The sequence below is a fragment of the Palleronia caenipelagi genome (assembly GCF_007004065.1).
In the GTDB taxonomy this organism is placed as follows: Bacteria; Pseudomonadota; Alphaproteobacteria; order Rhodobacterales; family Rhodobacteraceae; genus Palleronia; species Palleronia caenipelagi.
This window is the reverse complement of record NZ_VFSV01000023.1, coordinates 1-54,027: the sequence shown is the minus strand read 5'-3', so window position 1 is coordinate 54,027 and position 54,027 is coordinate 1. Positions and strand designations below refer to the sequence as shown.

At 58.4% G+C, this 54,027-nt stretch carries 40 protein-coding genes and 4 pseudogenes; 13 read left to right on the top strand and 31 right to left on the bottom strand.

All coding sequences use genetic code 11. The annotated features are described in order from the left end of the window. The 3 genes from tnpC to tnpA form a co-directional block, all read right to left on the bottom strand. A partial coding sequence (gene tnpC / locus FEV53_RS12875; protein ID WP_142835233.1) for an IS66 family transposase occupies positions 1–1,154 on the bottom strand: 1,154 nt, incomplete at its 3' end. A 112-nt stretch (positions 1,155–1,266) separates the two neighbouring features. Continuing rightward, positions 1,267–1,572: an IS66 family insertion sequence element accessory protein TnpB gene (tnpB, locus tag FEV53_RS12870; protein WP_142835232.1), complete on the bottom strand. Its 306-nt coding sequence runs from the start codon at positions 1,570–1,572 to the stop codon at positions 1,267–1,269. Beyond that, the gene (tnpA, locus tag FEV53_RS12865; protein WP_142835231.1) at positions 1,569–1,949 is read right to left on the bottom strand and encodes an IS66-like element accessory protein TnpA; all 381 of its coding nucleotides are present in this window, start codon (positions 1,947–1,949) and stop codon (positions 1,569–1,571) included. Before tnpA ends, tnpB begins: the two co-directional genes overlap by 4 nt. 66 nt (positions 1,950–2,015) lie before the next feature. Between tnpA and FEV53_RS12860 the strand changes: the two are divergent. Continuing rightward, positions 2,016–2,339: pseudogene (locus FEV53_RS12860) on the top strand (DDE-type integrase/transposase/recombinase); the annotation flags it as partial. A gap of 111 nt (positions 2,340–2,450) precedes the next feature. On the opposite strand, the gene FEV53_RS12855 reads toward FEV53_RS12860, so the two are convergent. From FEV53_RS12855 to FEV53_RS12790, 15 genes are all read right to left on the bottom strand, one after another. After that, positions 2,451–2,882 (bottom strand): prepilin peptidase, encoded by a 432-nt coding sequence (locus FEV53_RS12855; protein WP_342778298.1) that lies wholly within the window; start codon positions 2,880–2,882, stop codon positions 2,451–2,453. Positions 2,883–2,892: 10 nt separating this feature from the next. Then, positions 2,893–3,306 (bottom strand): hypothetical protein, encoded by a 414-nt coding sequence (locus FEV53_RS12850; protein WP_142835229.1) that lies wholly within the window; start codon positions 3,304–3,306, stop codon positions 2,893–2,895. Between the two features lie 112 nt (positions 3,307–3,418). Beyond that, positions 3,419–6,751: a coiled-coil domain-containing protein gene (locus FEV53_RS12845; RefSeq protein ID WP_142835228.1), complete on the bottom strand. Its 3,333-nt coding sequence runs from the start codon at positions 6,749–6,751 to the stop codon at positions 3,419–3,421. Next, the gene (locus tag FEV53_RS12840; RefSeq protein WP_142835227.1) at positions 6,748–7,563 is read right to left on the bottom strand and encodes a hypothetical protein; all 816 of its coding nucleotides are present in this window, start codon (positions 7,561–7,563) and stop codon (positions 6,748–6,750) included. The genes FEV53_RS12845 and FEV53_RS12840 overlap by 4 nt, the downstream gene beginning before the upstream one ends. A gap of 67 nt (positions 7,564–7,630) precedes the next feature. Beyond that, positions 7,631–8,494 (bottom strand): type II secretion system F family protein, encoded by an 864-nt coding sequence (locus FEV53_RS12835; RefSeq protein WP_142835226.1) that lies wholly within the window; start codon positions 8,492–8,494, stop codon positions 7,631–7,633. After that, a complete protein-coding gene (locus tag FEV53_RS12830; protein WP_185962195.1) occupies positions 8,491–9,372 on the bottom strand; it encodes a type II secretion system F family protein in 882 nt (293 codons plus the stop codon). The genes FEV53_RS12835 and FEV53_RS12830 overlap by 4 nt, the downstream gene beginning before the upstream one ends. Then, the gene (locus FEV53_RS12825) at positions 9,365–11,299 is read right to left on the bottom strand and encodes a TadA family conjugal transfer-associated ATPase (protein WP_142835224.1); all 1,935 of its coding nucleotides are present in this window, start codon (positions 11,297–11,299) and stop codon (positions 9,365–9,367) included. Before FEV53_RS12825 ends, FEV53_RS12830 begins: the two co-directional genes overlap by 8 nt. A 15-nt stretch (positions 11,300–11,314) precedes the next feature. Beyond that, positions 11,315–12,022 (bottom strand): RcpC/CpaB family pilus assembly protein, encoded by a 708-nt coding sequence (locus tag FEV53_RS12820; RefSeq protein WP_142835223.1) that lies wholly within the window; start codon positions 12,020–12,022, stop codon positions 11,315–11,317. A gap of 95 nt (positions 12,023–12,117) precedes the next feature. Further along, positions 12,118–12,309 carry a hypothetical protein gene (locus tag FEV53_RS12815; protein WP_142835222.1) on the bottom strand — a complete coding sequence of 64 codons (192 nt, stop codon included), beginning with the start codon at positions 12,307–12,309 and terminating at the stop codon, positions 12,118–12,120. Then, positions 12,306–12,470, bottom strand: coding sequence for a hypothetical protein (locus FEV53_RS20885; protein WP_185962194.1), 165 nt, complete (start codon positions 12,468–12,470; stop codon positions 12,306–12,308). Before FEV53_RS20885 ends, FEV53_RS12815 begins: the two co-directional genes overlap by 4 nt. A 73-nt stretch (positions 12,471–12,543) precedes the next feature. Then, the gene (locus tag FEV53_RS12810) at positions 12,544–13,752 is read right to left on the bottom strand and encodes a TadA family conjugal transfer-associated ATPase (protein WP_142835221.1); all 1,209 of its coding nucleotides are present in this window, start codon (positions 13,750–13,752) and stop codon (positions 12,544–12,546) included. A gap of 148 nt (positions 13,753–13,900) precedes the next feature. Beyond that, positions 13,901–15,814, bottom strand: a complete 1,914-nt coding sequence (locus FEV53_RS12805) for an FtsX-like permease family protein (protein ID WP_142835220.1) — start codon at positions 15,812–15,814, stop codon at positions 13,901–13,903. Between the two features lie 38 nt (positions 15,815–15,852). Next, complete coding sequence (locus FEV53_RS12800) at positions 15,853–16,674, bottom strand: ATP-binding cassette domain-containing protein (protein WP_142835219.1); 822 nt, start codon at positions 16,672–16,674, stop codon at positions 15,853–15,855. Beyond that, entirely contained in the window at positions 16,671–19,262 is a 2,592-nt protein-coding gene (locus tag FEV53_RS12795; RefSeq protein WP_142835218.1) for a hypothetical protein, read from the bottom strand. Before FEV53_RS12795 ends, FEV53_RS12800 begins: the two co-directional genes overlap by 4 nt. Beyond that, a complete protein-coding gene (locus tag FEV53_RS12790) occupies positions 19,259–21,418 on the bottom strand; it encodes a hypothetical protein (RefSeq protein ID WP_142835217.1) in 2,160 nt (719 codons plus the stop codon). The genes FEV53_RS12795 and FEV53_RS12790 overlap by 4 nt, the downstream gene beginning before the upstream one ends. 376 nt (positions 21,419–21,794) lie before the next feature. On the opposite strand from FEV53_RS12790, the gene FEV53_RS12785 reads away from it, so the two are divergent. The 7 genes and pseudogenes from FEV53_RS12785 to FEV53_RS12755 all read left to right on the top strand — a co-directional run bounded on the left by FEV53_RS12785 (position 21,795) and on the right by FEV53_RS12755 (position 30,175). Further along, a complete protein-coding gene (locus FEV53_RS12785; RefSeq protein ID WP_221931616.1) occupies positions 21,795–22,442 on the top strand; it encodes a TadE/TadG family type IV pilus assembly protein in 648 nt (215 codons plus the stop codon). Further along, a complete protein-coding gene (locus tag FEV53_RS12780) occupies positions 22,439–24,199 on the top strand; it encodes a hypothetical protein (RefSeq protein ID WP_142835215.1) in 1,761 nt (586 codons plus the stop codon). The genes FEV53_RS12785 and FEV53_RS12780 overlap by 4 nt, the downstream gene beginning before the upstream one ends. Further along, entirely contained in the window at positions 24,186–25,796 is a 1,611-nt protein-coding gene (locus FEV53_RS12775) for a hypothetical protein (RefSeq protein ID WP_142835214.1), read from the top strand. The genes FEV53_RS12780 and FEV53_RS12775 overlap by 14 nt, the downstream gene beginning before the upstream one ends. A gap of 19 nt (positions 25,797–25,815) precedes the next feature. After that, on the top strand, positions 25,816–26,769 hold the full coding sequence (locus FEV53_RS12770; RefSeq protein ID WP_142835213.1) for a hypothetical protein: 954 nt from the start codon (positions 25,816–25,818) through the stop codon (positions 26,767–26,769). After that, positions 26,766–27,578 (top strand): hypothetical protein, encoded by an 813-nt coding sequence (locus tag FEV53_RS12765; RefSeq protein ID WP_142835212.1) that lies wholly within the window; start codon positions 26,766–26,768, stop codon positions 27,576–27,578. The genes FEV53_RS12770 and FEV53_RS12765 overlap by 4 nt, the downstream gene beginning before the upstream one ends. Before the next feature lie 132 nt (positions 27,579–27,710). Further along, positions 27,711–28,838: pseudogene (locus FEV53_RS12760) on the top strand (IS3 family transposase). A 221-nt stretch (positions 28,839–29,059) separates the two neighbouring features. Beyond that, complete coding sequence (locus FEV53_RS12755) at positions 29,060–30,175, top strand: hypothetical protein (RefSeq protein WP_142835211.1); 1,116 nt, start codon at positions 29,060–29,062, stop codon at positions 30,173–30,175. Positions 30,176–30,406: 231 nt separating this feature from the next. Here FEV53_RS12755 and FEV53_RS12750 read toward each other — a convergent pair whose 3' ends face one another. Both FEV53_RS12750 and FEV53_RS12745 read right to left on the bottom strand, forming a co-directional pair. After that, positions 30,407–30,760: a type II toxin-antitoxin system RelE/ParE family toxin gene (locus FEV53_RS12750; protein ID WP_142835210.1), complete on the bottom strand. Its 354-nt coding sequence runs from the start codon at positions 30,758–30,760 to the stop codon at positions 30,407–30,409. Further along, positions 30,750–31,019: a type II toxin-antitoxin system ParD family antitoxin gene (locus FEV53_RS12745; protein WP_142835209.1), complete on the bottom strand. Its 270-nt coding sequence runs from the start codon at positions 31,017–31,019 to the stop codon at positions 30,750–30,752. The genes FEV53_RS12750 and FEV53_RS12745 overlap by 11 nt, the downstream gene beginning before the upstream one ends. 115 nt (positions 31,020–31,134) lie before the next feature. Here FEV53_RS12745 and FEV53_RS12740 point away from each other — a divergent pair, with 115 nt between their 5' ends. After that, positions 31,135–32,427: a DUF7986 domain-containing protein gene (locus FEV53_RS12740; protein ID WP_142835208.1), complete on the top strand. Its 1,293-nt coding sequence runs from the start codon at positions 31,135–31,137 to the stop codon at positions 32,425–32,427. A 94-nt stretch (positions 32,428–32,521) separates the two neighbouring features. Here the strand turns inward: FEV53_RS12740 and FEV53_RS12735 are convergent, their stop codons facing one another. Beyond that, entirely contained in the window at positions 32,522–33,238 is a 717-nt protein-coding gene (locus FEV53_RS12735; RefSeq protein WP_142835207.1) for a DnaA N-terminal domain-containing protein, read from the bottom strand. 445 nt (positions 33,239–33,683) lie between these two features. Between FEV53_RS12735 and FEV53_RS12730 the strand changes: the two genes are divergently transcribed. Both FEV53_RS12730 and FEV53_RS12725 read left to right on the top strand, forming a co-directional pair. After that, positions 33,684–35,027, top strand: a complete 1,344-nt coding sequence (locus tag FEV53_RS12730) for an AAA family ATPase (protein WP_142835206.1) — start codon at positions 33,684–33,686, stop codon at positions 35,025–35,027. Continuing rightward, positions 35,024–36,121: a ParB/RepB/Spo0J family partition protein gene (locus tag FEV53_RS12725; protein WP_142835205.1), complete on the top strand. Its 1,098-nt coding sequence runs from the start codon at positions 35,024–35,026 to the stop codon at positions 36,119–36,121. Before FEV53_RS12730 ends, FEV53_RS12725 begins: the two co-directional genes overlap by 4 nt. Positions 36,122–36,155: 34 nt before the next feature. On the opposite strand, the pseudogene FEV53_RS21535 reads toward FEV53_RS12725, so the two are convergent. Further along, positions 36,156–36,449, bottom strand: a pseudogene (locus FEV53_RS21535) (recombinase family protein); the annotation flags it as partial. Positions 36,450–36,789: 340 nt separating this feature from the next. Here FEV53_RS21535 and FEV53_RS12715 point away from each other — a divergent pair. After that, positions 36,790–37,857 (top strand): annotated as a pseudogene (locus FEV53_RS12715) (hypothetical protein). A gap of 85 nt (positions 37,858–37,942) precedes the next feature. On the opposite strand, the gene FEV53_RS12710 reads toward FEV53_RS12715, so the two are convergent. The 8 genes from FEV53_RS12710 to FEV53_RS12675 all read right to left on the bottom strand — a co-directional run bounded on the left by FEV53_RS12710 (position 37,943) and on the right by FEV53_RS12675 (position 53,284). Next, the gene (locus tag FEV53_RS12710) at positions 37,943–41,071 is read right to left on the bottom strand and encodes a C-terminal helicase domain-containing protein (RefSeq protein WP_221931615.1); all 3,129 of its coding nucleotides are present in this window, start codon (positions 41,069–41,071) and stop codon (positions 37,943–37,945) included. Further along, positions 41,023–42,885, bottom strand: a complete 1,863-nt coding sequence (locus FEV53_RS12705; RefSeq protein WP_142835204.1) for a phospholipase D family protein — start codon at positions 42,883–42,885, stop codon at positions 41,023–41,025. Before FEV53_RS12705 ends, FEV53_RS12710 begins: the two co-directional genes overlap by 49 nt. Beyond that, entirely contained in the window at positions 42,875–44,041 is a 1,167-nt protein-coding gene (locus FEV53_RS12700) for a DUF6361 family protein (RefSeq protein WP_142835203.1), read from the bottom strand. Before FEV53_RS12700 ends, FEV53_RS12705 begins: the two co-directional genes overlap by 11 nt. A 14-nt stretch (positions 44,042–44,055) precedes the next feature. Then, entirely contained in the window at positions 44,056–47,256 is a 3,201-nt protein-coding gene (locus tag FEV53_RS12695; protein WP_246100810.1) for a UvrD-helicase domain-containing protein, read from the bottom strand. A gap of 2 nt (positions 47,257–47,258) precedes the next feature. Continuing rightward, a complete protein-coding gene (locus tag FEV53_RS12690) occupies positions 47,259–49,805 on the bottom strand; it encodes a PD-(D/E)XK nuclease family protein (RefSeq protein WP_142835201.1) in 2,547 nt (848 codons plus the stop codon). A gap of 126 nt (positions 49,806–49,931) precedes the next feature. Next, on the bottom strand, positions 49,932–51,500 hold the full coding sequence (locus tag FEV53_RS12685; protein WP_142835200.1) for an ADP-ribosylglycohydrolase family protein: 1,569 nt from the start codon (positions 51,498–51,500) through the stop codon (positions 49,932–49,934). A 33-nt stretch (positions 51,501–51,533) separates the two neighbouring features. Next, entirely contained in the window at positions 51,534–52,520 is a 987-nt protein-coding gene (locus tag FEV53_RS12680; RefSeq protein WP_142835199.1) for a helix-turn-helix transcriptional regulator, read from the bottom strand. A 65-nt stretch (positions 52,521–52,585) separates the two neighbouring features. Next, positions 52,586–53,284: an IS6 family transposase gene (locus FEV53_RS12675; RefSeq protein WP_142835198.1), complete on the bottom strand. Its 699-nt coding sequence runs from the start codon at positions 53,282–53,284 to the stop codon at positions 52,586–52,588. A 51-nt stretch (positions 53,285–53,335) separates the two neighbouring features. Here FEV53_RS12675 and FEV53_RS12670 point away from each other — a divergent pair, with 51 nt between their 5' ends. Further along, complete coding sequence (locus FEV53_RS12670; RefSeq protein ID WP_142835197.1) at positions 53,336–53,569, top strand: hypothetical protein; 234 nt, start codon at positions 53,336–53,338, stop codon at positions 53,567–53,569. Positions 53,570–53,694: 125 nt separating this feature from the next. On the opposite strand, the gene FEV53_RS21240 is transcribed toward FEV53_RS12670, so the two are convergent. Next, positions 53,695–54,027: hypothetical protein (locus FEV53_RS21240; RefSeq protein WP_221931614.1), on the bottom strand; the 333-nt coding region annotated here is incomplete at its 5' end.

Below are 54,027 nucleotides of genomic sequence, written 5' to 3'. Positions count from 1 at the left end.
GCTTCCAGGTCATCGAAGATCGGTTTTGATCGGGATTGCCGCAGCGCGATACGTTCTTCGGGCGATTTGCCACGCGCGTCTTTCTCCACGGTGTAGAGTTCAGCGATCCGCCGGATCGCTTCCTCGGCAATGGCGTTGCCCTGGGATGCGAAGACATCCACAAACTTACGCCTGACATGGGCCACGCAGGCCATCTCACCCGCCTTGTTCTCGCCGAACAGCCCGTTGAAGCCGGAGTATCCATCAGCGTGGACCCAGCCCTTGTAGTCTGCAAGATGGCTGACCGGATGTTCGCCTTTACGATCAATGGTGAACTGATACCACGCGCAGGGTGGCGATGATCCCGACCAGGGTCGCTCATCGCGCACATAGGTCCAGACGCGTGCCGTCTTGGTCTTCTTTTGGCCCGGCGCTTGCATCTTCACAGGCGTATCGTCGGCAAAGAGGGCTTCGCCGCGCCGGACAATCCGTCCGATCTCATCGGCCAGTGGGTCCAGCAGCGCCGTCGATCGGCCAACCCAATCGGCCATCGTCGAACGATCCAGATCGATCCCTTCGCGGGAATAGATCTGGCTTTGGCGATAGAGCGGCACATGATCGGCGTATTTGCTGACCAGAACATGCGCCAAAAGGCCAGGGCCAGGTCTTCCCCGCTCGATAGGGCGAGATGGCAGCGGCGATTGGACAATCGCTTCGCAGCCCGCGCAGGCTTTGCGGGGCCGGACGATGCGGTTCACGACGAAGCGGCCCGGCACATACTCAAGCTCTTCGGTAACATCCTCGCCGAGCGTCTTCAGCTTGCCGCCGCAGCGCGTGCAGTCGTCACCCGGGGACAGCACTGCGTCATGCCGGTCCAGATGATCGGGCAGCGGCTTGCGGCTGTGCTGGCGCGGTGCCTTGTCTTCAGGAGCTGGTTGCGCAGGCTTGGCCTGTTCTTCCGCTGCCTCGGCAATCGCCTCATCTTCTTCGAAGGTCAGGTTTAGCTGGTCGAGACTCTCGGAACGCACACCAAACCGATGACGGTTCTGGCCTGCAAGCTGATGCTTGAGCTTCTCGATCAAGAGCGCCTGCGATTTGACCTCGTCCGCGAGGAGACGGTTCACGGCCCGCAGTTCTGCAGGGTCATCCGGGGTGATATCGAGGTCCTTCAGCATCGCCGATCCTATAGTGGATCAGGGACAAAACGTGAATCCCGAAAGCAATCAAGATGCTGTATTTATTACTCTATCCGACCTTCAGCGGACGCCATGTCTTTTGCGGCATGCGTCAGTCGATCCCTTCCAGCAACATCGACAATTGCGCCGCCGTGACGCTGACCTTGCCGTCCTTGGCGGCGGGCCACACAAAGCGGCCCTTCTCCAACCGCTTGCTGAACAGGCACGCACCCTGTGGATCCCACCAGATGATCTTCAATAGATCACCGCGCCGTCCCCGGAACACAAACAGGTGCCCTGAATAGGGATCAAGTTCCAAAACTTTCTCAGCCTGCGCGGCCAACGTATTGAACCCGCGCCGCATGTCCGTGACACCTGCCGCCAGCCAGATGCGCGTGTTGCTCGGGACGGGGATCAAACTGCCAGTCCCTGTACCAAGCTGACCACAGAGGCCAGCGCGGTCGGCCCTTCAATCAGAAGGCGTCGCCCATCCGATAGGGTGATATCAACCCGGCTGGCAGATAGAGGTGCCGACACAGACGGCATTGGCACGTCAATTGATGCGGGTTCGTGGGCGACATTAGCCTCGATCTCAATCGGCAGAAATGTCGTCTCTTGTTCTGGATCATTGGCCCGTGGCGCAAAACGCGGGTCCTTCAACCATTTGAAAATAAGGTTCGCATTGACCGCATACCGCCGCGCCACCTGCGCAACCGACATCCCCGGCGTCACAGCCTGTGCGCAAATCTCCCGCTTCTCTTCGTCAGCCCAAAACCGCTTCTTCCGCCTGCTCATAGAGTGCTCCAAAGTGTCCACTATCGATGGTGGACACTTAGCCAACCCTAACCACTCGCGTTAGGTCGGGTTCAACGGACGCTTACGAAAAAGCACGGCCTTCCCCGCGTCATGGTTACTGACAAGCTGAGCTCATATTCGGCAGCGAAGAAGGAGATCGAGCCGGGTATTGAGCACCGGTCTCACAAGGGCCTGAACAACCGTGGTGAAAATTCGCACCAACCGGTGCGACGACGAGAGCGGATCATGAAGGGGTTCAAGACGCCGGGACATCTGCAGCGGTTCGTCTCTATCCACGACCCAATCGCCAACCTGTTCCATCTGCCCCGCCACGAAATGACCTCCGCTGAGTTCCGGGAACTCCGTCAAGCCGCGATGAACCATTGGTGAAGCATCGCGGGCGTAGAGGTCGCGTGATTGCAGGGCCAATGCCCCACTCTCCTTATGCGCGTTTACTTTACAGTGCCGTCCAACTTCACCTGCGCGCTACTGTTCGTCCCGTCAAGGTGGTGTAGACAAGGCGTAACCGGCCAATGTCAGACCGATCGGAAGTCCCATCGGAAAGCGGGACTTTTTCCCCCGACCCTGGAATAGAAGAATCAACCCTAAGAACAAAGTCATCAGCCAGAATGCGATCAGGACTGTCACCCAGTCCCAAGGCGCAACGATCAGAGCGGCAGCCGCCAGCGCTTTTGCGTCGCCGCCGGGCAGCAGGTCCGCTACGAATAGTCCGAATCCTACAGTGATGACCGCCGCTCCAGTCGCGGCGGAAATCAGGCTCCGCTCGAAGGGAAAAATTGAAATAGCGGCGAGCAAAAATAGTACGGCCAACCCCGTCGGAATTGCGTTTGGTACTTTGAATTGGCGCGCGTCGTTCAGCGCCATCGCCAACGCAAGAGCTGCTACAGCAACCTGCCACGATAGGACAAGCATCCGGTCGGGACTAGCGCTGCGCGGTCGCGAGGACAGCTGCGGAAAAGGCGTCGGGGCTGAGAAAGGCGAAGTCGGGCGTCGCCGCAAGCGCTGCGATATCAGCATTGGTATCGATGAAGGCCTGCCAATAGGCGGCTTCCTCCTCCGCAATCACACCCTCTTCGTGCAGTTCACGGATTGATTGAGGCAAGGTCCGCGACCGCAGCCGCGCCATGGTTGCCGCATTGCCTTCTTCCTGTGCGATGTCCTGGGACCAGATCAGGATCTCGGCCACTAGCGCACCGCGCCTAGCGACCGGTTCGGCGGCGGTGTTACTATAGCGAACCGCGATATCTTTGTAGCCGGCCGCCGCCACGGAAAATTCGCCGGTCATTAGATTGGCGTAAGCTTGGCGCAGGGCCTCAGCCTCTCTGCCCTCGGGCATCTGATTTCGCACTTGCGCTGACGCGGTCAGAGTGGTCGCGGCCAACAAGAGGGACATTGCGCATATTACAGCACGAAGGCGGCCGAACAGATGGTGCGAAGTTAGTTTCATTTTATTCTCCCTTGCAGATATCGCCCATAGCGACACGGAACCCTGCGCCAGGCGCGCGTTCGTTCTCAGGCCAGCAGCTCGGATCAGCACCAGGGTTTGTGGGATCGATGACGGCTAGCCGACCTCGCCCTGCCCTCGTATCGTCGCAACGGCTGCCTGTAATCTCGGACACCGATCCCAGGAGCCGCCTGCCAGAGGCCGAGGCCAGCGCCTGAAGCGTCAACTCGGCTGGGGCCACACAGACAACTTGGCCGGTGTCGCGGCGCAGGAACTCGACATAACGCGAGGCCAGGTAGTGGCTCGTGTTCACTGCTACTCCGTCCGGCCCAACCTGCGCCGCCTCAATCTGGCGCCGGTTTTCCTGTTCGGTCGCGCGCAGCTTTGTGGCCCAAGCCTGGAGATCCGCGATTGTGACGGGGCTCAGCGAAAGGCAGTGGTGCCCCGCCAGCCTCTGGCCCGCTGCCTGAACATAGCCAGCCGAGGCGACCCTGGCCAACGGGCTTGCCATAAAGTTGCTCACGTCGCGGTCCGACGCAACGATACCTATCATTTCGTGCCCACGAAGGTCGCACGGAACAAATTCGCCTTGTTCGAATCGAGCGATCAGGTCGCGCATCGCCGTGATCCGCGCGAGGAGCTGAGGATTGCCCTGGAACGGATCATTGTCAGCAGGCATCGGGTAGGCTGATAGGCCTTCGGACCAGACTGATAGGCTGGTTAAGTCCATTCTGGCTGCGCGGCTGCGCTCCTCGTCTTCCTCGACACTGAGACGTTCGAACTGCGCCGTGGCGTTGGCTAGAGCGTCGGCGGCGGCGGAATAGCCGTCCGACACCGCCTGCACATCTAGCTCCAGCCGCGACAAGCTGTTCTGGTCCACCGGTTCCTCGCGCGTGATGAGTGTCGCGTAGGCCAACTCCAAGTCTTGGAATTGCGGCACACGGTCGTCGACCCCGAAGGCGATGGCCTTTTTGCGTGCGTCCTCCAAGTTCCGCAGAAGCTTCCGCGCCGGTGCGGCGACAGCGACTACCTGAACCATTTGCATCGCTTCGATGCACTGCTCGAACCCGTCACGGCCAGCCTGCGCGCCCTTAGTGATCGCTTGCGCTATCGATTCAGCGGCACGCAGCGTGTCCTCCTCGGGCTGGTTCGCGACCTCAGCCTCAAGCTCGCCGAAGACCTGGAGGAACCGGGCGCAGGCAGCGCGTCCCTCGCTCCATTCAGCGCTCAGCACGCCGGCGCTGTCCTCAATGCGGCCCGCGATATCCTGCCATTCGGGTAACGCCGGGGCAAGTTTCGGAAGTTGAGCGGCTTGGTCGAGCATTTCGGAGAGCGCCAAGTCGGCGCCGTAGCCCTCGGCTTCGGCTGAAGTTGCGATCTCGTCGATGAGTGCACGCAGGGACGAAAGCTCGGCCAGCGCCGCCTCGGTGCTGGCGCGCAATGCCTCGGCCTTTGCTTCGAGCGCCACCACGGAGGTGTAACGCTCTTGGGTGGCGACCAACGACGGAAGCGCCTGTAGAGGTTCGGCTGCGGTCGCGATCGCTTCACGTAAGGCGATGAGATCCTCGGTCTCGCCAAGACCCGCGGCAAGGGTCTCCGCGACGGCTACAAGCGCCCCGACCCGTTCGCTAATATCGGCGGATATCGTCCCAGCCGCGCTTTCCGCCAGAGCGTCTGTGGCCAAGTGGACGGCCCTAAGGCGGGCCGCGCCGGGCGCTTTCTCCAAGGCCGAAATTAGTGCGTCGCCGGCAGTCAACGTGGCATCATTCGCCGCCGGCACGGACCAGAGGCCGCGCAAATCGGCGACATAATTCAGAAGGGCCGACGCGCGCCCCTCCAGCTCCGTGCTATGTTGAGCGATCAGCGCCTCTGTCTCAGTGCGTAGGATTACCTCGAAGCCGACGAGGTCGTCCTGCGGCGTTTCTGCGACTGCAAGTTGCTCGGCCTCGGCGAGGTTCAGTGCAGGCGCGGCCCCGGTCGCATGGGCGAAATCCAATTCTACCTGAAGTGCCCGGCGCTGAGCGGCGATAGTTTCGGTTTCGACTTTGAAAATATGATCTCTTGCCGCGCGGCAATGACCTTCGGTATCAGAGATCCGGGAATTGTCTTCCACGATTGCTAAAGCCGCATCAATTTCATCGACGGCTTCCTGCCATGCTGGGTGTTCTGTGAATGGCGTGTCTTCTAAGGAATTCAGCCGTGCCTCGATAGGTCGGCATAGCGCGATCATTTCCGTTCGTGCCTCGGCGATTTCGCGCTCCCTTTGTTGCTGCTCGAGCATCAACCAGCCCGCGCCTGCCACAAGCGTTGCCATCACGCCTGCCGCGACCAGGGTCTTTGTCCAAGTATTGCGATCACCGCCGCCTGTGTCCACGCCGCCATTTTCATTTTCTTGTATCTGGCCGACTGTGCTGCGGAAACCTTCGTAAAACAGCGGCACGTTGGGAGGGCGTTTTTCTGGTAGATGCGCCACCGCACGCATAGTCAGGTCGACCAGTTCACCAGACATCCCTGCGGCGCGTGCGCTGTCAAGCGGTGTGCCGTCGGTTTCAGGATGGGCATTTGCGATATTGGTCCAAAGCTGCATATCGCTCATGGCCGCCTCGGGCTCTGCCTCGAGCGCATCGGGCACCGATTTTGTGAATATCCGGAGGAGCGCGCCGGGTCCGGAGGTGGCATAGATGAAGAACTTGCCTAGTGCATACACATGAGGGGGCCCAGATGGGCCGTTCGATTGCGCGATGATCTGGTCGTGTGTAAGATTGGTAAATTCGGGCGCGATGAAGGCGGGCTGGAATAGAAGCGAGGGAGCGACCGCCTCCGGCGCATCGAAGAAGATCTTGTCAAGCAAAAACTGTACATTGCCACCGAAGCGTACGATTTGCACGGCTTTTTCGCCCACGGGCGGTTGCACCAAATCAGCGGTCTCCAACATCGTGATGCTGCGCAGAAGCCGCAACATGGCACCCTGCATATGCGGGTATTCGTCAACGCTTAGACCGGGTGGGATTTGAACGGCCTCATGCCGCGTTGTAACCAGTGCTGCTGCTGATTTCGTCTCCTTTTCGGAGTAAAAATCGAAGGGTTCCGGCAGGCTCGGATCACTGTCAGCGCTGACCCGATCTCGGTAGACCCTGAACTTCGACACCAGCGCTTTTCGCGCTTTGGATACAGCATGGACCTCGGGCCGGGGGACATAGATCCACACCTCGCGCTCGTCCTTGCTGGTCGCCAAGCCGCGATACAGGCGACACGCACCATATTCTATGTAATCGCTCTTTTCAATTTGGTATTCATTTGCTAGATGCGATAGCAGAGCGTTTTCGTCATAACTCATGGTCGTCCCCCAGCATTCGAGACCGCGTGCCGTTCACGCAATGCTTCCTGAGTGGTGCGCAACTCGGCATCATCGTCCATCAGGTCGATGATGAGATCGTATTCCTCAATTGCCTCTTCCTCTAGGCCTATGTCCGCCAGCCTGCGCGCCTTAGCGAAGCGTTGCTCCACAGTCAGTACGAATTTCGCGGCCATAGCGTCCCGTTCTGCCTCAGGTAGGCTCGAAGCCATCACAACGCGCAAGTCTCGAAAGCTTTGAGGCGTGGGATCAAACAGGATCCACTCGCTATTTGCCGCCGGTCCCGCCGCCTCGATTTCGGCCCACAGGATTGCACCGATCTCGGCACGCTGGGCCGTACTGCGCCCCTCGTCGCCGCCTCTTAGGTAGATCGCAGCAAAGATGAACATTAGCCCATAAACAATGCCCACAACTACATATTGCGGGTTCACCTTGCCAAGGTTCAGCGAAACTGGGAGAAGACTGCGGTTTTTGTCCCTCTCGATCTCCACTTCGAGCCGGATCGGTTCCTTTGGCAAAATGCCTGGTACGGCAATAGCGTCTCCCGATTTCAGGGTGTTTCGCCGACCAGGGCGGCGCCCGTTCAGCCGCACCTGGCCTTGCGCGATCTCTTCCAACACCCAGCGACCACGGCTTATTCGGAACTCCGCTGTCTTCAGTCCATGCGCGACACCTGAGACTGCGATTTCCGCGCCGCTACCCTTGCCGCCCAACGAGGCCTCGGTACCAGGCACCTTCAACCGCTCGCCGATCATTGCTCCGCTAAGAACGTTCAAGTAAAGCGTGTCAGTCACGGCGCAACTTCCGTGCCAGTGCCAGGATCGACCCACGTCCGCCTCAACCGAACACTACGCGGACCCATTACAGAAACCCCGAATCAAAGATCAGCGCGATCGCCGGAGATAGGAAAATTAGAAAGGTCGCCACCGTCGCGAGCACCACCGGCCAGTTAAACTTTGCGTTCAGTTCCTCGGCGCGCTTGGCTGCCAACTCCTCACGCAAATCACGCATGTCCTCACTCTGCTGCGCTAACGTCTGTTCGAGATTGGCACCTACGCGAATCTTCTGGGCCAGTTCCCCGACGACATTCTTCAGGTCCACATTTCCAACCCGGTTGCGGAGCCGGTCGAGGCTCTCGGCGATGCCGAAGGCTGTATGGCTTTCTTGCAGGATCGCAAGCTCCCGCCCTATTGGATCGTTTCCGTAGATCGCCCGATAAGAGGTTATGGCATCGTCCAAGTCTCCGCCGGCTTGAACAGTCAACTGGAAGATGTCGAGAAAGAATGGGAACTGGCGCAACTGCTCCAAATGGTTACTACGCAATTGGTCTTGGATTGCGAATTCAAATAGGAATCGAAAGCTAATGACTGCGATGAAGCCGACCAGAATCGCAACCCAACTCTGCATTACTATGACCAGGATCGCCGCCATCGCGAGACCGCTGAGACTGCCAGCCACCGCGAGACCTCGCGCATATTGCCGCTCGGAAAGATTCAGTTGGTCATGCGGCCGGTTAGTCAGGCCAACTCGCCAGTTCCCGGAATCGGCATCCGGTCTTCGGCCGCCGCCGCCGGCCACGACCACAGCTTGTAAGGGATCGTGATAGCGGACTGCCTCAGTCAGGGCCTCAATGAACTCGCGCGTCGGATGCCACAAGATCATAAGGACGCCCGTGGAGATCATGAAACCGGCGAGCCCTGCTACGATTGGTACCAGCTCCGTCATACCTTCACCGAAGATAGCCAAATCGCGACCGAGATCGCGATGATATAAACAAGTACGGCCAGCGCTAGCATGAACTTCCCAACGTTCGACGCCCAAACCCCAGCGGTGATGTCGGGTACAGCCACAAGCGCAATAATGACTACAAGGAATGGCATCACCATGATGATGCGCATCGACATGCGGCCTTGGCTGGTGGCAGTGTCCAGTCGGTCGCGCATCTTTGTCAGCTGCACGAAGACACGCGACAGGTTCATCAGCGCGTCAGCCTCTTTACCGCCCTTCTCGTAGGTTGTCTTCAACACCGCGGCTACAACGTCGAACCAGTCTGATCCGATCCGCCGTCGGGCCTGATCGAGCGCATCGGGAAAGCTCTTGAGGTCGTTCTCCTTCTGCCGGATTAGACGCAACTCGTGATCCATCGGCTTTGGCGCGGTCTCTGCCACCTCCGCTAAAGCACGGCTGATATCGCTAGTGGAGCGAAAATTCGCGGCGAGCTGCTGCAAGACGTTCGGAAGTACCTTGTCGATCTTCTTACGCCGCTCAGTCTTGAGCACCACGTAAAACACCTTGGGCAGCAGTACAGTTGAAGCCAGAAGCGCCGCTGTAATCGGAAGCCCCTGAAGGATGGGCAGGAACACCAAGATGAGCGCGCAGGCAAGAATGAGAAGCACAAGACCCAGTTGAAACACGACCGGCGCGACGGGCGCAAATTGCAGTTGGTCAACAAAGCGGACTTCATAGGTATCCGCGACGCGCTTTGCGAAACGTTCGCCTGCTGGCATGATCAGATTGAACAGCCCGATCGTTGCCATCAGGACACCGACGGCCAAGAAAAGTGGCAGAAGTACAGCCGGCTGGTCTCGCAACAGATCAAACATGGCGCGCACCAGCATCGGAGTGCGTCATCGCCGAGACGCCCCCCATAAGAAGACCTGGGTCAAACCCAGCTTCTACGATCTCGGCGATGGCCACCGGCGTGCGACCGGCGAAGGTGAAGGCGGTCCCGTCACCCGGCCGGTTGGCGTTGTAGTGGGTTTGGAAGATCGGGTTGATCTCCACCCGCTTGCTAATCGGGTCGATGCCGCCAACCTCAGCGATCTCGGCTATCTTCCGGTTTCCATCGGCGTATTGCTTCAGCTGTACCACGAAATCGAGCGCGCCTGCGATCTGGTAACGGATTGCGTCGACAGGCAGGCCTTCACCCGCCGCCAGCACCAAATTCTCAATCCGTGACATAGTCTCGATTGGATTATTGGCGTGCAGAGTGGTCATGGATCCTTCATGCCCAGTATTCATCGCCTGGAGCATATCGAAAGCTTCGCCGCCACGGCATTCACCGATCACGATGCGGTCGGGTCGCATCCGAAGGGCGTTCTTCACTAGATCACGGATCGTGTGACCGGCATTGTCAGGTGTTTTGGCAACGGCCTGCAACGACACCACATGCTCCAGGTAGAGCCGAAGCTCGGCAGTGTCCTCGATGGTGATCACGCGCTCGGAAATTGGGATGAGAGAGCCGAGCCAGTTCACCATAGTCGTCTTGCCGCTGCCGGTGCCGCCGGCCACTACAATGTTCTTCTTTGACACCACGCAAGCCTTAAGAAAACTCGCCATTGCGGGTGACAAACTCTCTTTGACCACGAGTTGTTCCAGCGTCAGGGCGCTCTTGCCGAATTTCCGGATCGTAACAGCAGCGCCCTTCAGCGCGATCGGTGGAATCACCATGTTCACGCGCGATCCATCCGCCAATCGTCCGTCTCGATAGGGGTTGGTGCGGTCTACTGAAGTGTCGCTGTCTCGCGCGATCTTGGCTGCCACACGCATCGACTCCGCCTCGTCCACGAAACGCAGGCCAGTCAGCATCAGCCGACCCTCAATCTCTACAAATATCTCGTCATGGGCAACGACCATTATCTCTGAGATCGCGTCGATTTCTCGCAGAGGCTCAAGCGGGCCGATACTCGTCATAATCGCACGCACCGACTGGCGCACGGTTTCCTCGACCAGCTTTTTTAGCAAGTTGAAATCCAGCGTGTTCGCCTTCGCCGCGAAGACGGTGCTGAACTTATCATTCAGTTTGCGCAGATTGTCGCGGTGGCTGCGCGAGGTCGACGACAGACCGAGCTTGGACTGGAACTCAACATGTAAGCGAGCCATGTCGTCACGGTTAATGTCTTTGACCGAATGCCCCCGCGCTCTTTCGAGTGTGCCTGTATGCCCGAGGATTCGCATGATCAAATCACGCCGCAGGGCTTCCTTGGCGCAGAGCCGCAAATCGCCCTTTTCGACCGCTTGGATCGCATCTGCTAAGTGGCGGTCGATGATAGGCATGATCTTCACGGCGTAGTCTGGATCATCTTGGTCCAGCTCGCCGCGCCCGGCCAGCCGCTCGGTCTCGTCCGAAACACGCAGCTTTGTCTCGTCGATCAAAATATCGAGCCGCGGCATCTGCCCCTGTGACGCTTCGGCATCCAACTCGCCAGCATCGGGGGTCTCGATCAGCGCCAGCTCGAAATCGCCGATGGTGAAGCGCGCATTGGCACGAAACCGGTATTCGGTGTCGATCTCGAGTTCCTCGTTTCTATCGTCCTTGCTGCGAACATCGGCGAATTTCGCGGTCAAGTTCCAGCCACGGGCGCTGTAATCGAGAAAGGCATGATTCTTCCTTACGAACGCAGATTTCAGGCGGATCGCCTCACCATGTTCGCTCTCCGCGCTGCTACCTAGCACGTAACGCTTACGGCCGAGCTTAATCTCGTGAACCTCGTTGCGCAGCGTATGCCGAATTTCCAGAGTTGTGCCCATCGACCGATGTACCTTTCAATTGCAGCCTACCGCTTCGCTAATTGAATCACAGCGATTCCGAAGAAGGATAAAAAAACCGCCGGATTGTTCCTCGCGCCGGGCAGCAAGCATCCGACCATTTTCGGGCAGGACTTCGATCGTGATAGTCGAGAAGCTGCCGCGACGAGCGGCGCGGAATTCCTGGATAGTAAAGTACTCGCCAATGGCGACGATCTTCACGTCTTCTAGGATGGCCTCTGCCAGTTCGGTCGGAATGTCGCGAGGAACGCTCAAGAGGTCGATCCGGTCACCAGGCCGGAGCAGATTATTGAGCGATGACGTGTTGTTTACGCCAATAGTCATCAGGCGCATACCCGATGTGACTTGCTGCGAAAGGCGTTGATCGGACAGATCCTCGAAAAGGTCGAATGTCAGAAATCGACCGCGCGGAACATCGTCGTTGATCGGTCGGAGCTTGACGAAACGCATGTTTTCCGGCGTTGCTTCGATCAGCGGTGAACCCATGCGCTCCTGCGCGGCTATTGGAAGAGGCTCTGCCGTTAGGTCGCTATCGGAAAAAACGGTACCAGCGCGGGCTATCGCCTCATCAGCATCCGTGGCGTAGATGATAAAGGCGCGGTTATCGACGAGTCCTTCGGCTTCGGCGATCCTCTCCCAAGACAAATAGGCTGCAAGTATCGCAAAGGTCAGTCCCACGCTAAGTATGACCAAATTCTTGCGCATCGTGCGGCAACTCCCAAATTACAGCCCACACGCAAGTTTTACACTACATCAATGCTTTGTGAATGCCGTCACTAAATAAACCAATTTGCTCTGTATCAGTCAAGGAACGTAGCACCCTCGTCGAAAATGCGGGGCGCAACTTCACGGATCCAATCAATCACGTCCTTACCGAATATCGCAAGAAACATTACCAGCGGCAGCGCGATAATTCCGATATACATCACCGCTTCAATTGTGCCGCGCTCGTCTCGTGCAAACTGACGGATCCAATCAATCATGTCGATCAATTGCCGAAACCGGATTCGCCTGCTGTTTCCTCAAGAGTTGTTCCGGCTTCTGTTGCTCCTCCAGCGGTGCCCTGGAAATACTCAACGATATCATTCCCGAAGATGGCGAGAAACATCACCAGCGGCAGGACGACTACACCTACTCTTAGCACTTGGCCCATAACACTCTCCACATCTTCCTATACCTAAAATAGGTAGCAATGGTGCAACGATTTTACAACCTTTTCTTATTGGTCAGCTAGCGCCTTTCGCCTGAGCGACCTGCCATAATGTGCCAAGTTTGGCGCCTTCGCCGAGGTCTGCCTCGCCCAGTTTAGGGTCCGCGCCAGTCCAATCCAACGAAAACCCGTTCGGCCCCTCGGGATTAGGGGTTAGCACGAAGATCGGCACCAGTTCATATCGGCCCCGGTCAATGTCAAATCCGCGTACCTCGGTGATGCCAACTACGCGTTTTTTCCCGTGCCAGCGCGCGACCTGGACGATCGTATCGATCGCTGCCGCAGCCTGCCGCTGCAATGCCACCAGCGGGATGTTGACGCCAGCCATCAGGCACAAGGTTTCGAGCCTCGCAAGGCAATCCTCAGGGCTATTTGCGTGAATCGTCGACATCGAGCCTGCGTGCCCGGTATTCATCGCCTGCACCATGTCCAACGCCTCTCCGCCCCGGCATTCGCCGATCACCACTCGGTCGGGCCGCATCCTGAGTGAGGCACGCAGAAGCTCGCGAATAGTTATCCCGCCCCTGCCCTCACGGTCGGGTTTCACCGATTCAAATTGCAGTACGTGGCGGTTGTCGTCAAAGCGGATCTCTGTGGCATCCTCGATAATTATGATGCGGTCTTTCGGGTCAATCAACTCGCTTAACGCATTTACCATTGTGGTTTTGCCTGAGCCAGTACCGCCCGAAACGAGGATGTTCGACTTCATTCGCATTGCGTGTTCGAAGTACTCCGCTACCCGTGCGGGGAAGGACTGGAAGCGTCCGGTGAGATCCGCCATGCGCACCCGGTTCGACGGGAACTTACGGATCGCGATGGACAGGCCTGGCCTCGCGGCGGGCGATTGCACGATATGCACCCGATGGCCCTCGGGCGTGCGAGCCTCGACCGAAAGCTCTTCAGGTACAAGCCGCTTACCGACGAATTGCAGTATCGCGCGAGCCAGAGCGATCAAGTCGCGTTCGGCCGCAAAAGACAATTCTGGCCGCAGCGTCATGCCTTCTTCATTCTCGATATAAATTTCGTTGGGCCCATTGATCATGATCTCCGTTACCGCCTCGGCACGCGCATGCGCTTCGGGGTCTGGATCGTCGGGATCGCAATAGTAGTAAGGCAGTATGGGACCAATAAGCCCACGGATAACACGACTATGATAGGCCTCGTCTAGGTCTGCGGGTTGTTTGGTGGGATCGGTCTGCTCAGTGATGTCCGGTTTCTTGCTCATAGGGGGAGCATCCAGACCATCGCCGAAATTTCGTAGACAAGTCCGACCATATAGGCCAACCGCAGGAATAGGAGTGCAAGCGGTACGCCAATTAGTCCCAGCAATAGGACGTTATCTACCATCGGTGCTGCCCCCCAACCCTACAGTATCACTTCATCAACTCTTCTAGGCTGCGCCCATCCGCCACGCCTGTTCGGAGCATCTGCCACCATGCGAGCGTGCTTGAAGCCCATAATACAAGTCCAAGCGTTTGCGCGACATCCCAGATCGATAGAGGAAGCAAGTCAATCCTACGGCCCAGCACGATCTTCTCGAAATCGGTCGAAAGCGCGGTAGATTGATTCAGCAGGAATTCTCGTAGTCCAATGAACAAGAGCAGTGCCACAACCATCGAGAATAGCGCCGCTAGCACCAGTTGCATCGACACCATGGCGGTCAGCTGGCGCGGCGAGAACCCTGAGGCTAAGAGAAGCGCATAATCGTTTCGCCGGTGGCCGATCAGGGTCCCGATCTGAACCCAAAGAATAGCCAGCAAGAGCGCAAAGAGTGTCCAGCCAATCGGCTTCGTGACTACTGCAAATAGATTTGTCAGGAAGGCCAGACGCTGTAGGCTGTCCTGGTAGGTCTCGCTTAGGCGCAGTCGGCTTTGTACCACCGTTTCGTCCTGCGGGGTCTGAACCGCATAACATAGAGCCTCCGTACTCGCGTTGGAGTCGACATCTCCTAGCGACACATCAGCACAATTTATGACGTCGCGTAGGGCGTCGATCTCAGTTCGCTCAGCGGCGAAGAGCAACATCTCGTTATAGCCGCGACCACCCGGCGTGGCCGAAACATCTGCCATGCAGACGCCGTCAACCTCGCGCAGTGCAGTCCCCGAATCCGATTTGACCACGTCATCAAGCAGGTCGCAGGGCGCGCTGAATCCGTTTCCGCGCAGTTCAAGGCCCAGAGTGGCAGGTAGACTGGCTAGTTCTACCTCGTCCGCAGCCTGAGCAACGCGCCCGTTAATCGGGGTCAGCCCGGCATCCGACAAGTACAGGGCTAAAGTATTGGCTGGGATCAGCGGCGGGCAAGCCGATTGGCGCGACCGACTTTCAGGTTGCCAAAACGACCGAGTCGTTGAGTGGATGATCTCACCGCCGAATTCCGCTTTAATCGGCGTAAGCGCTGCATCGAATTTCGCTCTCGCATCATCCTGGTCGGCAGGCTGCATTGTCAAAAGCCGTGGACCCTGAACCGCGTTCACTCCAGGCAACAGGCCCGGTCCTCCGGTCAGATCGGAACATAGCGCGGGATTTTCATGCTGCGCCGAAATACCCACGTACCAGCGCCGTTCGATCAGGTAGGCGTAATTCCGCGAGCCAACACCCAGGTAGCGTGCCCACACCACCCGAAACGGGGTCAGCCGGCTGCCCTTGGGCGTGCTCATCGACAACCAGATCATCGGCATCCTGGTCAGTCCTGCAGTCTCCTCCGGGATTTCATTGAAGCTTGTATCTGGGATGCGCCCCTCGACGGAGTCACGGTAGGCCGCTAAGTCGAAATGCCGTTCAAACTGGTCGATGTCCAGAACGATGGTCCAGAGTTCATCGGCCAACACCCCGAACGCGGTCGGAGCGGGCGGCAGTCGGATTACGGGAAACAGCGGACCGTCGAAATCTGCCGCGATGCCAACAAACGTGTCTTCATCACTCTCGCCAGCCAAGCTACGCCATACGCCAGCACCGGGCATGGCGAAGTGGTCACGCCCAAAGATGCGCCGGAATGGTTCTGCCGCGATGCCATCTGCTTCGATTTTCTCGACCAACGCCTCGGAAATCAGCGTCGCACCACCGAAACCGACGGTATTGGGCCGCGTCCAGACCGGGATGCCATAGCCTGGTTGATTGCCTAGGAAGGCGTCAACCGAGCGCTCTAGCACTCCTTGCCGAGCGGATAAGAGCACCAGCATTAGAATCTGCAAAAGACAAAGAAGTGTTGCCAACCAGAAGAAATCGCGCCCCCCCGGTGAACGGCGTGAGAAGGCGCGTATGAATTCCTTCCAGCCAAGTGCTGCCACGTTCCTCACAGGTCCGTCACTCCGCCCGCCACCGAAGTTCAAGCATGCATCGCCTCGCGAGGATACCATGTTTCACCGTCACTGGTCTCTTCGAACCGGGCCGTTCCATCGGCCACCCAAAGCCGCCTTAGCACGCCGGTGTCCGCGGGGTCCCGGTCATGATGGGTCACCCAGATCAGTAGCCGCTCGTCTGGGCGCTCAGAGACCCATTCCCTCAGTAGGCTCATCACCTCGCGCCGCGTGTCGCGGTCAAGTGATCCTGTAGGCTCGTCGGCGAACATCACGTAAGGGTCGCGGGCAATCGCTTTGAGAAGAGCAACCCTCTGTCCCTCTCCCCCCGATAGCTCGGCAGGGTACAGCGACAGGACGCGATCAACTGTTGCGGAATCGTTGGCGAACGCCGGCAGCATTAAGTTGTACACCCTCTCACGGGCGTCGGCGGGTTTGTCGCCGTTGTTGATCCGACCGAGGATAAGGTTCTCTTCGACTGTCAGATGCCTGAGTAGCCGAGCCTGCTGGAAAGCATACCCGAAGTAGCGACCGCGGATATACTGTAACGGTATCGTCGCACGCCTGTTACCAGACCAATGGAAACTATCACCATTAGGAAACCTCCATTCCACCTGAGCTGCGTCGGGTGCAGGAAAGGCTGTGGTCGACAGCACGTTCATTAGTGTGGACTTACCCGCACCGCTTCGTCCCATAACCGGAAGCATTGAAGTCGCCTCGGGGCCCGCCGAAATGACCATCGGCTCTGGCAAGGCCAGTTCGAAGCTTATCTCGCCTGAATCGTCGCGCCTACAGATATGTAAGTCCTTGATGCGGCAGCCCCAGGCCGCGCCGGTTAAATCGAGCGTCATGGTAAGAAGACTTCCGGCACCCAATATTCGCGGGCGTTCATGCGGACGAAGTCGAAGCTCATCAAGTCCGGATCTGGGAATCGAGCTTCGGTCTGGAACACAAGCTCCTTGACGTCGCCCCGCATATCCGGGCAGCGATCACTCGAAATCGTATCGCGCTTTACGATCGGAAAATCATCCCGGTAGATAGCGTCGAATACGAGGTTGTGCACTTGGATCCAGCGAGCGACCGCGTAGAGTTCGCACAACTCTACCTCCTGACCACTAAAACCGACATCAAATTCCTCTATTTTGGCCACGAAGTCACGCATCGAGTAGCTCAGGAGTGGAGTCTGCTGGGACACAGGCAATCCCGCTCGCATGTCAAGGTATTCCGGAATACTCATGTCCAAATCTCCTGGCGGCAATTCTCCAACCGAGTTGGCGACACCTTCAAGCATCAAGTTGACGATCATTCGTGAGATTTCGACTTCGTTATCGTCACTCAGATTTCGCAGGCTCTTCAATCGTTCGCGCCAGCCCGCGAACTCTTGGTTGGACAACAGGACGTCTCGGACAATTGCTTCGTTCTCTGCGATGTAGCCCTCGGCCACGTCCGAGACTACACGCTGGGTGCAGCCCGCGCCCAAAGTTTCACAAACGCGCCGCTCGATCTGAGCCAAGCGCAAAGCCGGAACGCCCGTGCTCTTGTCCTGGAGCGCAGTGATGATCTCGACAAGGCTCTCGCCGGTGCGTAGCTCAGCAATGATCTCGTTCAAAGGGCGTTGGTCGCCGTAGATTGCAACCCGGTCTAGTATGTAGGAAACGAGCTCGGCTTGTGCCGCAGGGATACTGCGGTTATCGAGAGTGAAGAAATTCTCGTTAATCCGTCGTTCGGTCGATTGAGCGAGTCCGACGGAGTATGCATCCTGGATCTGGCCGATCATTCTCCGCGCCTGATTGGAGAAAAGGTCGTATGCATCGTTGTACTTTTTACCTGTACGGCCTCGGGGCACCTGAATGAAGAAGGGGATGATCGGCTCTGCATTGCGGTCCACTACCTCCCGCATCAGTTGCACGATTTGGGCTTCGCGGGTAACCGGTACGCCGTCCGTTTCTAGTCGCGCGGAATTGAAACCTGTATCGCCGATCACGAACAGGAGCTTCACATTTGAAGGGCATGCACGCATGTCGTCGATCGCGAAGGCTAGGCCCAGCGAAAGGTTTTCTTCATGGTCGTTGTCCGCACTGTCGTCTCCAAGCTGCGTGTCTGTAGCGGCGATTCCGCGCTGCACTTCGGAACGGTTGCGCGCCAACTCTGCGTCGGAAGGTGCGCAATTGTTATCCAGCGGTAGCCCGTCACCTATGCCAAATGTCTCGCGGGTATAAACATCGCGATAGATACGGTAACCGTAGCGCACTTTGACATTTTTGAATCGGGGATCAGTATCGAAGGCGGATTGGATCGACGGGATCACGCCCAACGAGCTTCCTCGCCCCACCAGCGCGTCGATATGCGGGTCCATAGAGTCCGTGCCATCGATCAAGAAAAACACATCGAGATTGCGTAAACCGCGAAGAGAGGCGATGGCATCATCTAGCCCGTTGAGATCGTCTATGATGTTCTCGCCCACACCGGCGATCGGCAAAGCGACGCGTAAGAATGGATCGCCGTTATGTTCTACCCGGTCGAGGATCGGAATCCGGATCGGGGTAGTAAACCAACGAGGACCACCCAGTATCGGGTAAAGGCAGGGATCGTCGATACGCGCGTCGGCGGCCTCCTGCAATGTCTCGTGCAGGCAAACAACCGTCTCCTCGCTAGCCACCAGCCGGCCCGAGGAATTGTTGTAGACAAGGTTGTCGTTCGGCCGAAGCCCATAGCGGCTGTTCCAGCGGAACCCGTCATCCTCGTCAACCCAGCCGGTTAGCGGGGTATCAATCTCGGACAGTTGCTGCCCCATGAGAAGAATACGGCCCGATTGACTGTCTTCAGCAAAAACATAGAATAGCGAGAACCGCGTCAGCTGCTGGCAAGAATTGTTCAGTTCAGCACAGTCCTCGGTATTCGGACCCGCCGTTGGCACGACAACGCTGGCCTCTTCTTGGCTGAAATTGGCAACTGTGCGCACGTAGAATTTCATGCTCACGCCCTCTGCCGTCTGTAAAGGCGTGGTTTTGCACAGCAGTGCATCGGCATGAATCCAACCAAGCGGCGGTGCCTGTTGACTTGTGCGGCGGTCCTGTTTGGTGCTGATCAGTAGGAAGTCTCCAGATTGCTGACGCAAATAGACCCGTTGACCGAAGTCGACTGTCGCCTCGACCGCACCGGTGCGGTCGGGTTGATCGCGCACCTCAGCCCGGTTAACGATTACCGGAACGGGATCCGAGCGCGAAATTATCCCCTCCTCGTCAATACTGCCGATCTGATCGCGGTTCGTCAGGTCGAAGTGGCCCAGACACGATCCGGTTATCGCCGCTTGAGCTGATCCCGCAGACACCAACACCACGACAAGCAATGAAAGTAGCGAGTAAAGCGCGCCTGAAAGTAGCAATGAACTGCCGGTGAAGCCTGCGGTTGCGAAACCTGCGGATCCGTTGTTTGTCATTGTCCACCTCCCAGAACTCTGGCGACGTTGCTATTAATCTCACTGATCAAAGCCCCTGCCAGGCCATCCGGCGTCGTGTCGATGCAATCGTCGAAAAACAAAAGCGACTTAAATGTCTCGCAGTTCTTTCCGCCTAACGGATCGATAATTACCGCAGGCACGCCCCGCACTTCCCAGGCAAGGGCCTCGGGCGAGTCAGTTATCTCCGAAACGAATACGCTGGAACTATCGGCTATCAGAATTAGCGCTGACAATCGTTCGCCCCATTCACGGTACACCCAGCGAAGATCACGCAAGATCTCGGAGCTGGGGTTCACGAAGGACATCCGGTAAATATTCTCCACGACCGCCTCTGCGTTGCCGAAATGCAACTCTTCGGCTTTTGAAAGAAAATCGCGACGTTCATTTTGTGTGGTAGCTAAATCGACTGGCAAGCAGCTATCTGATTCGCTCAGTTCGGCAACTGCCCCTTCTAACACTTGCAAAGTTGCGCGCCCGGCCAAGCCGTTGAGACTACGGTTCTGCGCGACAACCACTGCGATTCGGTCGGCGATGCAGGAGTCCGGAGGCAATGCGGCCGTCAGCCGCGCCCGGTCTGCCGACAATTTAAGCGGCGCGCAGGCGCTAACCCGCTGGTTATCGCGCTCCACCATGACCGAGCCGCATAGCGGTGCTTTTTGAGTTCCTAACCCGCGCAGAGCAAGATCAATCGAAGCGGTAGGAACGCCCGAACAATCCGGGCCATCGAACAGAAGCGCCGTGCGCCCGACGCCGAACTGATCGTTTGCGATATCTAGAGCCAGTGGGAGATCCGGCAGGGTAGAGGCACGCGCGGCGACCTGCTCGAAGGCCAGTAAACCATTGACCGAAAGCGGAGTGACTTCATCGAGCATTAGTGTGCCGTTCACGTCAACTTGAAGCCGTACGAAGCTTGGAACTTTGTTGAGCCAGCCGGCATCCGACAGCGAAGGTAACCGCCCCTCTGCCGTGAAGCCAACGCCGGGTGCAGGCGCGTCGCAGCTATCAGTATCGGAGGCGGAGCAATAGCCGCCGAATCGGACTGCCACATCGAATTCCGCGCAACTCGCCGCCGCGTCCGTCGCCAGCACCGCTGGCGACAGTTCCAGAGACGGCGCCGCCTGACGCGGCACCATGCCCGCAAGATCAACCTGCTCGTCAGGTTCGACCTCCGACAGATCAACCGAGATCTCGCTCCATATCGAAGTAGAAAAATCGATCTTTGGGGTATCCAGCGTCAACAAGCATGCCAAGCCCGAGCCATCGGAGGTACGCTCGCAAGCAGGGTTCACGGCTCCGAGCACGCCGCTATCGAAGAAGCTGAAGACGCCACAGGGGAATTCCAGCTTGTAAGTCGGCTCTACTTCCTCGCGCGGTTGAAACAGCGCACTACAATTGGGATTGCGATCGAGCTTAAAGGCTAACCCGCCGGCCGGAATTGCTTCTGGATCATATGAGATAGAGGCATAAGAGAATCCATTCTGGCTAAATTTGGGAACCAGATCAATGTCAGGTGGCACAACTAAGTCGTGAAACCGCTCAGGCCAGATCACGAGTGCCGAAGCCAGTTCGACCACGTCCTCCTCCCCTTCAACAGCTTCGTCTTCCGTAATCTCGCCTGTATCCGTCTGGGCGATGACGCTCGGCCGAGCTACCGGTCTCACCGAGACCTTGGGTGGTATCTCGCGCACGCCCGTCGTCCCGTCCAAGTCTTTCGATACCTCGTCCGCTTGTGCGATTATGCCCGCCTCGGCGTCTGGCATTCCCAGCAAAACTGAATGCTCCGCTGCTTCCTCGAGTGTGGCAACGTATTCGACCACCTCCAAAAATGGATACAGCGGCGGTGCTGCAGCCGTGCCAGTCCGCGGCACGACTAGGCCATAGCGCCGCTCTCCTCCAAAAAGTTTCGCTATAGTACCTTCGGTGATATTAACCTCAAGAAAATCGGACAGGCCGCATTCGTAAAGTGCCGAGACACCATCGATATAGGGTTTGACGAAGCTGCAATCCCGAAGCGAGAGCGAAAATGGGCTGATGTTTTCCGGAGGGGCGACGCGGACAACCATGCGCTCTTCGCCTGACGACTGTGCGGACGCGCCAATGCATGCCGCAAAATTTGCTGCAACAAAAACAACCATTAATCCCTTTATCGGCATTGCTGCAAATTCCCCCTTCCACGAGGGTGGACAGAACGACTAATAAAATCAACCCGGTTATTCGAATGGGTGGTATTTGGTAGGTCTCTTCGCTTCATCTTTCGGACTAACAGATTTCTGGGTCCACTCAACAAGTATATCCACCGGACCATTGTTACATGTCGCTCGTGACACGAGGGTCTCTCTCGGGTGGTCAAACGCCAAGCGGTGTAACGCTTAACCTGCTATTGCGACTTCGCAAACAACTGGGCGCAAAAAACGTTCTGTATTGAAAAAACTATGCTAAACTTCTGTGACCGAGGAGAGCAGGCGAGAGGGGGAAGAAGTGCGCGCCACTAGGCTGGTACTGGGCTCCAGTTTGAAGAAGTTCATCCGCGATGATCGCGGGGCTTCAAGTGTAGAATTCGCGCTTCTTTCCGTTCCGGCCATTATCGTGATTATTGCGGTAGTGCAGACTGTACTGTTGGCACGTGCCACGATTGTCCTCGAGCACGCCGCCTACGCCGCCGCGCGTAGCGCTCTTGTGCACCGATGCCGACCTATTTCCCCAATGATAGGGGACGAGAACCTGTTCTCGTCTGCGAGCGAAATTTGGGGAGCTTTCAATTGCGACGAGACCGAGGCAGATGCTAGAATTCTGCGCGCCGCGCAGCTTGCTGTGATCCCCATCTCGACGTCGAATGGCAACTCGCGTCGGCGCCAGGGCAGCTGCCGTCACCCAGACGCGGCCGTTGCCTTCATCATTGGCGCCGGGGTGCGAGAAGGCCTGCGCGAAGCCGTCGATGAACAGGCTTGCTACGCATTCGAACCCGGCAACGTGCAGGTCGAGGTCGATTGGAACACCCTCCCGTCCGGCCTTTCTGTTGTCAGCGCGCTGCCCACACTGTCGGCCACAGTGACCTACCGGATGCCGGTTCTGATTCCCGTTCGCGGCATCTTCAGCGACGGACGGCGCGAAGACGGCACCCACTACCGGGTTATCGAAGCTGCGGTGAACCTACTGTGAGCAAGAGCCCGAAGAACATACCGCACCGCTTTCTCAGCGACCTGCGTGGGCAATTCGCCTTCCTAACTGTTATCGGGTTGATCCCGCTGACCTTCTTGACTTTTAGCATCGTCAATTCCGGCTCGGCCATTCAAGACGCGACGCGTAGCCAAGACGCCGCCGATATGATCGCGCTGGTACATGCGGCCGAGGGTGCGCGCTCAATGAACACGCTGGCGATGAACCATATCAGCCTAACTCAGAATTACGCTACCGCCGTCCATGCCAGCTCACTCGACAATGCGATTGCTATCCACAACGCCGTTTTATCAGGGGCCATAGCAGAAGCTGGCATCTACATCACCGATACTTGCGATTTCTATCCGCGCACATTCGGCGGCAAGATTGGCGGCATCCTATTCGCTATTTGTGCGGCGCCAGCAACCGCATATATTGGAGAACTGGCGCTCGAAATCGACCGGGTACAGGGCATCCGCCGCGACTACCGCCCTGAGGACGCGCTCGCTATATCCGGCGATGCCTTGCGTGCGCTTAACGACCAGAATCGTGAGATCTTCGACCGTTTCCCTGAGGCAGTGTCCGAACAGGCCAGCCTGATCGCCGAAGCTCATAACGTTACCGACATCTACTTTGACGAAAGCTGCGCGCGCGGCGACGCCGCATCCTGCAACCCGCAGGACCGACGACAGGGAATGGAACTACCGGTCACCATCAACGAACCACGCGCGGCCTATCTGAATTTCTGCGCAGGCCTCTTCTTCGGCACGGGCGGGCTTTCGTCGGCCAACGTACCAATCTTGGATCAGGTACCAGGGCTGTCGAGCTTTGCCTCTGTGCCGCTTATGAATGGTTCCTTCGAGCGGCGGCTGTTCCCGCTTAACCAGGGTCCAATGTACGGCGGCGCGGCCAATGGTGACCGATATCTTCCGGTCCATGTTTCAAAGACATCTGAAATGGGCTACGCGCTCGAGGACTACCAGGACATGGCCCACCAAAAGCGGCTGTATGACGGCGTCATCAACGTCTTTCGCACGCCAGCCGAACTAACCGCCTTCATCGCGCGGTTGGCCAGCCGCATCTTTTGGGGGCGGTCCACCAGCGGGATGCAGCGCGATGCCGAGCAGAGAGCGCGCAATCTACTCGATACCTTCATCATCGATGGAACTTCAACCGCCGACTACCACAACGGTTCCGGATTCGCGTACCCGATGGATCAGACGCTGGACACAAACATCTTCACCATCATGGTAGAAGCCCGCATCGGCGCTCAATGCACTGGCCAGATTGGGCAGGCAAATAGCGTCGGCAGCCAGCTGACAAGTTTCGTTACCGGCGTTCCAGGGCTCGGCGGCCTATTTTCGACCGTGCCAGACTTCGACCTCTATCACCCCATCCAAGGCAGCGGGTCAATCACGGCGTTGCCGACAATAACACCCGATCTCGACGATTTTCACGACGCATACCGCCCACTGGCCTTCGTATTCCGTGAAGGCGCAAACCGCTGGTCACCGTTGGCGTTCCGAGATCCCAATCCCGGCTTCGTACGCTATGCTCAAGGCATAACTTACAATCCCGATGAGATCTCGATGTATTCGCAGAACTGGAGGGCGCGGCTGATTCCAGCGACACGGATGCTTGACCGGGCCACCGTGGCACAGCGGATGGAAGGACGCGTTCCGCCAGCATTCGAGGATTTCCGGTCCGACCTGCACGCGGTCGGCGGGGCAGCGGATTGGGCCGACCTTGTCACGCGATGATCCTACCTCTCCCGCGCCGCGTCACGCTGTTGCGCGGCTGATCGCCGATCGCCGCGGCTCGGTCGCGTTCGAGGCGGTGTGGGCCGTGCTCTTCGTAAGCGTCCTCCTGATAATCACGCTGTTCCTGTTTCAGCTCGTTAAGACCGGCGGCTCGGGGTCAATCGATAACCGAACTGCCGGGCGTAGCGCTGCACTGAACGAGATCTGCCAACCCGACGGAGTTGTTCCAGGCCAAATGCAAACCGTCGGCCAACGCGATGACAGTGTTATCCTGATCACCTGCAATCCCGGAGTGGAGGGCGAAGAACGCCTCCCCGAGGATCAGCGCTTCTGGCCCGCGCTGACACGTATTGGCGATGCGCAATTCCCGGATTTCAACCGCCAGCAGGAGGGCGTTGGCAACATTACCCTTGTCCATTCCGAGCAGTTGACTTGGTTCAACCGGGATTTCAACATCGGACTAGGCCTGCTGGCCTCGAACCTGACCTATTCCAACGAAACCTTGACACCGATGGCCGAGACTTGGCGCTTCGACGTGCAGGCCTGGGCCGAGGGGCATGACAAGGTCGTCTGGGATCGCTTCACTCAGCCGCACCGGCGGCTGTTTCCCCGCGTCTATCCGTCGGCGCTGCAACCCACCGAGGACCCCTGCTCGCGGGTCAACCAGCACAATTCGCGGCAAAGCGGCGGGCGTACGGTCGGCATCAACCTATCGAACGGCAACCCGTTCGGTGGCTCGGGCGGCGGCAACAGCGAAAGAGCCGAGACCGACGTCAGGGGCACCATCGAGATCGGCGAGATGGGCGGGAGTCTCTTGGACGTGTCCGAGGGAAGCGACTTGGGAGATGCTTGGGAATGCCAGCGTACGCGGTTTCTTTTTTTCGAGAACACGCTGTCGATCGTGACCAACAAATTCGAGGTTTTTGGCTTGGATTTGCATCTTCCCGCAGGGATCGAGGGCCAGCTTGATGCCGGTATTTACCGAGCTGAGACGGTGACGCTGAACAAGGACAGCAACCTTCTGATCACCGATTCGATCGATCTTGGTACGGTCGACGGCGAGGTTCGCGTCCAGCTTGACGATGGCGGCATCGAACTCGAGGCTGATCTTTCGGGGCGAGCCGGGCGAGCCCGGCGCGAATGGTGCATGGGTGCTGGCGCCGGCACCTCGGGCTGCGCGGGGGTCGACGCCAGCGTGCTCCAAGGCGATATCGGAGGGGAGATCGAGCTCAGCCCCGAAGAGTTTGAGATCGAGGGCTCGGTGGGCGGCAACATCCTTGGCGGCGGCGCGGATGTGAAAGGCACCGTCCAGATTGGCGACATCCCGATCATCGGCGACAGCGTGCCTGACGTAATCGGCGGCACCCAAATCTCCGGCGAAGTGCGAATCGAGGTCGGGGTCGGCGGCGGACAGGTTGCAACTCCGCCCGGGCTCGGCGAAGGTGTTGATATCAAGAGCACTAGCGGCGGGATAACAGCAGGAATCGAAGGCGAGTTTTCGATCAGCAATCAGACGGTCGAGGACGCGGTGGGCGAAGCGATCAACCAGGGAGGCGACAGGGCAAGGGATGCGTTGCGTGACATTTTCCGGCCATAGGGCGTTCGGCGCATGGCTCATGGCGATGATGCTGACGGCGTTTGCGGCGGCGGCCCAGGGCACGGTCGATCTCGACGACGTGCAATACCTGCGCATTGAGGACAGCGACAACGGCGTCAGCTACCTTGTGCCGGACGACGCCGACCTTGGCCGCCCGGCAAAAGGTAGTTATTCGCTTAACGGACTCGCAGGCGAAGGTACGCGCCAATTGCAGGTGATCTGGGACCGGCGTGTCGCCTGGGTTGATACGTTCGACATCGCCTTCGAGTTCATGCATGTCGACTGGCTGCGCGGCCATGCCGTACTGACCGGGCAAAGCGTGCTGGATCTGTCGACGATCGAAAACGAAACAGGCATCATCGGTGGACGGATGGAGGCCACCGTTGAGGGTGACGGCTCGAACCCGCGGCGCAGCTATCTCTTCATGGTGGGAGGCAAAGGTTATCACGTCCACGGCCAGAATGACCGCTCCAATTTCCTCGTGGACATCATCGCCGCACGCTTTGCTACCACGGTTGGGACACCCTGGGGCGATCTCGACGAAGAACAGACCGTCAGCTTCAGACAGGTTAGCTTCGACATCCGCGACGACTTAGTGGTCGAGGATCTCTCCAACGATCGCGGCGAGGTGCTGTTGATCTCGGACCGCGAAGAGCTTGAACAGGCGGCCGTGCTCCTGATCCTGCGCTATGTCGAGGGAGAGAACTTCCCTGACCAGGCCCGCACCTTCTACGACCAGATGGTTCAACTAGGCTTCTTGGTGGATACCGAGAAGGTCACCGAGAAGCAGATCGAGCTCAGTCTCCTGTCTGATGACGGTCGCGATTTCCAAGCCTACCTAACGGGCGCGACTGGAGGTCCATCGGTAGGGCTGCTGACGCCCTACGTCACGGAGAACCCTGCTGTATGGCTTGCCGCACGTCGGGCCTATGCCGCGGCGGTGCTAGCGCTAGCCGCTGAAGCACCGAAATGACCGCCGCGAGGTGGCGCCTAGCCGGTTTTTTGGTATTATCGCTTTCCCTTTCGGGGCTGGCAGCGCCTGCAGCAGCCCAGACAATCGAGCCCACTGCCGATAATCGCTTCACAATCCTGCGCAGTAATCTCGTGGTGCGGATCGAGGACTGGCCGCGCCTCCGTCGGCAGTTGCTGACCGCGTGGGGCCTGACCGAGTTGCCCGAGATACCCTTCGGCGAAATTGGCGCTATGGGCACATCCGAGATGGAGCTCTTCACGGTAATCACGCCCGCGCTGGAGATCCTATCGCTCCGGCGCCCGCCGTTAGACTCAGATATTCTCTACGAGCTTGGCCGCCTCTATACTGATATTTCGCCGGACCGGATCGACGAGTTCACCAAAGGCGTGGTGATCGAGATCACCAACCGTATCGGCGACAGTGCAGAGGTCGCAACGTTCTTCTTCGCGGAAGCGCCAACGCCCCTTCCCTTGCCAGATCCATCGCCTCCGCTCGAAATTGCCAAAGCGAGCGAGAGCATGCGCTGCGCTCTGCCCGAGGATGCTAAGCTTGTGCTGAAACAGTTCAGGCCGGACGGCGGCGGCATTTATCGTTACGAGACCGCCGAGGCGGTCCCTTCGTTGATTGAGCGTCTCCTCGCGTCATTCCTGCTTTTGGGGTTAGTGGCTGAAGTGCGCGATGTCGATGAGGCTACGATGTTGCGCGCAGCTAACCTATTTCTTGAAATCCTCGTGCTGATCGAGGTCGCGGAAGACAGCGGCCTTACCAGCGTGATGTATATCTTCAGACTTCCGATCGAGAACGGCTGAGACCGACCTTCGGAGCGGAGCTCTACGCTACTCAGTTCGCTTGATGCTAAGACAGCAATCCCGAGTTCTGGAAAAGTGGTCTTCCCCCACTGAAGTGGTCCTCCGCTATGTTTAGGGAAACGGAGGAAACAGATGGCAAACAAGCGACCAAAGCCCGAGGAAATTGTGACGAAGTTACGGCAGGTTGAGGTTCTGACGGGGCAAGGCATGCCGCGTCTGGATGCGATCCGTCAGATCGGTGTGACTGAACAAACGTATTATCGCTGGAAGAAGAAGTACGGTGGAATGGGCGCGGACCAATTGAAGGAACTGAAGCGTCTTCAGAAAGAGAATGAGCGGCTGCGCAAGGCCGTTTCGGATCTGACCTTGGACAAGCTGATCCTGGCAGAAGCAGCAAAGGGAAACTTCTGAGCCCCGCTCGTCGCCGTACCTGCATTGATCGTGTTCGAGCGGAGCTGATTGTCTCGGAGCGCCGCGGCCTGTCGTGTTCTCAGACAACACCGATCGACACCGCGTAAGGTGCCTGCTGGTCGTCCAGACGAAGAACGCCTGGTGGCCGACATGATCGAGCTGACCCGGCAATATGGACGGTATGGCTATCGTCGGATTGCAGCACTGCTCAGAGATGCTGGCTGGCATGTGAACGACAAGCGCGTCGAAAGACTGTGGCGACGAGAGGGGCTGAAGGTGCCAATGAAACAACCAAAGAAGGGACGGCTTTGGCTGAATGATGGATCGTGTGTCCGGTTGCGGCCTGAGCATCCAAACCATGTTTGGTCATATGACTTCGTGCATTGCCGCACGGACGATGGGAAGGCGTTCCGGACATTGAATATCATCGACGCGTACAGCCGGGAGTGCCTGACCATCCGCGTGGATCGCAAGCTGAACTCAGGCAACGTCATCGATGTGCTGAGCGACCTGTTCATCCTGCGCGGTGTGCCTTCGTTCATTCGGTCTGACAATGGCCCGGAGTTCGTTGCTCAAGCCGTACAGGACTGGATCAAAGCTGTCGGCGCGAAAACGGCTTACATCGAACCTGGATCGCCTTGGGAGAACGGATACTGCGAAAGCTTCAACGCCCGTTTCAGGGATGAGTTCTTGAATGGCGAAATCTTCTACAGCCTGCGCGAGGCGCAGATACTGATCGAACAATGGAGGAAACACTACAACACCAAGCGGCCTCATAGCGCCCTGGGCTATCGCCCGCCTGCCCCAGAAACCGTCGTCACGATGGACCGGAGGCCAGTCATGCACTAACAATCAAATTGGACCACTCAAGTGGGGCTGATCAAAAGCTGCCTCTCAACCCTCGGCATAGCTTAAGCTCAAGGGCGCTCACCCAAATTGGTCCCAACATGCTGGCGCTGCCCGCTTGGGCTGGCGCGTGCTTGGCTCCAACTTGACTCAATGCGACGCACTCGGGCAAGGTTTTAGGTATCGGGTCCTCATTCTGTCATCCCATTTCGATCAGATCTAACATGGCAATTGCTCTGATTTCCAATCGCTGGCGCGAAGCTCGATCTGGGCTGTCGATAGCCCTACAAGTATTTTTTTCAATCCTTGCAAGCCCGGCCTCTGCCGAGTGCGGTCTGACAGATGACTGCCAAAGCCCAAGCGGGGAAATCCTTCTGGCGCAGGCAGAAGCGTCAGGAGATCAAGTGTTGACCTGTGCTGACCGGTTTAAAACGGTGTTGGAGTCTTGCTCTGTCGATCTGATCTCGGCCTATATGCGGGAGTGCGGGACAGATTCCTCCCTCGGTCAAGCTTTCGAGAGGTTCAGGCAAATTGAAAAGGGCGAAATTTGTGAGGAGGAAATTCTAGCCGAACAGGCGGGGCTGGCTGAGCAACAACAGCAAATCGCTTGGCAGCAGGCACAGTCTTCAGACACTAGGGGGGCGTATGAGTCGTTTCTTGAGCGCTTTCCTTCGGGAGAAAACGCTCCATTCGCTGAGGCTGCATTGCGACAGAGTCGCTTCAATAAAAAATACCGTCAGGTAACGGCAGAAATACAAACGCTGCTATCGGAGGAAGCTTGCTTAGATTCAAGTCAGATTGATGGTTTTTTTGGAGAAAGTTCTCAACGTTCACTCAAGACGTTGATCGAAAAAAATGCGGAACAGAGTAGGTGTACGGACATCAACGTTCCAACTGTGGTTAGAAGTAGATCGGAAGTACCAGCAGGCTGGATACCTAATTCTGAGAAAACACTATCAAGGCTAAAGCAATGTTTGAGCACTGTTGAAAGACCAGCCTGTAAAGCGCCGGACTACTTCGTGTACGTACGTTCCACCTGCAAGTACGCATTCAGAATATTCGTAGTAGTCTATGAGCCTTCTGGAGACTGGGCTTATCACGGCTGGTATGATATCGAACCCGGCCATAATCAATATTCTCCTCTGGCACGAGATGACGGTAGTCCGATCGTTACGCAAATAGACCGTCTGTTTTACTATGCGGAGCTCATAGACCGAGACTATAGCTGGTCTGGAAATCTCGTGAGGTCATTTCGTGGGAGTGAATATGGTCTTAGAGAAGAAACTTTGTCGAGTGCTAAAGATCCAGCTAGAATTTCTTTAGGCTGTTCAAATTTGTAGACCCCAATTGACCGTTTAATAACGATACTTGTGATTGCATGACCTGCTTAACTCCGCTTCGACAGGCATGATGTTTGTTCTCCGTGGCGTGATGAACTCACCGTCGTCAGATCACTTTGGCGCGGAACAGTTCCTTCGTGTTGACGACCGGGCTGCACGGCCCGTGACGAGAACATCGGTGGCTTTGGGGCCACCAATTTCAGTTTAAGTCAAAGTCCCGCTTCGCCACGCTCAAAGGCGATCCGTCCGGATCCGAGCGAGCACGTGGGAGTGGTGGTCCTGGCCACCGTAGAAGACGGCGAGAACCCGGAGTTCCTCTACCGCTTCGGTGAGGGTGAAGTAAAAGATCGCCCGATCTTTCGTGACGTGTCTCATACCGCTCAGGATATCGTCGTGACGCTCGCCCTGAAACGGAGCCGTGCCCAGCGCCTCCATTGTGGTTTCAACCTTGCGCAGACGATCTGCCGCCCTGTCGAAAGCCTCGGATGGGCTGTCGCCAAAATCCTGATAGGTTAGAAAGAGATGATCGAAAATCGCCTCAAGATCGTCATCACAGGCGGTGCTGCGGACAACCCTAAAGGCCATGTTGGAGGCGCTTGCGGGCGAGCATTTCCTCGGTCCGGCGGCGGCCGTCCTCGGCCGGGACAAAATCGCCATCCGCCCGCGCCTGGAAAAAGGCCCGAAGCGCATTCAGCTCGGCCTCTTCCCGCTCGGCTTCGGCCCGCAAAAGTTCCAGACCGCGCTGCACCACCGCGCTGACGCTGGCATATTTGCCATCCGCGACGAGGGCGCGGGCGAAGCAGTCCTGTTGCTCGGATAAGGAAACGGAGGCTTTGACAGACATGGGCGAGCTCCTTTTGTGCTACTCAGTAGTAGTTCCATTCCCTCCTCCATTCAAGGGATCTGGCCAACCGGCGCCGTTTGCGATTTGTATCAGGCGGAGCAAACAGGGAGTCCTCATGAGCGGCCGCACCGATCTCTCCGCACTCCTCAACTTCATTGCACAGGAGCAACTGTGGCACGACCGTTTACAGGAGGTGGTCGGCGAGCATGCGCATCCCATGATGGAGGAGTTCGACCTCGGGTCAGAAGAGCTTGAGGAGCTGCTGGGCGAGTCCGCGACGATGCTGCTCTGGGGCTGCGGGTTTGAGGACTTTCTCGCCCGGCGCTACCCGGACGGAAATATCATCGATCTCTATCTCAAGCGCCGGGGTTGGGCCGACACGGCGGCAAACCGCGCCTATTTTGCGGCGCTCCGGGACACGCCTGTCAGCCTTTACGAGGTCAGTGACGTGCGTCCCGGACACTCCATGGTGCTGCGCGACCTGCTGACCAGCGCGGATCCGGTGACCGTGCAGGAGAAGAGCGCGACCCAGAGCCTGCATCAGTGGGACCGGATTGCGGTGCGCGTGGTCCCTTGGGAAGATCACTTTGTCATGTCCGGAGCCGCCCTGCCCTACTCCGCCGACGCCACCGCGATGCTCCTTGACGCACTCCGCGACGAGGATGGCAGCCCCGTTCAGGTCACGCGAGAGACCTTGTTCGGCTTAGCACCGCTCTTCACCGGGATCTGGCTCGGAACCGAGCTGGAGCGGATGCTGGATCAGGAGGAGCCGGAAATCCTTAATCGCGACGGCGATCCGCTGATGTTCCACGAGCTGCGCTTTCCCTTTGCCAAGGGCGTCACCCAAAAGCAGATCGCGCCTGTGCTGAACAAACGCCGGGATATGATGTCGGAGGGATCGAAATCATGGGTCTGGATTGAGACAGGCAAGACCCGGCACAGCACCGCCAGCGAAGGATATCCGGTCTTCGGCCCGGTGGAGCTGAAGGGCAGCGCTCTGATCGTGAATGTCGATTCTGCGGCCCGCGCCGCGAAGGCCGAAGCCTTGATCACCGACCTTCTGGGCGAGGTCCTGCGCCCGCCTTTGACAAGCATCGAAACCGTTGGACAAGTCAGCGCAGCGAACGACGCCACTGCCGATGCCGACGACGCGATCCCGCCTGAACTGGTGGAGCAGATCCTTCAGGAGCAGATGGACCTGCATTATCGCAGCACCCTCGACAGCCCGCTGCCGATGCTCGACGGCTTTTCTCCCCGAGAGGCCGCCCGCGATCCGTCAACGCGGGATAAGGTGGTCGGCTGGCTCAAGCACCTCGAAAACGGCAGCGCCCGGAGCAACGCTGCCATCGCGGGCTATGACTTCACCTGGATGTGGCACGAGCTCGGAGTGATGGATGCGCGCCGGTAAAACCGCGATGCAGTCGCTCCGCCCCGCGAGTCACCGCGGAAAGGCCAAGACAGGGCGGAGTCGCTCTCTGCCCGGTATCCCCTGTCCAGACTCCTTACTGCGCCGGAAAAACGCGGATTTCTCTGATGCTGCTATCTGCCGCTGAAAGAGCGGCCAGCAGACGGAGGGACAGGTGGGTCTGGACGTAGTCCGCCACAAACCGCGATGGAGCGGTGAAGGAAAAGACGCCTCCATCTTGTCCAACCGGGACGAGCTTCACAAACCAGGCCTCGAACAGCTGAGCGGAATGATCCCGCAATGCCCGGGCCGCAGACGGCCAGATTGTGCCGTCCTCGGAAGGTAACGCGGCAGGGTCCCGCCGGATCGGGACAACATTCGTCTCCATGGCCTGTGGGTCACAGGCATCAGGGTCCATGCGCGCAGCAAAGTCCGGCCCGATTTCAGTCCAGAACGGCCGCGTGCTTTGGAGAATGTTTCGAAGATCAAGGCTGTATTCCGCGACCCGCCCTCTTGCGGGGGGAGCCGCGATAGCGATCCAGCCCATACTGCGCATGACTGACAGTTCGCGCTTCACCGTCCGCTCAGTCACGCCCCACATGCGGGCCAATTCACGCTGGCCCACACGGAAGGTACCGCGCCGCCAGTTGAACCGCGCTGTGAGGATCAGCGCAAGTCTGGGGGCAAGCCGGGCTTCGGCGGTGTCAGAGCAATTCCCGGTTACAAGAAGCGCTGTCAGGATATCGTATTTCAACGACGACGCACCTGGGCCGACGACCTTCTTTGTCGTATGGATGGGATGAACCGCCTGCATATCTGCTCCCGATCCGAACCCTGATGTAGGATTCGGCTACACTGCTCTGCCTCGATCTGCCCGGTGGGCGCGTATGCGCTTTGTGCGGACGCTTTTCTTATCGTTGAGCTGATTAACGTTGGTTTGGGGCTGTCTGTCAAGGATTCGCGATGCTGGTGACCCTTGACCTGAAAATGCGCAATTACAAAATTGGTATCAATGGTATTGGGTGACGTTATAATGTCCCCCTATTGTGGCTCGACGTCCCCCCATCGGGATGCGAGTCCTTCTTTCGTGTCCCCTAAATGCCGACATGTTCGCCGGGGTGGGGCCGGGTGTCGGGGTTTGGGCGATTCGGCGAGCCTAGACCGTCTGCGGTGTGGGTTAACCTGAATATAAAGATATCGACAGAAGTCGCAACTTCGGCGTAAATCAGAATGAGGCAGGAAATAACGTCCGAGGCAAAATGCTTACTTACGCAGATCTGAGAGACCTTCAGAACAAATCCCTCAAGATGCAGGGGTGGATCCGACAGCAGACATTTTCTCCTGAGAACGTGAAGACGCTCCGGCGGTTCTCATCTTGGGAGGTTGCCGAGCTGATCCTCGGGATGAACCAGTCCACCTTCCGGGGGCGCATGGCGGCGGATCCGACCTTACCCGCGGGTAAGGTCGAACCGGATGGTCGGCAGCGCTGGTTCAGTCTCGAAGAGATTAACGTCCTGCGGCGCAAGCTGCGGCCGAAGGGCAAACCGCTGATGCCGGAGCGTCCGGCGGGTCGGGCCTTCCGGACGGCGATCGCCAACTTTAAAGGTGGTGCAGGCAAGTCCACGGTCGCCCTGCACTTTGCCCATGCGGCGGCGCTGGATGGCTACCGTGTGCTCTGCGTGGATTTCGACCCTCAGGCGACCCTGAGCCATTCCATGGGTCTGACGGATGTCAGTGAGGAGCACACGGTCTGGGGCATCATGGCGCGGGATCTTGTGCGGGAGACGAACGCCCAGAACAGCGCGCCCAGCGGTGCGGCCAGCGGCACCGCGCTGCCCCGCCGCTCGATCCCGTCGAGCATCACCGACCTCGGGCTACAGGATCTGCGGCTGGCGGATTTCATCCAGCCCACTAACTGGCCGACCATCGATGTCATCCCCTCTTGCGCGAACGCGGCCTTCGTCGAGTTCGCCTCCGCCCAGTACCGGCACCTGAACCCGGAGTGGTCGTTCTTTGCGGCGGTCAGTCGGTTCCTCGACCAGTTGCCGGACGACCAGTGGGACCTGATCTTTTTCGACTGCCCGCCGGCCATTGGGTACCAGTCGATGAATGCGGTCTTTGCGGCGGACATGCTCTATATCCCCTCCGGTCCGGGCTACTGGGAATATGACAGCACGACGAGTTTTATCGGCCAGTTGTCGGAGGCATTGGAGGATCTCTCCTATGGATTCGAGGGCACCTTATCCGCGGATAAGGTCACGCTGCCCAAGGTGTTCCACGACATTCGCTTCCTGCTGACCCGCTATGAGCCGGGGAACGACCTGCACCGCGCGATGTATGACGCGTTTGGTAAAGTCTTCGGTGACAGGATGGCAGAGAGCCCAATCGAGATGACGCGGGCGGTCGAGCAATCCGGACGTTTCCTCAGTTCGATCTACGAGATGGATTATCGCGATATGACCCGGGAGACCTGGCGGCGCGCACGTGGCAGTTTCGACAAAGCCTATGGCGAGTTCCGCGACACGATGCTGCCCCACTGGCGGGCACTGTCCGACACGACCTTACCCGCGGATAAGGTCGCCGAGAAAGGAGCTGAGACATGACGCGCAAACGCAGGATGTTCGACATCGCTCTGCCCGATGACGCGCCCGAGGCCCCTCCCCCGGACACGAGCGCACCTCCGCGCCGTGGTCCCATGGCCAGTGCCATCGCGGAAAATGCCGAGGCGCTCAAGGCGCGTCAGGCCGCTCAGGATGCTATCCGCGAAGAGAACGATGCGCTCGCCCACGAGTTTGTGGCGCTGCGGGAGGCCGGCCATGTGGTGCAGGAATTGCCTCTTGGCGATATCCACACCTATATGCTGACCCGTGACCGGATGCCCGGCGAGGATGCCGAACTGGCCGAGCTGGTGACGTCGATCCGGGAGGTAGGTCTGTCGAACCCGATCCGGGTTGTGCCGCGTCCGGATGGCAGCGGCTACGAGCTGGTCCAGGGTTACCGGCGGCTCGCTGCATATCGCGCGCTGGAGAGCGAAGGGCAGGGCGGTTGGGACAGGATCCCGGCGCTGATCATGCCGGGCGAAGCCGACATCGCCGGGCTCTATCGCCGCATGGTCGATGAAAACGTGATCCGCAAGGACCTGTCCTTCGCCGAGATGGCGCAGGCCGCGATGAATTATGCGGCGGATCCGGCCACCGAAGCGATGGACCTCTCCGCCGCCGTTGCCGCGCTATTCCAGTCAGCGCCCTATTCAAAGCGCAGCTATATCCGCTCCTTTGCCGCGCTCCTGGAGCGTCTGGGTGATGTGCTGGCCTACCCGACCGAAATCCCGCGCGCCCTCGGTGTGGCCCTGGCCCGGGAGATCAAATCCCGGCCCGAGATTGTCGCGATGATCCGCGAGCGACTGGACGGGTGGGATACGCGTGCCGTGGCGGATGAGCTTGAGGTGCTGCGGAGCTTTACAGTGACCGACGCTCTTGGTGACGTCGTGGAGCAGCTGGAGGCACCGGATGTCAAAGCCCGAACCGGGCGCGCTGCGAAGACGAAAACGACCTTTCACCTTCGGTCCAGCGCCGGTCAGGTGAAGTGCACAGCGTCGCAGGGGCGACTTGAGATAAAGGTCGACCGCGACTTCTCCGCTATCGAACGTGCGCGACTTGAGCAGGCGATCATGTCTCTCATCGACGGTCTGGGGTAGGGCGCCCGCTCACTCTCCAAGGTTTATCTGACCCTCAGAGCATCCCCAGATTCTCAGCCCTTTGCAGGAGCATCCGCACCGACGAAGGCTGCCATGTTTTGCGGCCTCTTGGTGTGGGTTCGCGCATGGCTTCGAGCCGGTCGCAGATGGCTTGCAGGGGGATGTCGGGGTCGGCGCCCTTGATGGCGGCGACCAGGGCGCTGAGGCGGTCGTCCGTAGCGCGGCGGTCTGCGTGGGTCAGGGTTTCGGGTAGCAGAAATCCGGCGCGGACATAGACATTTGCGGTGCGCAGGAGACGGCCCTGAGTCCAGCGGTGCGCCTCGTTTAGCCCCGAGCGTGCTCATCGTGGATCTCGGAGCATCCGGCGGCTTTCAGGGCCTGCACCTGGGGCAGGGGGGGTCTGAACCTCGGTGGAGACGCGGGCATAGCCGATCTGGGGCATGGGGCAGAGCTCTTTGCAGTTTAGGGTCCCACTAATAAACGGTCGATTGTAAACGAATGCAGGTGAGTGTTCTCTCGTCGTGCTGGCGTACAATGCCTTGGTTTCCTTGCGCTGAGCGCGATCTGAGAGGTTCCGCCGGCAGTCGCGTGCGCGTACTATATAAAGGGCGCAGGCAGCAGCCACAAAAATGCTTTGGTAATGTGCAAAAAATCATTATTTTGCACACATGAAGACTCAAGCCTCTACTTTGAATGATGATTACGACAACCCCCTCATCACCAATGAGGAGGATCAAGAGGCTCACGAAGACGATCTCTGGTTCCTGCCTGGGCCACTCGAAGAAGAACCGGATGATTTGCCTCCCGGACCGCGTGCGGAACCCCCCGACACCGCTGTCGCCCATGACTGGGCAAAGGCAGAGGGGCTTCACGCTGCGCGGCTGGCACGCGTGGCTGGACGCCTAGGTGCTCTGGATGACAGGCTGCTGCGTGGCTCGGAAGGCTGGCGACATCGCCTCGCTCTTATCGAGGCAGCGGACCTTAGCTGGTTCGCAGGGGATCGGGTGAGTTCTGATCTTCTGGCGCTTTGGATGTGGATGCGGCTATCGGGGTCACAGGATGACCCAAATGCCTTGACACGGATTGGATGGGCTGTTCGGCGCCTGACAGGCGGTCCCGGGCCAGAGATAGACCTAGCAGCCTTTCTGGATCGCCGTGATCCCAAGAACATCGAAGGCAGTGCCGAGCGTTTCTAAGATCGCGCGGGCGGATGGCTGGACGTAATGGCAGCCGCGGCCGAGCTCCACCCGATCACGCGTGCTTGCATGGGCTTTCATCTTTGGGGCCTAGCGGGCCTCGGACAACACGGTGACCGAGTGGAAGCAGCTGTCACTGCTGCGCGGATCGCGGCCAGTGAGTGCAGGGGAGCGGCATTCGCGCCTGTGGCCATGGGCGGAGCAGGGGGGCTGCGTGCCGGCGGCCCACCCACTGACCGTCTGATACGGTGGCTAGACGGGATGGAGGCGGGATTCCTGACAGCGATGCGGCACCTCGACGATATCGAAACGTGGGCGACGCGGGCGGAAGACGAGATTAGCGCGCTCTCGGGCCGCACGCCCCCGTCCTTGTGCACGGCACTGACCGAATGGCCACTTGTCTCCGCACCGATGGCCGAGACCCTGACCGGCGCAAGCTGTGCCGCCGTTCAGCGCAACCTCAACTGGATGGAAAAGCGAGGCTTAATCCGAGAAGTTACGGGGGAAGGGCGGTACCGGATGTGGCGTGCAGCGAGCTGAACGCTCTGTGTGAAGCGCCTGCATGAGGGAACAGGTTTGCCTTCCTATCCTCCCGGTGTGCAAACGCACTTTTCGGCGTGCCGCGTCAGCCCGGCTTTAGCGATATCTGAAGCTCCGATAGTTCTTGGACAAATTCGTCCATACCCAAGAAGAGGCTGATCAACTCATCTTGGCGCGGCTGGCCAAAGGCCAGCCGGTAAGTGGCCAAAGATTTGATAAGATCCTTGTAGCGCTCCGTCTCGCGGCTGAATGGCGGGATGAGGACGATCCGCTCAATCTTGTGGTTACCTGGGTAGACCCAGTACGGAATGATGTCTCCCGGGCGACCGTTTGATAGCTCATAATCTTGTGCGTCCTCAAACATGGAGACCCATGGTGATTGACTGGTCTGCGTCATAAGCGGAGTTGCGGAAAAAGCAGTGGCTACATTGCGCCGAACTGCATGGTTCTTGTAACGGTGTACCCGACCTTCACGCTGCTCAATATCAACAGGATTCCGAGGGAGATTCCAGTGCACAACCCGAGAGCAGTAGGGATGAAAATCCAATCCTTCCTGTCCAATTGATGTGGAAGCGAGAACAAACGGCCTGAACGGCGACTTGAAAGCCGCCTGGACTGCGGATGTTCGGCGCACCCCCTTTTCTTCCTCAGCTTTTGTTGCAAAACGCATGGCGAAACGGGCACGCACTTCGAAGGTCTGTTCATACAGACGCCCCGCTTTTGTCGACCAGTGGTCCAATGTGATCTGTGCAGGGCGCAAGGCGACCACAGCAATAACGTTTGAAGCGATGACCTTCGCACGATCCTTCGGAGCTAATTTTTCGGCGCGTTCGGTTTCCAGGACGAGTTGAAGATATTCGTCCAGAACCGCAGGAAGGTCGCTTTGCGCGGCGTGCTTAATGATGTCGCGCCAATAATTTAGAGGCGAGGTTTCGGCCAGCAATGCGCGGGTTTCAGGCTGATTATATAGGCTCCGAAAACCGAGTGCGATCCCGATTGATGCGCTGATCAATTCCGGGTCGTCTACGGCGAGCTCCGGGCAAAGTCGCGAAAGAGCTCGAAGTGCACATATCGCAGGCGAGCCAAGCGCAAGGCTGGCTAGCTTTTCGACAACTGTGTCAGGGTCGATTTTACCCTGACGCTCATCAGCTTGGAGTGCCTCTCGAAGTGTGGCGATGGTTCGAGCCATTGCTCCATGTTCATCGTGACCATCATGGTCAACGACTCCGACTCTGGACCAGCCCACTTCGCGCCCGAGCGTTCTGTCAAGTGCGAGCGCGAGGACTCGGTCGTTCGATTGAGCGAGTTCTGCGATTGCATCCACCGCAAGCTGCTCACGCAGAGCCATGCAGGCCTGAGCGTGCAAAATCTCATAGCTTTCAGCTCGGCCGAACCGCCGCTCCAACACGAGAGGATCAACAAGTGCCGCCAACGAGGGCGACGGGTAGAGCATCGGCATAAGTTCATCGACACCAATTGGCCTACTAGTCCTGCTGACAAGGTCCGGCGACATACCCATGCGCCGGCTCGCCTCGTGCGAAAGCAAAGCAGCGATCGCATCTGGCACCATCGACCAATCTGAGAATACCAACGCCTTGGTACCGGACTTTGGCATGCCGAATGAGGGGCGCGACGGCGGGATCCAGAGCGATCGATCAAGCGCCTCATTGAACGCTAGATCCGCTAGAGCACGCATCCTCCCGTTGCGAAATGGTAGCTCGGCATAATCTTCAATCTGTTTTTTGCTGATGAAGTGTGGGGAGGCCTCTCGAATTGCCTTGCGCAGCGCGGCGGCCGGATTTGGTTTCAACGCTTGAAGCCGATCGCGTAGCTTGTACCCCCGCATGAAGTTCAGCAGATAAGGCGCCGATTTCCAATACTCGATGATGCTGGGGGCCCCAACGAGTTCTGCAACTCTTGCTACTGCTTTCGCCTCTCGAAGATCATCGGTGTCGATAGCTATTTCGGGTATGACTTCTTGGACAAGAGAATTGCGATCTTCGGTAGAATCGACGCGCTCAGTGCGGGCAATGACCCGGCTCAGGATACCATGTAATCTATCCCGTTGCTCTATTGCTATCGCTCGAGCACTCGGCATCGACTGGAGCGATCGCCTGAACTTGGCAAGTTCGCTTTTCAATTCCCGTACGCGCGCTGGACCTTCAACATCGCCGAAAAGGAAGCGCATCGTCCGTAAAAAATCGGCGTAGTGCTCGCCCTCTTCTGGTGCATCGCTACTAAGCGTTAGCATGCGATAAGGCGTGGCGGACAGAAGCAGAAGCCGCGCCTTCGATCCATCCTCCCCATTGTATGAAAACAATGCTCGCGCCAATTCAGCGGCCGCTGCCTTTTCAGGCGCGACCTCGTCATCATGATCGTGCAGGAGTTCAGCGAAGCGCTGGAACTCGTCGAGAATGATGAGATCCGGTGTCAAAGCATCCACACAGATCTTCGCAAGCATTCGTCGCAGCTCACCGATCATCGCGGCAGGGCGCTGGTCGTCGGGATAAGTGGGATGCTTGTGCCGCCTGGCAAGGTCCGCCGCCTCACGAAGCCTTTCTATGAATTTATCATCAACCACCCGGTTGAACTTATCAGCGATGTCTTGCGAGATCCGTTCACCCCGGATCCATGTCGTCCAGCCCCGCCAGTTCTCCTCAGAAACGCCGCCACGGAACACTCGTTGGATGCCGCGATGGCGCAAACCTATCCGCGCACGGAGCATTTCAAAAATCAGCGCCCGTTCAGGCGCAGTTCCAAGGGAAGACTTGAGGTCTAATGCAGTTCCAGGGGTGAGGCTGATCAAATTTATGGGTCGGGAAGCAATACCGCCTTCCTTCTCGATCTCAAGCGGCAACAGCGTAAGGCGGGTGTTTAGAGGTTTGGTTGCAGAGCCCACCACATTGAGCGACTTGATGTTCTGTTCAGCAATAGCCTGATTGGAACAGATGTAGACGATGTCGACGCGATCGACTTTGCCCTGCAGTTGTTCGATGGTCTTTGCAATCACACCGCGGGCAACCATGGTTTTGCCCAGCCCGACTTCGTCAGCGACTAAGAACTGATCTGTCGGGGACGGATCTGTAAATAGTCTTCGAAAAACGTATTCTACGGTCGCTTTCTGAAACGGTTTCAACAACGCAAGGTGTTCGTCAGCACTATAGGTCACCTGCGCCCCCTCTTTCTCGTTATAAGAGGCTCGAAGCTTTTCCACAGCGCGAGAAAATCCTTTGGAACAATGGTTTCGTTACCGGCCGGGTCATCGAGCCGCTCGATCAGGCGGCCGATCTCGTCTAGCTCGCCACTTTCCAGATTCAGCGCCCGCACCATCGGCTCGAGAAGCGAAGTGGTTCCATCGCCCAAGCTGCGAAGCCACTGACCTTCGCCACCCGTATCGCTTTCCAGAAAGCTTCCCTCACCAAGCGTGCCGAGCAGCAGACTGAGATAGCGTAGGAAGTTGCCGACGTTCGCGATGTGGGCACGAAGAACGGCTGCGTCACGGCCCTCTGGAACGCCGACCAAGCGCGCTCCAAGTGTGAACGTCAGTTCCACCTTCGTCTTCTCATGGAGCAGTCGAATTCCGAGCCAGCGTGTAACATCGCCAAGAGGTACAGCACCCAATGCAAGCACTGTATCAGAACCAGACAGCAATCTGCTCGCATCGTATCCCTGTTCATTAGGAACTGTGATCGCCCTAACAAAACATCTGACGCCATCCGGCAGCAAAACGCGCTTGTCTTTGGTGGCCAGTTGCAGCTCAAGTTGGATCAGGTCGTCCACTTCAGAACAACAGAGATCAAGTGGCAGCGCCGAGATGCCCGCCCTTATTTCCTCCAGCTTCTTTTCCGCCTTTACGGCCTCGTCCAGGATCGGTGGATCGCTCGGCGTGTAAATCGCAAGCAACCTCTGAAACGCTTCGGAGAAAAGGGCATCGTCGATTGTACCCATGCGCGTCTTCGGGCCGTCCAATGTTGCCATCACCTCGACATTTTGCGTCTTCCCCCCCTTGGTTGGAATCGTCGCAGCCGTGGTAGCATTTGCCGAACCGAGGTGTATCTGAAGCCGGGATCCTCGTTCCACGAGGTAGGCTTTTGCATGAAGACCTTCGAGATCTGACGACTTCGGCCCATCCGTCGCCTCGGCTTCATACTCAGTTGCACGTTCATCGAGCGTCGAGACCGAGAAACGCTCTCGCACTTCCGGATCTATGCCGTCGAGTTCCTCTGCCCGCGAGATGAGTTGGCGATTCTCTCTCGATCCGTACCCCTTGGCGAGCCTTTCGAGCACGGGAGCGGTGACAAAGGGAGAAAGAACCGCAAGCTTTTCGCCGTGGGGAAGCACCCAACCGTCACCATCAAGGCCATTGACCGCAAAGCTGACCTTTGTTGCACCCGCAGGGAGACCCTCCCACCAAGTTCGTTCCAAATCCGAGATTAGCGAAGGCAAGAATTTCGGAGGTGCAGGTCGGGTGGCTGGATTCGTTAGCCTTGGTAGGGCGCGCAGCAACTTTGTGAGTGGGCAGTTACCATTATTCTCTTCATCGTGTACGGCACCATCGAGAGCCAATGCGAGGTCCCAACAGCGATCATTTGTGAGATTCCTTGAAAGGATAGCTACTCTCATTCGAACAGGATCGGACTTCTTTTGGGGCTCAAATCGAATGCACCAAAGCTTTGGATGGAATGCGCCTCCACCCGGGGCCGCGACCTCCACAATGGTCTTCTCGTAGAGTGCCATCAGCCTCGCAGTATTCGGATTTGCCTCCTTTATGCGGCCTCGATCGCAGTAGACGGCGATGCGGTCGGCCATCCGCTCGACACTCTGCAGCAACGCGAGAGGGCTTCGCATCATTTCGTCTCTGTTCTCCGCATCGCGGAACACGATGCTAATCGGAATGGCAAGCGCCGTCTCAAAATCGAGCGAGTACGTAGTGGCAATGGCATGCCCGAAGCTGTAGCCATCCGGTGCACGCACGAGTGCAGTATAGAGTTCACGGTTCTCAGGGTCGAATGGCGAGTCAGCCGACATCTACAAGCTCCCCTAGGTAGCGGCGCGCAACTGCCCAGCGGAAATCCAGCCGTGCGAGACCTGAAGCGCCTGACCAGCGTTCTAGGGGTGCATCGTGAAGTAACCGGCCCTTCATCCGCTTCAACGTCTGTTCGCGCTGCCTCAGAAGATCGATGGCTTCTTGGTCTCTCTCCAGTGACTTGTTGCTTTGAAGCGTAATTTCGAGCCAGGTTCGAACGAAATCCCGAGAGGACTGGGTAAGGTTGTGACTAGTCGTTCCAACGATCTGGAAAAGGTCGTCCAAGTCCCAACTTTGAAGCGCGAGATGCTTAAGCTCTCCGCGCCACGTCTCAAGCGATTGTCGGTATTCTTCGACCAATGTGGCTGCTTCGCCATGCGCCTTGGCATTAGGGCGCTCCGTCGCTCGCAATGCAAGCAGCAGATTGTAGAGGATGCTTGCGCCGTGCATCACACCCGAAAAGCGCTCCGCATGACGGATAATGGATCGATTCCGGTCGGACACCGAGTCCTCGTGGACTTGCCAAGCCCAATCCTCGCTGAATTTTTTCTGTTTCGAGGCCAGTTCGTTCAGCAAGCTTGTTTTGGCACTAGCAGCAATTCGATCACGCAGGAAATCTGCCTCTTTGGTCAAAAGTTTAAAGTTCACTTGCTCGAATAGCTTTTCGGGCACATCGGGGAGACTTGTGCACCATAATCTGAGGTCATGATCCTTTAGACTCTCGCTCCCATAGGACAAGAATGTCGCCTGATTACCCGCTAATGTGCGGATGCCTAACGTATAAATGCCAGCCCAATAGACGCTCGACGGGAGCCTCTTTAGGCTCCGTCCAGCGAGGCGGCCGATCACATCTTCGCGCTCTCCGCCGCGCAGAAGCGCTTCGCTCAGTTCGAACTCGAGCTCACGAGCGATCATCGTCCGCTCTGCTTGACTTGCCCTTCGCTGCTGTGCTTCCCGATAGATCCAAGGAACGAACAGCATGTAGCGTATCCGTGTTTGAATAGTGCTGGTGCCCGGAAAGAGGAGATCAGCCAGCCCGTCGCGGATCGTACCCAGACCAAGCTCATCACGTGCTTCGGGCTGCTTGAACAGATCTATGAGGGTTTGAGCTCTACGCCGTTCTTCAGGGTCAAAATCGATCCAGGCAAGGTAGGACATCGGCTACTCACGTATTAACAGGATACGGTGAGGTCAGATTCCTCCCCGAGATATTGTGGCTTGGCCAATTCCAATAGACCATGGTCAACCCAGAACACGGCCACTCCCCGAAGCGGATGCTGCGGGAACAGTCTTTCCACCAGTGCGGCGTAGCTGGAGAGCTGTGGCCAGTAGAGTCCAAAACCCTCACCTGCACCGCCGGTCTTGTGATCGATCAACAGGCATCCCTTCGGCCCAACTGCCAGCAGGTCGATCATTCCGGGAATTTCCGCACCCTCTTTAGTACGTCCTAGAAGAGGGATTTCACAAAGCAGATCGGTGTAGCCATCGGCCGCAAGCCAGGCGTTCAGCACTGTCGCCCGCTCCGCGACCAGTTCCAGAGTTGTATCGTCCAACCCGGTAGCCGCGGGCAGGGATTCAGTAAGATCAGGCCGCGTCAGGCAAGTACGCAAGGCAAGATGGATCGCTGTCCCACGGGCCGCGTCACTAACTGTACGGGACCATGGTGTTCCCAATTTGATACCCTGGCTTTCTGGTGCAGACAGGGCCGTGGTAGCTTGCGATGGCTGCAACCTCCAAGGGGTCAAGTCCACAGCAGGCAAGGGGGTATCGCGGCCGAGCCGTGGTGTATCCGTGATCTCGGCGTCCGAATACGCGGTGAAGCCCGCGTGTTCGGGCAACTGCCTGATGATGGCCGGACACTCAATCCCGCCGATGCGCAGTGTATCACCACCGATCTGCGGCGCGCAGGCATCCGTGAAAACATGGAACAGGCACTTGGCTTCCGGAGCTTCCTCATGACGATCTTTTAGGAAGCCTGGCCACTCCAACACCAGCCGATCCCGTGCTCGCGTCATGGCGACGTAAAGAAGGTTCTTCGCATTTGCCTCGAAATCCGAGCGCCGATCCTCAATGAACCGCCGCTCGGCCTCTGGGGCGGCAAATCCCGGTGTGTGGATCAGTGCGGCCGAGGCCAGCACGGCGTCCATATCGTCGATCATGTGAAGCGCGGTGAACCGGGTCGCGGTGCTGCCCGGCCAGTCTTCGATCCCGTGGTCGAATTCCGCAACCACGGTGATCGGCCATTCACGCCCCTTGCTGGCGTGCCATGTGACGATCTCGACCGCCTCGGCGCTGTTGGCGGCGGGGTCGGGACGGCGGTCGAAATCGCGCTCACTGGCGCGGGCATCCAGCCAGCCAAGAAACACCTTGGCGCTTTCGCCGTGGAAACCGGCTGCCGCCTTGAGATCACGGTGCGCGGATTCGAAGTCGTTTGCTTCGGCTTCAAGCCGCAGAAGGTCTGCACGCGCCTGTGCTGGGTCGGGCTGACGGTCAGCCCAGATACGCAGCCCAGAAGCATTGATCACCAGGCCCACTGCATCGGAAATCGGCAAGCGAGCAAGTCGGTCCGACAGCGCCGCCAGGCGCAGGAGGACCGGATCATCCTCCAACCGCCCTTGGATCTGCGCTTGCATGGCGGCTTGTAGGCTGAGCGGATCGGGGCCGAGGGTGCGCAGGACCAGCGCGGCATTCGTATCGTCTGGGTTCGCGGCATAGCTGAGCGCCGCGCGAGCCGCCTGAACAACCGGGCTTGTCGCCCAGCCATCCTCGGCAATGCGGACAGGTACGCCGCGAGCGCGCAATTCCTCGGCATAGCGGGCTGCGGTCGCGTGCCGGCAGACCAGAAGAGCGATGTCAGAGGGGCGCACATTCCTCGGGGCCTTGCTGTGCCGGTCGGTGATCGTTTCCCCCACCTGCAAGATCTGGGCGATGCGCTCTGCAACATGCTCTTGCGGCTTCGAATACTTTCTTACCCCGCGGCCTTTGACGATGTTCAAAACCTCTAAGGCAGGACCGGACACAGGATCACGCGTCGGGGCTAACGGGTTGTAGCCTGCGCCAAACAACCCGGCGCCCATAGCATTGACGAAGTCCATCACCGCCGGTGTAGACCGCCAATTGCGGTCAAGGGGCTGCGTCGCATCGGGGTTGGCCGCCGCCAGCGCCTGAGACAGGCGCGGATCAGCGCCCTGAAAACCCATGATCGACTGTTTGACATCCCCCACCAGCAGGGTGCGCGGCGCGCGGGCACCGAGCTGCCAGAGCAGCGCGAATTGCACCGGGTTGGTGTCTTGGAATTCGTCGATGATGACGCAGTCGATTTCATCCAGCACGGCCTGTCGCACTGCCGGATCGGTCCGCAATAGCCGCTCGGCGCCTGCAATCATGTCGGCATAGTCAATCAGCCCAAGCGCCTTTTTGCGTGTCTCATAAGCTTCCATCACTTCCTGCGCACAGGCGATCAGGCACTGAAAGTGCAGCTTCGCATCGGCCAAGGGGCCGGGATGTGAAGGCAGCACCTCGGCAGCCTGCATGATCGCAAGAGCAAGGTCATCGTAGCCCTCTGGCGTTTTCGTACGGCTGTTCGAAGTGAAGAGACTGCGCAGGGACTGCCAAAGGCTCCAGTCCCGATCCAGCATCGCCGGATCACGTTCGACACGGCGAAACAGGGCCAGATTGTTTTCCAGCGTCTCGCGGGGGCCCTTGGCTGTGACGCCGTCCATGCCACCGACCGGAAAGGCCGTGAGCATGGTAGCAACCGCCTTCGCCAACGCATCACGGGCGGCTGTGGGGTCTGCGATCACCTTGCCGTAGATTTCATCGAGCCGCGTCAATGCGGGTGCGATCAGCCCGGGATCACGGCCTTTGTCGCCGAGCCCCCGTAACAGGTCGATCATCGACAGAACTCGGCCCCGTAGTGAATCTTCGACCGTTTCGCCTTTTTGCCAGTTGGGCTGATATCCGAACCGCTCGGGTTCAGCCTTGATATGATCAAGCGATTTCGCATGGGCCAGCGCCTGCCGGATCAGCAGCTCGCGTTCAGCATCGCCAAGGTGACGGGGTTGCAGCGATGCACCTGCTGCCAGCGCATGTTCCGTCAATAAACGCAGGCCCAAGCCATGGATGGTAGAGACATATGCGCGCTCCACGGCCATAGCCTCGGTGACCAGCCCGTCCGCCAGAAGACCCGCCCGGATACGTTCGCGCAATTCGCCCGCAGCGGCTTCGGTAAAGGTCACCGCAAGGATGCGTTCGGGTAGTACGATCTTGCGCTTCACCCAGTCAGAAAGCTGGGTCTTGATACGATGGGTTTTTCCCGCGCCCGCGCCGGCGGGAACGATGACCAACCCTCGGTCTGAATCTGCTCCGTCCATGGTCATACCTCCTCGATCTGGCGGATGAACGCGGTAACCAGGGTCGAGCCATCGGTCAGCGCATAGGGCGTGAATCCTGCTTCTTTCTTGAAAAAGCCCTCATCGGCTGAGGTATTCAGCACCACCCGGCCGGCCCCTAGCTGAGCCAGCCGTTCAGCAAGCATTGCAACAGCCGCATCGTTGACGGCGTCGCCCATGTCGCGGGCGGGAGATCCTTCTGCAGGCACATGCCCGGAAGTTAAGAGCCCACCATCATTCATAAGGTGATAGGCAATACCGACCTGTCGGCCAATCAGCGGGTCCATCCCGTCGCCGTCGCGCCGGATAGGACGGGCGAGCATGTCGCGGTATAGCCCTGCTTGCAGATCCCACCCGGCATCCATTCGCCTGCGCCGGGCCGATGTGCCGCTTTTCTTGTGATCGACGACAAGCAGCGTACCGTCTGGCAACTCAAGGATCGCATCAGCCTTACCGTGCAGGTTGATGCCATGCGCCTCACCCGCCAGCCAGATCTCGTTGCCGATGATTTTTGCGCCGAGCGCCAGCAGATGTTCGCGCCAGCGCAGCGCCGCCTGAAGGATCTCACGCTCGAGCCCGCTGCGCTCCATTTCCCATGATGCGCTACGCAGAAACCCAGCATGGCGGGTCAGCGCTCGATCATAGGCCTCGGCAACTGCAGCGGTCAGTGCCGCAGGTTCTGGCAGGGGTTGGTCCTTCAGGAACACATGTTCAAACACGTCATGGGCAATGTTGCCTTTGGCCATCACATCGAGTTCCTCAGCGGACCAAGACATGTCGCCCGCGCCAACCTCGTCCAGAAGCCATGCCAGCGGGCTGACCAGAAGTGTTTCAAGCCGTGAGGGCGACTGAGGTTTGCTTGTTCCGTCATCTTTGCGACGGAGCGCCAACAGGTCGAGGCCTGGGAACGAGAGCGCCTCGGGGAGTTCGTCCGATTCCGGCAACGGTGGCAGACGGTGATGTGCCACAGGCCAGTCGCCAGGCGGCAGGCGCGACAGGTCGAGGATCAGATCATGAGCTTCTTCTACATCCGATATTGCGCGTGCGACCAGTGATAGCCCAGCTGAAGGTTGCTGCCGCACGCCCGACAGATCGCGCCACGGGACCAGAAATGTCACAGACTCCGCAACCGCCTGAAGCTGCTGGTCAAAGAGGAAGAGGCTTTCAGCCAAACCCTCTGCCCTCCCGCGAAGCTGCAAACCGGTGGTGGTTCGAATTGCAGTGATTTCGCTGTCCAGAAACAGCGGGTTGGCGCGAGGCCGGGTCGGATACCGACCGTCGGTGAAATCCGTGATGATCAGATGTCGGCATTGCCGCCACGGAGTTTCGTGCGCAGACCAGAGGCTTACACCTTCAAGGTTGCGCTCTGGATCGGGACTTGACGGGGATGCAATCTGGATACCGCGCAGAATAGCTTCCCAGTCTGGGCTACCCTCGCCGGGCGGGATCGACAGACGGGCTCGAACCTTGTTCCCTTGCGCAATGCGCTCACAGATACGGTCGATCAGGAAACGCAGTTGCGCAAGGCTGCCGGCTGAGGCGCGCATGTCCGTCCAGAGGTCTTTGTGCGCTTGGGTGGGCGACAGGACATCGCCGCGAAAGTCACCATTCATAATGCTTTCGGCAAGGTCGCGCCCGGTTTGGGCTGACCATGGCATCAGCGGTGACAATGCGAGACTTGCAAAGACCATCGCAGGTGTGGGTGTGCGCTTGGCTAACGCCAGTTGAAGTGCTGTTTCACCAACGATGTCGCGCTCTGGCAGGCTGGCGGGAAGTCCGGAAATCGGCACGCCCTGCTTGGCAAATGCACGCGCGATCTGGCGTGGGTCACCAGAGGCCAGCACAGCAATCTCCCGCGCCGCGATACCGCTTTCGATCAGGGCACCCGCGCGGGCGGCGGCAAAATCAGCGCAGGCAGCCACATCGCGCAGACCATAAAAGGCGAGACTGCCATCCTTTGGCCTGGCCTCGATTGCTGCCTCGGCTACCCCACCCTGCAAAGCGTGCAGCCGCGATCCTTCACGCGCCGCGCGCGCCTTGGCCGGCGCAGCCACAGCCCCGAATTCATCCTTAAGTCTTCCATAAAGTGCCTTCATCGCGGCTGGTGCATGCGGGTCAAGGGACCCTTCAACAACCTGCAATGGGTCAAGAAACCGCCCATGCGGCAGGTCCAGAACATGGCGGACCGCGGCCAGCCCCTCGGGCAATGCGTCACCCAGCTTGCGCCAAAGTGCGATCAGAGCATCCAGATGTCGTCCTGCACGGCTGTCGCCCATCGCGCCCCCTGATGGAACGCGCAGATCGGCAGTGGCCAGCACCAGACCTTCCAACGCCGCGCTGACGGCCGACATTGTCTCGACCGGTGCATTGGCCAAGCTCTCTTGCCACACCGGGTGAGGCTCTTCCGCCATCACTCGCCCCGGCGCCCATTCTTGGGCTTTGGGGGCAAGTGATAGCTCTGCAAGACCGGTATCGGTCAGACGGTAATGTAGGCCGGAGCGGGGATCGGCGACGAGAAAAGGGTAGAACATGGATTTCGGGCTCACTGTGCAATTTGATACTGTAATGGGAAATTATTTTGAATCAATGGCTTGTGTGACTATTGTCATTCTCTTTCGAAGTCTCAATCGATACATTTCGGATATTTCCCCATGTGTCTAACCGCCCGGATAAACCTCGAAGAGATCCTCTGCCGCACCACTGTCAGATGAAAGCTCCCTGTAATCCCGTACCAGCTGCGAGATGATGTCTGCCCCTTCAACGATTTCGGCCCAACGGTGTTGAAGCACAGCTGCAGGATCAAGCAGACCCAGCATATTCCCGGCAACCGCCGCTGTTGAATCGCTGTCTCCACCATGGGTAGCCGCAATCAGTAGAGCCTCTTCGAAAGAGCCTCCAGCAAGGCAGGCATAAAGCGCGATGGACAGCGCTTCCTCGGCGATCCAGCCGCCACCGAGAGATTCAACGGTTTCTCCCGAACCGTCCCGCGGCGCGCGGAGCGCAGCCTGGATTGCCCGCGCAGTCTCTTCGCCCTTGGTCAGTCGCGCATAGGTTTCTGCAGTCCGGGTCGCACTCTCCTCAAGGTCGGCACCTGCCGTCACATCGGCAAGCATTTCCGCCCAGGCTGCAGCTGCAAGCTGGCCGGTTGGGTGGCCATGCGTCAGAGCAGATGTCTCGATAGCCATCGCACGGACCTGTTCGCGGGGGAACATCAATCCGATCGGGGCCACACGCATAATGGTGCCGCATCCTTTGCTGTTGTTTCGCGCAGGGTCCCCAAAATGCGCGCTCGCTGCCAAGGATGACAGGCAGGTATTGCCAGGCGCGCGGCAGACCCGCAGGCGCGGGTCGTTGACCAGTCCCACATCATCAGTCTGAACCTGCGGTTTGCCACCTTGGGTTTTGAACCAACGCAGCAGCGCGTGATGGATCACGGACGGCGGGTGGCAGATACCCTTGAGAATGCCGCGGACCTGCGCGCGGATGATCCCTTCGACCGTGAACAGGGTCATCTGGGTGTCATCTGTGATTGCGCCGTGCAACCCCATGTGTCTTGGCAACTCCGAAATGCCGGTCGGAAAACGACGGCGAATTTCGGTTAGAGAAAGGAATTCGATATCGGCACCCAAACTGTCGCCGATCGCCCCACCCAGAAGGCTGGCGTGCAGTCGGATAAACGACAGCCCGTCATGTCGGGCGTAGTCGCGAACAAAGCGTTCCTGTACCGGCGTTTCAATGGCTCCTGACCGCGCGGCACGGACGAGGGCCATGGCCTCGCCTGCTGGATGCCCGCGATCAACCAGCAGAAGGGCTGCAACGGTTCCCGCACGCCCCAGTCCCCCTCGGCAATGGACCAGCACACGGCCGCCAGTTTCCAGAATGCTATGAAGGCGGGGCGCCAATTGGCGCCAGCGCGCCTTGGCCTTTGGCGTTGGTACATCCAGATCGAGGATCGGGAAGTGGTGCCAGTCCATACCTCGTGCCCTGGTCGCATCGCCAAGACCCGTGACAGAAAGCAGCTCTAACTCCGAGTCCTCGACTAGGGTCACAACGGCTTGCGCGCCCCAAGCCTTGATTGCATCGAGATCAATGTCCAGATCGCGGTCCCATCCCGCGCCAAAGACACTGTCGCCTTTTTTACCGGGACACAGGGTCAGGCCGAGATGACCGTTGCCAACAGGCAAGCTGTCGATGCGAAGGGGGTGAGATGTGCTGTTCCGAAGCAAGCGCGATTCTTTCTTTGTTGATTCGACTTGAGACTACTGCCCGCACACGTCACTTTCGGTCGTATCAGACGAAGATTTACCCGAGATCTCCAAGAATTGCGCCTCAACCTGATCTCCCCATCTTGCCAGATACCAGTCCATCTCCTGCCGTCCTCCCGCGCGGAAACGGACGATCAGTGACCCGTCCTCCATCCGCCTGGTCTGCTGTTTGGGATGAAACAGATATCCCGCAGCTTCATCGGCAACGTCAGGCAGAAACCGCCAGACGACATCAAGCGGTTCTTCCCGCCACACACCAAAGCTCTCTGATAGCCATTCCTGCAGATCGAACCCTTTGGGGCGCTCATAGACCTCAGGTTCCAACGAAACCCGTTCAAAACCAAAAAGCGCAAACAGTCGAAGATCGTCCTGATATTCGCTCCAAGCCAAAAGGTATTGGCGCCCTTGACCAAATAACATGGCAATTGGGCCGAGCCGGGTATTGCGTGAAAGCTTTGCCGAAGCACGGGCGCGATGATCAGCAGAGACCATAACCCCTGCAAGGATTGCTTCGCGAATTGTAGATAGAGTCTCGGGCGAAATTTTTTCTCGTGGTCCGGGCCGGAATGCAACGCCGTCAGCCAATAATTGTGCTTCAAGGTCAGCAGCAATTAAACGGCAGCGATCCTCGCGGAACATTGCCTGCACCTTCACCAAAAGGCGCTCCAATGTTTCCGCTGTTAGCTCATCGCCCTCACGCCGCGCAATAGCGGCGGCGCGGTGGCCGGCGGTCAGTTCATCCAGCGTCGGTTCAGCCATTCGGCCTAATGATCCCGGCGGAAAGCGCCAATATTTTCGACCACTTTCGCCGGAGATTTCCTCAATTTGAGGGTAGGCGTTGCGTACGGCATCACGCATGCGTTCTGCCGTGCGACGGGATACGCTGAATTCTCGCTCTATATCAGAAAGCGAAATCCCCTCGGCTGACCCCTGCATTATCAGAGCGAGACGTTGCAAATCTTCTTGGCGAGCGTAGCGCATAACTCCTCCTAGGGTGTTGTCACATTAACTGTTCCAAGTCGCCTGAAGGCGATTGTGTTCGCCGTTCAAGCGATGCTCGCAGCGACCTTCCACGCGTCGAAGGCTTCCAGTCGGTGGTATCTGATCTGAACTGCGGAACGGCGGCGGGCGGGAACGGAGAAGCGGTTGCGTACGGCTGAGTGGCAGGACACATATCGTTGCAAGCCTCCCGGAGATCGGAACCCCTGCATGCATCGCTCTCGCTTGCGGAATGGCAAATGGCTGTTTTCGGAACGATTGTTCAGACCTTTGTGGGACCGGTGCTTGAGGCCGGGCGCCACCTCGCGTTTCGCCGCGCCGTACGATCTCAATTTGTCCGTCACGATCCGCCGGGGAATTCCGTAGCGCTTGATCAGCGACTTCAGAAGCCGTTTCGCAGCCCGTTTGTCACGTCTGGATTGCAAGATCTCGTCCAGAACCATCCCATCCTGATCCACAGCTCGCCAGAGCCAGAACACACGACCCGAGATCTCGACCCGGACTTCGTCCAGATGCCAAATGTCGCCCGGGTGCGCCTGGCGGCGGCGTAGATTTCGGGCGATGCCGGGGCCGAACTTCACCATCCAGCGTCGGACGGTCTCGTATGAGACGTCGATCCCGCGCTCGAGCAGCAACTCTTCGACTTCGCGCAGGCTCAGATTGAAACGGACGTAGAGCCAGACCGCGTGGGCGATGATTTCGGGCGGAGAGCGGTGGCGTTTGTAGCTGATAGGCGATGTCGACATCCGGGCCGACTATGCCGATTTCGGCAAGTTCGCAAACCTGCAACTGTTAACGTGACAACACCCATTGCTCTGCTCGCTCCGCAGGACAATGACGACCTCCTCGCCATCATGGAGATGACCCGCAACGAGATCGAAAAGATGCGCCTCTATCCCGACGCGGAAAAGAGGAAAGAACAGCTCGAGCTGGATCTCGAAGAGGACCGGGAAGTCATGGCCCGGCTCGAGCGCGAGCGCGGGCCCGACGTAGATCGCGACCACGAGCAGGAGGACGAACATGAGCGGTGATCGTATAGTCATTAGGAGCATTTCTGATGCGACGCAGATGCGACATGGATGCGACATGGGTGCGACGCAGATGCGACACGCCCCCTCCAACTCTCTGAAAACGTTTGAGAAAATTTTTCCGGGCATCACTCGTTACCGATTTTTGCCGTTTTTTCGTTCCAGAACAGATGTTTGGGGGAAATACAGTATGCTGCGTTATGTGTGGATCCGCTCATGAGGCCCGAAGGGCCGACGGACGATCCATGTCTCGCTCTAACGGTTTGATCTGGCGAAGTTCCCGCCGGATCAACGGGAGCCGAAGCGGCGATTGAACGGGCCTCGTTGTCCTTTCCCAAGTTTTCCTGGGGCGTTCCCGGGTGTTTGCGAGGATTTTTTCCTCGCGGGAAAGGAGACGAGACGATGACCAAATCCTTGATGTCCGGGGCCAAGGGCGCACCAGTGAAACCCCGCCGCGTGAG

Bases quoted from the DNA above. Each gene is read 5' to 3' on its own strand.
- FEV53_RS12725 (WP_142835205.1), top strand. From the start codon at position 35,024: ATGACGCGCAAACGCAGGATGTTCGACATCGCTCTGCCCGATGACGCG.
- FEV53_RS12695 (WP_246100810.1), bottom strand. From the start codon at position 47,256: ATGGACGGAGCAGATTCAGACCGAGGGTTGGTCATCGTTCCCGCCGGC.
- FEV53_RS12830 (WP_185962195.1), bottom strand. From the start codon at position 9,372: ATGTTTGATCTGTTGCGAGACCAGCCGGCTGTACTTCTGCCACTTTTC.
- FEV53_RS12750 (WP_142835210.1), bottom strand. From the start codon at position 30,760: ATGGCCTTTAGGGTTGTCCGCAGCACCGCCTGTGATGACGATCTTGAG.
- FEV53_RS12850 (WP_142835229.1), bottom strand. From the start codon at position 3,306: ATGCCCGAGGGCAGAGAGGCTGAGGCCCTGCGCCAAGCTTACGCCAAT.
- FEV53_RS12810 (WP_142835221.1), bottom strand. From the start codon at position 13,752: ATGAGCAAGAAACCGGACATCACTGAGCAGACCGATCCCACCAAACAA.
- FEV53_RS12745 (WP_142835209.1), bottom strand. From the start codon at position 31,019: ATGTCTGTCAAAGCCTCCGTTTCCTTATCCGAGCAACAGGACTGCTTC.
- FEV53_RS12845 (WP_142835228.1), bottom strand. From the start codon at position 6,751: ATGAGTTATGACGAAAACGCTCTGCTATCGCATCTAGCAAATGAATAC.
- tnpA (WP_142835231.1), bottom strand. From the start codon at position 1,949: ATGAGCAGGCGGAAGAAGCGGTTTTGGGCTGACGAAGAGAAGCGGGAG.
- FEV53_RS12835 (WP_142835226.1), bottom strand. From the start codon at position 8,494: ATGACGGAGCTGGTACCAATCGTAGCAGGGCTCGCCGGTTTCATGATC.
- FEV53_RS20885 (WP_185962194.1), bottom strand. From the start codon at position 12,470: ATGGGCCAAGTGCTAAGAGTAGGTGTAGTCGTCCTGCCGCTGGTGATG.
- FEV53_RS12800 (WP_142835219.1), bottom strand. From the start codon at position 16,674: ATGACGCTCGATTTAACCGGCGCGGCCTGGGGCTGCCGCATCAAGGAC.
- FEV53_RS12700 (WP_142835203.1), bottom strand. From the start codon at position 44,041: ATGTCCTACCTTGCCTGGATCGATTTTGACCCTGAAGAACGGCGTAGA.
- FEV53_RS12820 (WP_142835223.1), bottom strand. From the start codon at position 12,022: ATGCGCAAGAATTTGGTCATACTTAGCGTGGGACTGACCTTTGCGATA.
- FEV53_RS12770 (WP_142835213.1), top strand. From the start codon at position 25,816: ATGGCGATGATGCTGACGGCGTTTGCGGCGGCGGCCCAGGGCACGGTC.
- FEV53_RS12855 (WP_342778298.1), bottom strand. From the start codon at position 2,882: ATGCTTGTCCTATCGTGGCAGGTTGCTGTAGCAGCTCTTGCGTTGGCG.
- FEV53_RS12790 (WP_142835217.1), bottom strand. From the start codon at position 21,418: ATGGTTGTTTTTGTTGCAGCAAATTTTGCGGCATGCATTGGCGCGTCC.
- FEV53_RS12705 (WP_142835204.1), bottom strand. From the start codon at position 42,885: ATGTCGGCTGACTCGCCATTCGACCCTGAGAACCGTGAACTCTATACT.
- FEV53_RS12825 (WP_142835224.1), bottom strand. From the start codon at position 11,299: ATGGGCACAACTCTGGAAATTCGGCATACGCTGCGCAACGAGGTTCAC.
- FEV53_RS12755 (WP_142835211.1), top strand. From the start codon at position 29,060: ATGGCAATTGCTCTGATTTCCAATCGCTGGCGCGAAGCTCGATCTGGG.
- FEV53_RS12735 (WP_142835207.1), bottom strand. From the start codon at position 33,238: ATGCAGGCGGTTCATCCCATCCATACGACAAAGAAGGTCGTCGGCCCA.
- FEV53_RS12690 (WP_142835201.1), bottom strand. From the start codon at position 49,805: ATGTTCTACCCTTTTCTCGTCGCCGATCCCCGCTCCGGCCTACATTAC.
- FEV53_RS12765 (WP_142835212.1), top strand. From the start codon at position 26,766: ATGACCGCCGCGAGGTGGCGCCTAGCCGGTTTTTTGGTATTATCGCTT.
- FEV53_RS12680 (WP_142835199.1), bottom strand. From the start codon at position 52,520: ATGCGCTACGCTCGCCAAGAAGATTTGCAACGTCTCGCTCTGATAATG.
- FEV53_RS12795 (WP_142835218.1), bottom strand. From the start codon at position 19,262: ATGACAAACAACGGATCCGCAGGTTTCGCAACCGCAGGCTTCACCGGC.
- FEV53_RS12730 (WP_142835206.1), top strand. From the start codon at position 33,684: ATGCTTACTTACGCAGATCTGAGAGACCTTCAGAACAAATCCCTCAAG.
- FEV53_RS12740 (WP_142835208.1), top strand. From the start codon at position 31,135: ATGAGCGGCCGCACCGATCTCTCCGCACTCCTCAACTTCATTGCACAG.
- FEV53_RS12675 (WP_142835198.1), bottom strand. From the start codon at position 53,284: ATGTCGACATCGCCTATCAGCTACAAACGCCACCGCTCTCCGCCCGAA.